Source organism: Ruegeria sp. BHSB172 (genome assembly GCF_059613165.1).
Window position 1 is genome coordinate 1 of the sequence record NZ_JBXWRZ010000026.1, and the last position, 43,848, is coordinate 43,848.

Annotated in this window: 41 protein-coding genes, 1 tRNA gene and 1 riboswitch; of the genes, 17 read left to right on the plus strand and 25 right to left on the minus strand. The window is 63.1% G+C overall.

Going from position 1 to position 43,848, the window contains the following annotated elements; all coding sequences use genetic code 11:
• The 3 genes from AC2FM3_RS12245 to AC2FM3_RS12255 all read right to left on the minus strand — a co-directional run.
• A partial coding sequence (locus tag AC2FM3_RS12245; protein ID WP_496682144.1) for a sulfite exporter TauE/SafE family protein occupies positions 1-590 on the minus strand: 590 nt, incomplete at its 3' end.
• Positions 591-623: 33 nt separating this feature from the next.
• Positions 624-1,631, minus strand: coding sequence for a tRNA dihydrouridine(20/20a) synthase DusA (gene dusA, locus AC2FM3_RS12250; RefSeq protein ID WP_496682146.1), 1,008 nt, complete (start codon positions 1,629-1,631; stop codon positions 624-626).
• 236 nt (positions 1,632-1,867) lie between these two features.
• Positions 1,868-1,954: transfer RNA gene (locus tag AC2FM3_RS12255), tRNA-Leu, on the minus strand.
• Between the two features lie 141 nt (positions 1,955-2,095).
• On the opposite strand from AC2FM3_RS12255, the gene AC2FM3_RS12260 reads away from it, so the two are divergent.
• Both AC2FM3_RS12260 and lipB read left to right on the plus strand, forming a co-directional pair.
• Positions 2,096-2,755 (plus strand): DsbA family oxidoreductase, encoded by a 660-nt coding sequence (locus tag AC2FM3_RS12260; protein ID WP_496682148.1) that lies wholly within the window; start codon positions 2,096-2,098, stop codon positions 2,753-2,755.
• A 38-nt stretch (positions 2,756-2,793) separates the two neighbouring features.
• Complete coding sequence (gene lipB, locus AC2FM3_RS12265) at positions 2,794-3,453, plus strand: lipoyl(octanoyl) transferase LipB (protein ID WP_496682149.1); 660 nt, start codon at positions 2,794-2,796, stop codon at positions 3,451-3,453.
• 334 nt (positions 3,454-3,787) lie between these two features.
• Here the strand turns inward: lipB and AC2FM3_RS12270 are convergent, their stop codons facing one another.
• Positions 3,788-4,714 carry a cation diffusion facilitator family transporter gene (locus AC2FM3_RS12270; protein ID WP_496682152.1) on the minus strand — a complete coding sequence of 309 codons (927 nt, stop codon included), beginning with the start codon at positions 4,712-4,714 and terminating at the stop codon, positions 3,788-3,790.
• A 77-nt stretch (positions 4,715-4,791) separates the two neighbouring features.
• Between AC2FM3_RS12270 and AC2FM3_RS12275 the strand changes: the two genes are divergently transcribed.
• Positions 4,792-5,205 (plus strand): MerR family transcriptional regulator, encoded by a 414-nt coding sequence (locus AC2FM3_RS12275; protein WP_496682155.1) that lies wholly within the window; start codon positions 4,792-4,794, stop codon positions 5,203-5,205.
• A gap of 8 nt (positions 5,206-5,213) precedes the next feature.
• Here the strand turns inward: AC2FM3_RS12275 and AC2FM3_RS12280 are convergent, their stop codons facing one another.
• Entirely contained in the window at positions 5,214-5,633 is a 420-nt protein-coding gene (locus tag AC2FM3_RS12280; RefSeq protein WP_496682157.1) for an HIT family protein, read from the minus strand.
• A 292-nt stretch (positions 5,634-5,925) separates the two neighbouring features.
• On the opposite strand from AC2FM3_RS12280, the gene ctaD reads away from it, so the two are divergent.
• The 3 genes from ctaD to AC2FM3_RS12295 all read left to right on the plus strand — a co-directional run bounded on the left by ctaD (position 5,926) and on the right by AC2FM3_RS12295 (position 8,854).
• Entirely contained in the window at positions 5,926-7,584 is a 1,659-nt protein-coding gene (gene ctaD, locus AC2FM3_RS12285; RefSeq protein WP_496682160.1) for a cytochrome c oxidase subunit I, read from the plus strand.
• 134 nt (positions 7,585-7,718) lie between these two features.
• Positions 7,719-8,318, plus strand: coding sequence for a 2-hydroxychromene-2-carboxylate isomerase (locus tag AC2FM3_RS12290; RefSeq protein ID WP_496682163.1), 600 nt, complete (start codon positions 7,719-7,721; stop codon positions 8,316-8,318).
• 44 nt (positions 8,319-8,362) lie between these two features.
• Positions 8,363-8,854: a DUF2244 domain-containing protein gene (locus tag AC2FM3_RS12295; RefSeq protein ID WP_496682165.1), complete on the plus strand. Its 492-nt coding sequence runs from the start codon at positions 8,363-8,365 to the stop codon at positions 8,852-8,854.
• A gap of 7 nt (positions 8,855-8,861) precedes the next feature.
• On the opposite strand, the gene AC2FM3_RS12300 is transcribed toward AC2FM3_RS12295, so the two are convergent.
• Positions 8,862-9,344, minus strand: a complete 483-nt coding sequence (locus AC2FM3_RS12300; RefSeq protein ID WP_496682166.1) for a GatB/YqeY domain-containing protein — start codon at positions 9,342-9,344, stop codon at positions 8,862-8,864.
• 183 nt (positions 9,345-9,527) lie between these two features.
• Here AC2FM3_RS12300 and carA point away from each other — a divergent pair, with 183 nt between their 5' ends.
• A complete protein-coding gene (gene carA, locus AC2FM3_RS12305; RefSeq protein WP_496682167.1) occupies positions 9,528-10,694 on the plus strand; it encodes a glutamine-hydrolyzing carbamoyl-phosphate synthase small subunit in 1,167 nt (388 codons plus the stop codon).
• Positions 10,695-10,784: 90 nt separating this feature from the next.
• Complete coding sequence (locus tag AC2FM3_RS12310; protein WP_496682170.1) at positions 10,785-12,698, plus strand: glycosyltransferase family 2 protein; 1,914 nt, start codon at positions 10,785-10,787, stop codon at positions 12,696-12,698.
• Here the strand turns inward: AC2FM3_RS12310 and AC2FM3_RS12315 are convergent.
• Positions 12,655-13,302: a GntR family transcriptional regulator gene (locus AC2FM3_RS12315; RefSeq protein ID WP_496682172.1), complete on the minus strand. Its 648-nt coding sequence runs from the start codon at positions 13,300-13,302 to the stop codon at positions 12,655-12,657. The genes AC2FM3_RS12310 and AC2FM3_RS12315 overlap by 44 nt on opposite strands.
• Before the next feature lie 101 nt (positions 13,303-13,403).
• Between AC2FM3_RS12315 and AC2FM3_RS12320 the strand changes: the two genes are divergently transcribed.
• The 3 genes from AC2FM3_RS12320 to AC2FM3_RS12330 all read left to right on the plus strand — a co-directional run bounded on the left by AC2FM3_RS12320 (position 13,404) and on the right by AC2FM3_RS12330 (position 15,690).
• Complete coding sequence (locus tag AC2FM3_RS12320) at positions 13,404-14,048, plus strand: pyrimidine 5'-nucleotidase (protein WP_496682174.1); 645 nt, start codon at positions 13,404-13,406, stop codon at positions 14,046-14,048.
• 122 nt (positions 14,049-14,170) lie between these two features.
• Complete coding sequence (locus tag AC2FM3_RS12325; protein WP_496682177.1) at positions 14,171-14,419, plus strand: hypothetical protein; 249 nt, start codon at positions 14,171-14,173, stop codon at positions 14,417-14,419.
• A gap of 74 nt (positions 14,420-14,493) precedes the next feature.
• Positions 14,494-15,690: a UbiH/UbiF family hydroxylase gene (locus tag AC2FM3_RS12330; protein WP_496682180.1), complete on the plus strand. Its 1,197-nt coding sequence runs from the start codon at positions 14,494-14,496 to the stop codon at positions 15,688-15,690.
• Positions 15,691-15,703: 13 nt separating this feature from the next.
• Here AC2FM3_RS12330 and AC2FM3_RS12335 read toward each other — a convergent pair whose 3' ends face one another.
• Entirely contained in the window at positions 15,704-16,831 is a 1,128-nt protein-coding gene (locus AC2FM3_RS12335) for an aminotransferase class V-fold PLP-dependent enzyme (protein ID WP_496682183.1), read from the minus strand.
• 316 nt (positions 16,832-17,147) lie between these two features.
• Here AC2FM3_RS12335 and hutC point away from each other — a divergent pair, with 316 nt between their 5' ends.
• Positions 17,148-17,762: a histidine utilization transcriptional repressor HutC gene (hutC, locus tag AC2FM3_RS12340; RefSeq protein ID WP_496682185.1), complete on the plus strand. Its 615-nt coding sequence runs from the start codon at positions 17,148-17,150 to the stop codon at positions 17,760-17,762.
• A gap of 3 nt (positions 17,763-17,765) precedes the next feature.
• Here the strand turns inward: hutC and AC2FM3_RS12345 are convergent, their stop codons facing one another.
• Both AC2FM3_RS12345 and AC2FM3_RS12350 read right to left on the minus strand, forming a co-directional pair.
• Positions 17,766-18,224, minus strand: a complete 459-nt coding sequence (locus tag AC2FM3_RS12345) for an Lrp/AsnC family transcriptional regulator (RefSeq protein ID WP_496682187.1) — start codon at positions 18,222-18,224, stop codon at positions 17,766-17,768.
• Positions 18,221-18,676, minus strand: coding sequence for an Lrp/AsnC family transcriptional regulator (locus AC2FM3_RS12350; RefSeq protein ID WP_496682190.1), 456 nt, complete (start codon positions 18,674-18,676; stop codon positions 18,221-18,223). Before AC2FM3_RS12350 ends, AC2FM3_RS12345 begins: the two co-directional genes overlap by 4 nt.
• A gap of 131 nt (positions 18,677-18,807) precedes the next feature.
• On the opposite strand from AC2FM3_RS12350, the gene ilvC reads away from it, so the two are divergent.
• Both ilvC and AC2FM3_RS12360 read left to right on the plus strand, forming a co-directional pair.
• Positions 18,808-19,830, plus strand: a complete 1,023-nt coding sequence (gene ilvC, locus AC2FM3_RS12355; RefSeq protein ID WP_496682193.1) for a ketol-acid reductoisomerase — start codon at positions 18,808-18,810, stop codon at positions 19,828-19,830.
• 72 nt (positions 19,831-19,902) lie between these two features.
• Positions 19,903-20,805, plus strand: coding sequence for a DMT family transporter (locus AC2FM3_RS12360; RefSeq protein ID WP_496682196.1), 903 nt, complete (start codon positions 19,903-19,905; stop codon positions 20,803-20,805).
• Here the strand turns inward: AC2FM3_RS12360 and glmM are convergent.
• The 9 genes from glmM to AC2FM3_RS12405 all read right to left on the minus strand — a co-directional run bounded on the left by glmM (position 20,799) and on the right by AC2FM3_RS12405 (position 33,124).
• On the minus strand, positions 20,799-22,145 hold the full coding sequence (gene glmM, locus AC2FM3_RS12365) for a phosphoglucosamine mutase (RefSeq protein ID WP_496682198.1): 1,347 nt from the start codon (positions 22,143-22,145) through the stop codon (positions 20,799-20,801). The two genes, AC2FM3_RS12360 and glmM, sit on opposite strands and share 7 nt — an antisense overlap.
• A 36-nt stretch (positions 22,146-22,181) precedes the next feature.
• The gene (folP, locus tag AC2FM3_RS12370; RefSeq protein WP_496682201.1) at positions 22,182-23,180 is read right to left on the minus strand and encodes a dihydropteroate synthase; all 999 of its coding nucleotides are present in this window, start codon (positions 23,178-23,180) and stop codon (positions 22,182-22,184) included.
• Positions 23,177-24,097 carry a dihydroneopterin aldolase gene (locus AC2FM3_RS12375; protein ID WP_496682204.1) on the minus strand — a complete coding sequence of 307 codons (921 nt, stop codon included), beginning with the start codon at positions 24,095-24,097 and terminating at the stop codon, positions 23,177-23,179. The genes folP and AC2FM3_RS12375 overlap by 4 nt, the downstream gene beginning before the upstream one ends.
• A gap of 102 nt (positions 24,098-24,199) precedes the next feature.
• Positions 24,200-25,576, minus strand: a complete 1,377-nt coding sequence (locus AC2FM3_RS12380; protein WP_496682206.1) for a multicopper oxidase family protein — start codon at positions 25,574-25,576, stop codon at positions 24,200-24,202.
• A 79-nt stretch (positions 25,577-25,655) separates the two neighbouring features.
• Complete coding sequence (locus AC2FM3_RS12385) at positions 25,656-26,330, minus strand: cell wall hydrolase (protein WP_496682209.1); 675 nt, start codon at positions 26,328-26,330, stop codon at positions 25,656-25,658.
• 152 nt (positions 26,331-26,482) lie between these two features.
• Positions 26,483-29,023, minus strand: a complete 2,541-nt coding sequence (locus AC2FM3_RS12390) for a putative PEP-binding protein (protein ID WP_496682212.1) — start codon at positions 29,021-29,023, stop codon at positions 26,483-26,485.
• Positions 29,024-29,111: 88 nt separating this feature from the next.
• Positions 29,112-31,370, minus strand: a complete 2,259-nt coding sequence (glyS, locus tag AC2FM3_RS12395; RefSeq protein WP_496682215.1) for a glycine--tRNA ligase subunit beta — start codon at positions 31,368-31,370, stop codon at positions 29,112-29,114.
• A 9-nt stretch (positions 31,371-31,379) separates the two neighbouring features.
• Positions 31,380-32,591, minus strand: coding sequence for a sodium/glutamate symporter (gltS, locus tag AC2FM3_RS12400; protein ID WP_496682248.1), 1,212 nt, complete (start codon positions 32,589-32,591; stop codon positions 31,380-31,382).
• Between the two features lie 8 nt (positions 32,592-32,599).
• Positions 32,600-33,124, minus strand: coding sequence for a DUF6446 family protein (locus tag AC2FM3_RS12405; protein WP_496682218.1), 525 nt, complete (start codon positions 33,122-33,124; stop codon positions 32,600-32,602).
• Positions 33,125-33,215: 91 nt separating this feature from the next.
• Between AC2FM3_RS12405 and AC2FM3_RS12410 the strand changes: the two genes are divergently transcribed.
• On the plus strand, positions 33,216-33,848 hold the full coding sequence (locus AC2FM3_RS12410; RefSeq protein ID WP_496682221.1) for a MarC family protein: 633 nt from the start codon (positions 33,216-33,218) through the stop codon (positions 33,846-33,848).
• An 8-nt stretch (positions 33,849-33,856) separates the two neighbouring features.
• Here AC2FM3_RS12410 and AC2FM3_RS12415 read toward each other — a convergent pair whose 3' ends face one another.
• A complete protein-coding gene (locus tag AC2FM3_RS12415; RefSeq protein WP_496682224.1) occupies positions 33,857-34,786 on the minus strand; it encodes a glycine--tRNA ligase subunit alpha in 930 nt (309 codons plus the stop codon).
• A 205-nt stretch (positions 34,787-34,991) separates the two neighbouring features.
• Here AC2FM3_RS12415 and AC2FM3_RS12420 point away from each other — a divergent pair, with 205 nt between their 5' ends.
• Positions 34,992-36,731, plus strand: a complete 1,740-nt coding sequence (locus AC2FM3_RS12420) for a serine protease (RefSeq protein ID WP_496682227.1) — start codon at positions 34,992-34,994, stop codon at positions 36,729-36,731.
• Positions 36,732-36,787: 56 nt separating this feature from the next.
• Here the strand turns inward: AC2FM3_RS12420 and AC2FM3_RS12425 are convergent, their stop codons facing one another.
• The 5 genes from AC2FM3_RS12425 to metZ all read right to left on the minus strand — a co-directional run bounded on the left by AC2FM3_RS12425 (position 36,788) and on the right by metZ (position 43,276).
• On the minus strand, positions 36,788-38,368 hold the full coding sequence (locus AC2FM3_RS12425) for a thiamine pyrophosphate-binding protein (RefSeq protein WP_496682230.1): 1,581 nt from the start codon (positions 38,366-38,368) through the stop codon (positions 36,788-36,790).
• On the minus strand, positions 38,368-39,816 hold the full coding sequence (locus tag AC2FM3_RS12430; RefSeq protein WP_496682232.1) for a TrkH family potassium uptake protein: 1,449 nt from the start codon (positions 39,814-39,816) through the stop codon (positions 38,368-38,370). Before AC2FM3_RS12430 ends, AC2FM3_RS12425 begins: the two co-directional genes overlap by 1 nt.
• Positions 39,817-39,868: 52 nt before the next feature.
• Positions 39,869-40,513: a hypothetical protein gene (locus AC2FM3_RS12435; RefSeq protein WP_496682236.1), complete on the minus strand. Its 645-nt coding sequence runs from the start codon at positions 40,511-40,513 to the stop codon at positions 39,869-39,871.
• A gap of 277 nt (positions 40,514-40,790) precedes the next feature.
• Positions 40,791-41,894: a GTP cyclohydrolase FolE2 gene (gene folE2, locus AC2FM3_RS12440; RefSeq protein ID WP_496682239.1), complete on the minus strand. Its 1,104-nt coding sequence runs from the start codon at positions 41,892-41,894 to the stop codon at positions 40,791-40,793.
• A 191-nt stretch (positions 41,895-42,085) separates the two neighbouring features.
• Positions 42,086-43,276 carry an O-succinylhomoserine sulfhydrylase gene (metZ, locus tag AC2FM3_RS12445; RefSeq protein WP_496682242.1) on the minus strand — a complete coding sequence of 397 codons (1,191 nt, stop codon included), beginning with the start codon at positions 43,274-43,276 and terminating at the stop codon, positions 42,086-42,088.
• A 62-nt stretch (positions 43,277-43,338) separates the two neighbouring features.
• A riboswitch (SAM riboswitch) is annotated at positions 43,339-43,416 on the minus strand.
• Positions 43,417-43,528: 112 nt separating this feature from the next.
• Here metZ and AC2FM3_RS12450 point away from each other — a divergent pair.
• A partial coding sequence (locus AC2FM3_RS12450; protein ID WP_496682245.1) for a glutathione S-transferase N-terminal domain-containing protein occupies positions 43,529-43,848 on the plus strand: 320 nt, incomplete at its 3' end.

Genomic DNA, 43,848 nt, shown 5'->3' on the forward strand with positions numbered 1-43,848 from the left:
ACCGCGATGATGACGCCGAACCCGGCCGCGGTGGCGACGGCTCGGTGAATGGGCGTGTTGTACAGACTCATCAGCGGCACGCCGAAACTGCCCCCGCCGATCCCCATCAAAACCGACAGAAACCCGACCATCGGGGAAATCAGCAATCGCCGCAGCCCGCCGGGCATGGCATCGCCCAGCCGCCATTCGGATTTTCCCAGGCCCAGATAGGCCCCGATGCAGATGCCGAGAATGCCAAACAAGGCCTGCAGCGCCTCGGTCCGTAGGGCGGACGCGACCATGACGCCCAAGATGGCCCCCGCAGCGATCCCCGGCCCCCAGCCGCGCAGGATCTGCCAATCCACCGCGCCTTTCTTGTTGTGACTCAGAACCGAGCGGACAGAGGTCACGATGATCGTGGCCAGTGAGGTCGCCAGGCACATCTGCATCAGTTGCGGGCCGCCATAGCCCAATGTCTGGAACGTATAGAAGAACGCGGGCACCAGAACGATCCCTCCGCCCACGCCCAGCAGGCCCGCCAGCACCCCGGCCAGCGCTCCGATAACAAGCAACAGGCCCAGCATCTGGACCAGCAAAAAAGTCTCGGGCATCCGTCCCCCTTGGATTGCGGCCCTTCGGCCCTGTCAAATTGCCTGTGCCGCGACGGTGTCCGGAGCCACGCGGGCCAGCGCCTCCAAAACGACCTCGGGACCGGCATGGTCCCGGACCGCCCCTTCCGACAGGACCCGGCGCCACCCCCGTGCGCCCGGTCGGCCCGCGAACAGACCCAGCATGTGCCGGGTGATCTGGTGCAACCGCCCCCCCGCGGCAAGGTGTCGGTCGATATAGGGCAGCATCTTATGCACGACGTCCACCGGATCGGCGGCAGCCCCGGTGCCAAAGATCAATTGATCGGCCTCGGCCAGAATGTCGGTGGGTTGGTGATAGGCGGCCCGCCCGATCATCACCCCGTCCAGTCCGGCCTCCAGATGCGCGCGCGCCTCGGCCAGAGACGCGATCCCCCCGTTGATCGAGATGTGCATGTCGGGAAACGCGGCCTTCATCCGATGCACCAGGCCATAGTCCAGCGGCGGGATATCGCGGTTTTCCTTGGGGCTCAGCCCCTGCAGCCAAGCCTTGCGGGCGTGGATCGTGACGCGCTGGCATCCGGCGGCTCGAATCCTCTCCAGAAAGTCGGGCAGCACCTCCTCGGGGGTTTGCTCGTCCACTCCGATGCGGCATTTCACCGTCACCTCGACGCGCACGGCCGCGCGCAACGCCGCGACACAATCCGCCACGCGCGCCGGGTCCTTCATCAAGACCGCGCCGAAGGTGCCCGACTGCACCCGGTCGGACGGGCATCCGCAATTCAAATTGATCTCGTCATACCCCGCCTCAGCCGCCAACATGGCGGCCTGCGCCAGTTCCTCGGGGTCGGACCCGCCCAGTTGCAGGGCCACGGGGTGTTCTTCAGGGCTGAACTCCAGCAGGTGAAGCGCCCCACCTCGGACAAGAGCGGGCGCGGTCACCATCTCGGTATAGAGAAGCGCATTGGAACTCAGCAGTCTGTGCAGGTACCGGCAATGACGATCTGTCCAGTCCATCATCGGCGCCACGCTTAAACGCGCCGCTTTTTGTACGTTATTTTTCAAAGCGTTCGCTCCAAATTTCCGTCACCCGTATACAGCACGGCCACCCCAGATTTCTGGCGAATTCGGCGGTTTTCGATTCTGCGTTGCCATCGTGTAGCACACCCGAGCCGACAGGACACTGCCGCTTCTGGCGGATGTTCAGCAGTAAGCCGTATCGACCGCAAACGCCAAGTCTAAGGCAGCTGAAAGCGATCAGCCCGACAATGTCGCGGCAAAGATGATTGGTGTATTGAGATTGGTGCGGTCGAGAAGACTCGAACTTCCACGGGAGTTACCCCACAGCGACCTCAACGCTGCGCGTCTACCAATTCCGCCACGACCGCACTGCCAATGACTTGGTACGGCGGCGTATAGACGTTTGGCGAATGGATGTGAAGAGGCAAAAACAACCGCATTGGAAATCCCCTGTTTCGACCATATCTGTGCCATCTGGAAACCGACGACCAGCCCGACAGGAGCTTGACATGACTTCGCTCGACCCTCGCCCCACCGTACAGATCGACATCGTGTCGGACGTCGTGTGTCCCTGGTGCATCGTCGGATTTCTGCAACTCGATCAGGCCCTGACGCGCGAGGGCGTCCAGGCCCGGTTGCGCTGGCATCCGTTCGAGCTGAACCCGGCAATGGGACCCGAGGGCCAGAATCTGCGCGATCATATCATCGAAAAATACGGCACTACCGTCGCGCAAAGCCAACAGGCGCGCGCACAGCTGAAGGCGCTGGGGTCCGATCTGGGCTTTGCCTTCAATTTCACTGATGACAGTCGCATCGTGAACACCTTCGCCGCTCATCAGCTGTTGGACTGGGCCGAAGAGCAAGGGCGCCAGCACCCGCTTAAGCTGGCATTGTTCAGCGCATATTTCACCGATCAGAAGGATGTCTCGGACACCCAGGTTCTGGTGGATGCGGCCCGGTCCGTCGGGCTGGACGGCGATGCGGCCCGCGCAGCGCTGACCTCGGGCGCGCATGCGGGACCCGTCCGTCAGAAACAGCAATTCTGGACAAGCCGCGGCATCAGCGGCGTTCCCGCCATGGTCTTCGGCGGGAAATACCTGCTGACGGGCGCGCAAGGCCCGGACACCTACGCCCAGGTGCTGAGACGCTGCCTGTCCGAGGCCGCCTGACGCTTTCCCTTCGCCGGGAACCGGGGTAAGAGGCACGCATGGAATGGAAGATCACAGACGGGCTGACCGACTATGACGCCGCCGTCGACTTCATGGAGGCGCGCGTGGCCGAAATCGCCGCCGGACAGGCGGACGAGTGCATCTGGCTGCTGGAACACCCGCCGCTGTACACCGCCGGGACCTCGGCCAAGCCCGAAGACCTGACGGACCCCGACCGTTTTCCGGTCTATCCCAGCAAGCGCGGGGGCGAATACACCTATCACGGGCCCGGCCAGCGGGTGGTCTATGTCATGCTGGATGTCGGCAGACGTGGCCATGACGTACGCCGCTTCGTCAAGCAGCTGGAGGCTTGGGTGATCGCCGCTCTGGGTGAGTTCAATGTCCACGGAGAAATCCGCGAAGGCCGCGTCGGCGTTTGGGTGCCGCGCAAGGACAAGCCCCTGACCGCGTCGGGCAAACCGGCCGAGGACAAGATCGCCGCCATAGGGATCCGCCTGCGCAAATGGATCAGTTTCCACGGGATCTCGATCAATGTCGAACCGGACCTGGAGCATTTTTCGGGCATCGTACCCTGCGGCATCCGGGAATATGGCGTGACATCGCTTGTGGATCTGGGCCTGCCCGTGACGATGGCCGATGTTGATGTCGCCTTGCGCAAAACCTTCGACGAGGTTTTCGAAGCAGCACCCGCCGGGTGATTCTCGGCACCGGCATGCCGGATAGTGACACAGGGCAACAACAATGCCTTTGTCACGTGGCCGCTGTTTCGCAAAGCAGACGGCTTTTTCCCAAATGTGTCTAAAAATCAGGGTTAATTAACCCAAACACCACTTTCGGTTCACACAATGGCCTCAGTCTGAGGTATTATGAAGAGACCGTTCAAGAGTGAGTGGTATGTTAACCGGTGATCGCGGCCAGCCCGCGAAAATCGATCAAGTGTTTGGTTACGAGTCTGCCGTTCCGACCCCAAATCGGAACGGCAATTCTCGTTTCAGGCCCAACCTTCAATAATTCTCGTTTCAAGCCCTACCGTCAATCATGCCCGAACCGCGGCGGGGTCTCGCAACCCCGCCCGGTCCGTTCCATCTCGAGCGTCGTGTGGCCAATGGCAAATCGCTCCTGCAAGATTTGCCTTACCGAAACGCGGATGCGCTCGGCCGCGGGCCAGGCGTCGGCCGCGATGACCAGATGCGCGGTCAGGGCCGGCTCGCGCTCCTGCATGCTCCACAGATGGACATGGTGCACGCCGTCGACGCCCTCGGCCTCCTCGATGGCGGCGGCGACCTGTTCGGGGTCCAGCCCGGGCGGCGCGCCCAGCATCAGAACGCGGATCGCCCCGGTGATTTCCGCCTTGACGTGCCACAGGATGTAGAACGCGATCAGGATCGTCACGGCCGGGTCGACCCAGGTCCAGCCGAACAGGATCACGGCGCTGCCGGCCAGGATCACCGCCACCGACCCCAGGGCATCGGCAAGGTTGTGCAGGAAGGCCGCCCGGATGTTCATGCTGGTCTTGGCCATCGAAAAGGTCAAAAGCGCGGTGACCGCATCGACGATCAAGGCCAGCACCGCGATCCAGACCACGATCCAGCCGTCGATGGGCTCGGGCTGAACGATACGCATCACGCCTTCGTACATCAGGTAGATCGCCAGCACGACCAGCGTGGTATAGTTGACCAGAGCTGCCACCACCTCGGCCCGACCATAGCCGAAACTCATGCGGGGGTCTGACGGGCGGCGCGCGATCCTGCGGGCGAAGAACGCAATGATCAGTGCGACCGCGTCCGAGAAATTGTGCAGCGCGTCGGCGATCAACGCCAGCGACCCGGACAGAATGCCGCCGACGATCTGAGCCAGCGTGAGGGCTAGGTTGACGGCGATGGCCCAGGCCACCCGCGCATCCCCCGTGCTTGGGTCGATCTGGTGGTGATGATGCCCGTGGTCGTGTTTATGCGCCATGGAAATCGGTCCTTGTCTGGGTCATGACCAACACCTAATTCCTCTAGTGACTAGAGGTTCAAGGGGGGGGGCCGAAAATGTACACGATCGGAGAACTGTCGCGCCGCACGGGCGTCAAGGTGCCCACCATCCGGTTCTACGAAGACAAGGGCCTGCTGCCGCAACCGGAACGCACAGCGGGCAATCAGCGGCGCTATGACGAGGCGGCGCTGGACCGCCTGCGCTTCATCCGCCACACGCGCGACCTTGGACTGCCACTGGCCGATGTCGAGGCGCTGCTGTCGCTCGAGGGCGCGCAGGGCGACGACCTTAACCGGGCGCACGAGATCGCACGGCGGCAGTTGCATGATCTGCGGGAACGCATCGGCAAGTTGCAAAGGCTCGAGTCCGAACTGGCCCGGATCGCCACTGCCTGTGACGGGCAGCACGATCATGTCTGCGCGGTTCTGAACGCCTTTGGCGCCCATGACGATTGTTCAGGGCCGCACTGAGCGCCGGATCAGTCCAGCGCCGCCCGGATCCGCTCGGCATGCGCGGCGATTTCGTCCAAATCGCCCATCTTGCCCGGCGGCCGCATGGGCAGGCCTTCACGGCGCGGAAGAACATGGAAATGCAGGTGAAACACCTCTTGCCCGCCTGCGGTCTCGTTGAATTGCTGGACGGTCACACCGTCGGCGTCAAAGGCTTTCATGACGGCGCGCGCCAGTTTCTGCACGGTGGCCATGACTGCGGCCAATTGCGCGGGGCTGGCGTCAAGGATGTTGCGGCAGGGGGTCTTGGGGATCACCAGCAGATGCCCGTCGGCGCGCGGCATGATATCCATGAATGCCAGCGTTTCATCATCTTCGTACACACGGGTTGAGGGGATCTCGCCCCGCAGGATCTTGGCAAAGATGTTTTCGGGATCATAAGTGGACATGACAGGTCTCCGGCAATGGGGCTGCGTGTTGTTCTGCGGCCAAGCCCGCGGCGGGTCAAGGCGCGATTCCGCCCTCGGGCAGCCCCAGCCCTTGCAATTCACCCGATCATCCCCAGCTACCGCTTGGTCAGGGCCAAATTCGTGTGGGTGGCCTCTTGCCCCGCGACAATTATTCTTGATCCAGATCAAACTCGGCCATTGAAGGCCGCCCCCTTGCATTCTAAAACCAGCAGGAATCCCGCGCGCCGGAGAGGTCCGGCTGCGCGGTCTATTTGCAACAGGAGGCACCTAAATGGCAGACGCAGCCATTCATGGTCACGATCATGAAGACCAGCGCGGGTTCTTTACCCGGTGGTTCATGTCGACCAACCACAAGGATATCGGGATCCTTTACCTGATCTTCTCGGCCTTTGCCGGGTTCATCTCGGTCGCGATGACCATCTACATGCGGCTAGAACTGATGCATCCGGGCGTTCAGTACATGTGCCTGGAAGGCTTCATGGCCGATCCCTGCACCCCGAACGGACACCTTTGGAACGTGATGATCACCTATCACGGTGTTCTGATGATGTTCTTCGTGGTCATCCCCGCGCTGTTCGGCGGTTTCGGCAACTATTTCATGCCGTTGCAGATCGGTGCGCCGGACATGGCCTTCCCGCGGATGAACAACCTGTCCTTCTGGCTGTATGTCGCCGGCACCTCGCTGGGCATCGCTTCGCTGCTGGCCCCCGGAGGCAACGACCAAGCCGGCTCGGGCGTGGGCTGGGTTCTGTACCCGCCGTTGTCGACGACCGAAGGCGGCATGTCCATGGACCTGGCGATCTTTGCCGTGCACGTATCGGGCGCCTCCTCGATCCTCGGCGCGATCAACATGATCACCACCTTCCTGAACATGCGTGCCCCGGGCATGACCCTGTTCAAGGTGCCGCTGTTCAGCTGGTCGATCTTCGTCACCTCGTGGCTGATTCTGCTGTCGCTGCCGGTTCTGGCGGGCGCGATCACCATGCTGCTGATGGACCGCAACTTCGGCTTCACCTTCTTTGACCCGGCCGGTGGCGGTGACCCCGTTCTGTATCAGCACATCCTGTGGTTCTTCGGTCACCCCGAAGTGTACATCGTGATCCTGCCCGGCTTCGGCATCATCAGCCACGTGATCGCCACCTTCTCGCGCAAGCCGATCTTCGGCTATCTGCCGATGGTCTGGGCGATCATCGCAATCGGCGTGCTGGGCTTCGTCGTGTGGGCACACCACATGTACACCGTCGGCATGTCGCTGCGTCAGCAGGCCTACTTCATGCTGGCCACGATGGTCATTGCGGTTCCGACGGGCGTGAAGGTGTTCTCGTGGATCGCCACCATGTGGGGCGGCTCGATCGAGTTCAAGACGCCGATGCTGTTCGCCTTCGGCTTCCTGTTCCTGTTCACCGTCGGCGGTGTGACCGGTGTGGTTCTGTCGCAGGCCGGTATCGACCGCGCCTATCACGACACCTACTATGTCGTCGCGCACTTCCACTACGTGATGAGCTTGGGCGCAGTCTTTGCCATCTTTGCAGGCGTGTACTTCTACTTCTCGAAGATGACGGGCCGTCAGTACTCGGAGTTCTGGGGCAAGGTGCACTTCTGGATGTTCTTCATCGGTGCAAACCTGACCTTCTTCCCGCAGCACTTCCTGGGCCGTCAGGGCATGCCGCGCCGTTACATCGACTACCCAGAGGCATTCGCCCAGTGGAACTTCGTCTCGTCGATCGGTGCGTTCATCTCGTTCGCTTCGTTCCTGCTGTTCTTCGGCATCGTGTTCTACGCCCTGTTCCGTGGTGCCAAGGAAACGCGCCCGAACCCGTGGAACGAATACGCGGACACGCTGGAATGGACCCTGCCCTCGCCGCCGCCCGAGCATACGTTCGAGCAGCTGCCCAAGCAGGAAGACTGGGACAAGAGCCACGCGCACTGACCCCGGTGTCAAAATGACAGAACCCCGCCCTTTCGGCGGGGTTTTTCTTTGCCCCCACGGCCGCCATCGCCAGATTGGTAAAAATCGGGTAATCTGGTCCCTGCCCGACAACTGCGGCAACCTCGGGGGATGCCATGGCCGATATTGATTTTTGGTACTCGATCGGCAGCACCTACAGCTTCCTGACCATCATGCGCTTGGACGCGTGTTGCGAGGAAAACGGCGCGACGGTCAAATGGCGCCCGTTCAACGTGCGGGCCGTGATGTCCGAACAGCGAAACATTCCCTTTGCGGGCAAACCCGTGAAATCGGCCTATATGTGGCGCGATATCCAGCGCAGGGCGTCCAAGTACCACATCCATGCGCGCCTGCCCGCGCCCTATCCAATCTCGGATCTGGAGCTGGCCAATCAGGTCGCGCTGCTGGGCATGTCCGAAGGCTGGGGCAAGGGCTTTACCCAGGCGCTGTACCGGATCTGGTTCGAAGAGGGGGTCGAGGCCGGGAGCGAGCAGGCCATCTCCGAGGCCCTTTTCCGCTGTCAGCAGGACCCGTTGCCGGTACTGGCCCGCGCCCGCACCCCGCAGACCGAGGCCGCGCTGCAGGCCGAAACCGACACCGCCATCCGCCTGGGCATTTTCGGCGCCCCAAGCTTTGTCGTGGGTGGCGAAGTGTTCTGGGGCGATGACCGGCTGGAAGACGCGCTCTCGTGGGCGCGGGTCGGGCATGTCTTGTGAAATTGCCATCGACAACACGGGCACGGCCGCTATTTTTTGTCGTGATGCCGTATCACTGGGAAGACACATCAGATGCCGAGCAGCGCCTGCGCCTGTGGCCGCACAACTCGTTGCCGCCGCGCGGTGCGATGGCCGTCGTTCTGGCGGTCTTTCTGTTTGGACTGATCCCCCTGCTGGCGGTTCTGGGATCGGTCCTTCTGTGGGGGCTTCTGCCGTTTCTGCTGCTGACCGTGGCCGGGCTGTGGCTGGCGTTCGAGGCCAATTACCGCGCCCGCAGCGTCCACGAGGTTCTGACCCTGTCCGGCACCCAGGCCCATCTGGTGCGCCATGCCCCACGAGCCCCTCGGCAGGAATGGCAGTGCAACCGATACTGGGCCCGCCCCGAGATCCACCCGACCGGCGGGCCGGTGCCAAATTATGTCACTCTGTCGGGCGAAGGCCGCGTCGTCGAAATCGGTGCCTTCCTGTCCGAGGAAGAGCGCGTTTCCCTCTACGACGACCTGGTGAAACGCTTGCGCGATCCGGCGGTCGGCTGAGACAGCCTCAGCCGCCGTTCGAAACGCTGCACAGGTGGTCTTTGACCAACGGCCCGACCTTGCCGAAATCCATCCGGCCGGCATAGCGCGATTTCAGAGCGCCCATCACCTTTCCCATGTCGCGGATCGAACCGGCTCCGGTCGCGCTGATCGCCGCCTCGATCGCGGCGGCGACTTCGTCGTCATCCAGTTGCTTGGGCAGGAATTCCTCGATCACCTCGACCTCGCGCAGTTCGCGTTCAGCCAGGTCGAGGCGGCCGCCCTCCTCGTAGGCGCGGGCGCTCTCCTTGCGTTGCTTGCTCATTTTCCCAAGTATCTCAAGTACATCCGCATCGCCGCAGCCGTTGGCCTCTTCGTTGCCCTCGGCGCGCTTGGCAATGTCGCGGTCCTTGATGGCGGCATTGATCAGCCGCAGGGTCGACAGGCGCTCGGTGTCCTTGTCTTTCATTGCTTGCTTCAGGGCGGTGGTGATCCGCGTTCGCATATCCATCTGCTCAATTCATCCCCATGGCAACGGAACCCCGAACATATCCAAACAGTTTTCATGACACAACACCCTTGGACTTTTGTTAAGCCTTTGAAAAACAACAAAAGCCCGAAAATTGAACAGGGTTGACCCGAGGCACCAACCCCCTTAGTTATGCGCCGATTTACCCAAAAGGAGAGTCGCGCCATGGCCCACAACGCCACGTCCAAGCCCACCGCATGTCTGGCACTGGCCGACGGAACGCTCTTCTTCGGCACCGGTTTCGGCGCCACGGGCCAGACCGTGGCCGAGCTGTGTTTCAACACCGCGATGACCGGCTATCAGGAGATCATGACCGACCCGTCCTATGCCGGTCAGATCGTGACGTTCACCTTCCCGCATATCGGCAATGTCGGCGTCAATCCCGAGGATGACGAAACCGCCGATCCGGTGGCGGCAGGCATGGTCGTGAAATGGGACCCGACCGAGCCGTCGAACTGGCGCTCGTCCGAGCGGCTGACCGACTGGCTGGCCCGGCGCGGCCGGATCGCCATCGGTGGGGTCGATACCCGCCGGCTGACCCGCGCGATCCGTCAGCAGGGCGCCCCGCATGTGGCCCTGGCCCACGTCCCCGACGGCAATTTTGACATCGAGTCGCTGATCGCCGCGGCGCGTGGTTTTGCCGGGCTGGAAGGGATGGATCTGGCCAAGGAGGTGACCTGCGCCCAGAGCTACCGCTGGGACGAGATGCGCTGGGCCTGGCCCGACGGCTATCAGCGGCAACAGGCACCCCTGCACAAGGTCGTCGCCCTGGATTACGGCGCCAAACGGAACATCCTGCGCTGTCTGGCCTCGGCCGGGTGCGACGTGACCGTGCTGCCCGCAACCGCCACCGCGGCAGAAGTTCTGGCCCATGACCCCGACGGCGTGTTCCTGTCCAACGGTCCGGGCGATCCGGCCGCCACCGGGGAATACGCTGTGCCGATGATCCGCGAAATTCTCGACACCACCGACCTTCCGGTCTTCGGGATCTGCCTTGGCCACCAGATGTTGGCGCTGGCGCTGGGCGGCCGAACGGTCAAAATGAACCACGGCCACCATGGCGCGAACCACCCGGTCAAGGATCTGGAAACCGGCAAGGTCGAGATCACGTCGATGAACCACGGGTTCGCCGTGGACGCGCAATCGCTGCCCGAAGGCGTGATCGAAACCCACCGCTCCCTGTTTGACGGTTCGAACTGCGGCATCCGCATGACCGACCGTTCTGTCTATTCGGTTCAGTACCATCCCGAGGCGTCCCCCGGCCCGCAGGACAGTTTCTACCTGTTCGAACGGTTCGCGCAGGCCATGGCGGACAGAAAAGCCCACGCTTAAACCACGTTGGCTGCGATATGCGCAGCCGTTAACCTGGGATTAACCTTGATTGAGCAACTCTGCCCGAGTGACTTCGGGCAGGGTATCAATATGGTTGAGTTGAGTTTTTCGGATCAAGGTCCCGCGACAGCAGTGGCCGGATCGGAGATTTGGAAGCCCCTTGGCGCCTGTTTGGTCGATGCGGGAACGATTACGCCCCAACAACTGGACGCGGCGCTGCAATCGCAAAAGCGACAGAAGGCACCGTTGGGCGAGATTCTCGTCAGCGAAAACTGGGCCACGCGCAAAGATGTTCTGTGCGCTTTGCGGCATCAACGCCGGTTGCAATTCGCCGATCTCGAGACCTCCCCTCCGCCTGCCGAACTATGCGCCCTGCGCCCGGTGCAATTCTGGATCGAACACAACGTCGTTCCGTGGATGCGGGTCGGGCCGATCCTTATGGTGGCCACCGCCCGCCCCGATCGGTTCGACGTGGTGGCCGATCGCCTGCGCGACTGCGCGCAGACGGTCCTGCCGGTCTTGGCCCAAGCGGACCAGATCGACAATGCGATCGCAGACCGGTACAAGACGCAGCTGGCCCAGGCTGCAGAAACCCGCGCCCCACTGAGCCAGAGTTGCCGTGGGTGGAATCTCGGTTCGCGGTTCAAGCCGGCTGTTGCGTTTCTGATGGCCGTCGCCGGGCTTGCCGCCATCCCGCAGCTTGGTCTTTCGCTGCTGTTCTGGGCCGCGGTCGGCACGTTGACATTGTTTCTGGTCCTGCGTCTGGCTGGCGTGGCGGCCTATTTCGCTCCGCGAAGAACACGCCAGACCGAATTGATGGAATCGCCTGCCCGGCTTCCCAGCGTTTCGATCATGGTTCCATTGTACAAGGAACGGGAAATCGCTGGCGCTCTGGTCCAGCGTCTGCAACGTCTGACATACCCCAAGGCGCTGCTGGATGTCGTCCTCGTGCTGGAGGAGAAGGATGGCGTCACACGGGCGGCGCTGGAAAGAGCCGATCTGCCAAGCTGGATGCGCACGATCGAGGTACCGGCCCTGGGCGATTTGACCACCAAGCCCCGCGCCATGAACTATGCGCTGGATTTCTGCCGGGGCGAGATCGTGGGCGTTTGGGATGCCGAAGACGCCCCCGTGCCGGACCAGCTCGAGACCGTCGCTCGCCATTTCGCAAAGGCGCCCGAAGACGTGGTCTGCCTGCAGGGGGCACTGGATTTCTACAACCCGCGAACCAACTGGCGCGCCCGTTGCTTCACCATCGAATACAGCGGCTGGTTCCGAGTGATCCTGCCGGGAATCGCCCGGCTGGGGCTGGTCGTGCCGCTGGGAGGAACGACATTCTTCTTCCGCCGCGACAAGCTGATCGAGCTTGGCGGCTGGGACGCACACAACGTCACCGAGGACGCGGATCTGGGCCTGCGCCTGACCCGCGCTGGCTATCGCACCCAGATCGTGGACACCACGACCTATGAAGAAGCGAATTTCCGCGCCTGGCCTTGGATCAAGCAGCGGTCACGCTGGCTCAAAGGCTTCATGGTCACCTACCTGGTGCATATGCGGTCTCCGACGCGGCTGCTGCGCGACCTTGGGGCGTGGCGGTTTTTCGGGGTTCAGGCCTTCTTTCTGGGCACGGTCGGGCAATTTCTGCTTGCCCCGGTGCTCTGGGCCTTCTGGCTGGCCTCGGTCGGGTGGCCGCATCCTTTCCAGGGCGTCATAGCGCCGGAAATCCTGCGCGGTTGCGTCTATCTGTTCCTGACCGCCGAAGCCGCGAACATCATCGTGGGCACACTGGGCGTGCTCTCGGGCGGCCGTCGGTTCCTGATCCCATGGGTGCCCACCATGGCGCTGTATTATCCGCTGGGCGTGATAGCCGCCTACAAGGCATTGTGGGAACTGGCGGCCAACCCGTTCTTCTGGGACAAGACCCAGCATGGCCAGGCAGCCGAAGAAAACCTGCCCAAGCCTACTTTTCGCGCCGGATTGCGTCCTGTTTCAGACGGGTCATGAACGCGACCGAGATATGCTCTTTCAGCGCCCGGTCCGCGGCCTCCTCGTCGCGGGCCGCGATGGCGTCAACGATCGCCTTGTGCTCGTTCTGGGCGATCTCGCCCCGACCTTGCGCTGCCAGCGACGTGGTGGCCATAAGCGCCATCGTGCGGTGCACAAGATCCAGTTGCTGCACGAGATAGCGGTTGTGCGACGCCAGGTGGATCTGTTCGTGGAACCGTCGATTGGCGCGCGACAGGGCGACCGGGTCACCCACAAGTGCATCGTCGGCCGCGACCATGTCCTGCAATACCTTGATTTCTTCCTCGGTCGCATGCCGCGCGGCCAGCCGGGCCGCCAGCCCCTCCAATTCACGCCGGACGACATAAAGCTCGGCCATCTGGTTGTGGTCCAGCGAGGCCACGATCAGCGACCGCCCGTCACGTTCAAGCAGCGACTGCGTCTCAAGCCGCTGTAGCGCCTCGCGGATCGGGGTGCGCGACACGCCGAACCGCTCGGCCAGTTCACTTTCCACCAGCCGGTCACCGGGTTTGTACACCCCTACGTCGATCGCTTCGAGGATCAGGCTGTATGCATCGGTCTGGGGCTGTCGGGACTGGTTCATTGGGTCAGGTCTCTCCTCGTTCGGACCTGTCTATCCGGGCCATGGGTCTGCAATCAAGTGCGCCATTGAAAACCCGGTGGCCACGGCCTAAACCCAACCCCATGGTCAAGCCTGCGTTTTCGCATGTCACTCAGTGGGTGTTCGATCTGGACAATACCCTGTATCCGCCGCACATGCGCCTGTTCGATCAGATCGAGGTGCTTATGACGGAATACGTGGTCGAAGCCCTGCGCGTCGACCGGGCCGAGGCCGACCGACTGCGTCAACATTATTGGCGTGAACACGGCACCACGCTGGCCGGGCTGATGGCCGAACATGATCTGGACCCCGAGCCCTATCTGCACGCGGTTCATCAGGTCGACCTGAGCCACATGGAGCCCGACCCTGCGCTGGCCGCGCATATCCGGGCCCTGCCCGGGCGGCGCATCGTCTACACCAACGGCAGCGCGCCCTACGCCGAGCGGGTTCTGGCCTCACGCGGGTTAAATGGGCTGTTCGACGCGATCTATGGGGTCGAACATGCGGGGTATCGCCCCAAACCCGACAAGGCCGCGTTTGAAACGGTCTTTGCCCGCGACGGCATCCACCCCGACCGCGCCGCCATGTTCGAGGACGAGCCGCGCAACCTGAAGGTCCCGCACGACATGGGCATGCGTACGGTGCATGTTGCGCCCGATCCTCATGACGCGGATCACATCCACCACCACACGGATGACCTGACCGCCTTTCTCGCGCGCCTGATCTGAACCACCCGAGACTGCGACGAAATGCGCCTGCGCGCAGCCCGAAACTGCGACGATCCGCGCATTCTGCAGATGCAAAGTCGTTCCTACATCAGGCTCAGCGACGAACAGAACTGGAGACCCCGATGACCGCAATCGAGATGCCCGGCCGCCTGCCCTTTTGGCAGCGCCTGCTTTTTGCAATTCCCCTGTTTGGCTGGCTGGCCCGCGATGCGGCCAATGGAAAGCCCGAGGATCTGGGCTATACCGTTGCGGCGCTGGTCAGCATGTGGGGCTGTTCCGCCCTGTTGTTCGGCCTGCCGGGCCTGTATCTGCCGGCCTTGGCGATGGTGCCGGTGATGTTCGTGATTCTGGTCCTGATTTCACGCGGCTAGACCACGGGACAGGATGTCACTTGGCGCAGGCCCCAGAACCGCACTAGGGTCCGCAGGCAACGGAGAGTGACGCGATGACCGACAGTTGTGACATCCTGATTTCCGGCGGCGGCATCGCCGGGCTGACCGCGGCGGCCGTATTCGGCGCCGCAGGGTTCGACGTGATCTGCGTGGACCCGACCCCACCCGTCACCGACCGAGACGCCGACGGGTCCGACCTACGCACCACCGCGTTTCTGCAGCCGGCGCACGGCCTGCTGCAGCACTGCGGATTGTGGGACCGGCTGGAACCTTACGCCGCGCCGTTGCAGATCATGCGCATCGTGGACGCGGGCGGCGACATCCCCGAGCCGCGCGTGGTGCGCGATTTCAACGCCGCCGATATCTCGGATCAACCCTTTGGCTGGAACCTGCCCAACTGGCTGCTACGGCGCGAGATGGTGGCCCGGCTGCACGAACTGCCGAATGTCGATTTCCGCCCCGGCACCGGCACCGTCTGCCTGTTCACCCGCACCGCCGAGGCGCGTGTGGGTCTGTCCGACGGCACGCGCATCCGCACCAAGCTGGTGATCGCCGCCGACGGCCGCAACTCGCCGATGCGAGAGGCTGCGGGGATCAAGGTCCACACCACGCGATACGGGCAAAAGGCATTGGCCTTTGCGGTGACCCATCCGATCGCCCATGAAAACGTCTCGACCGAGATCCACCGGTCCGGCGGGCCGTTCACCCTGGTCCCCCTGCCTGACTGGCAGGGCCGGCCCTCGTCGGCGATCGTGTGGATGGAGCGCGGCCCACGCGCGGTCGAACTGCTAAACCTGCCCGAGGCCGAGTTCGAAGCCGCGATGACCGAGCGGTCCTGCGGCCTTTTTGGGCCGCTGAAACTGGCCTCACGCCGGACGATCTGGCCGATCATCAGCCAATCGGCCGAGCGCCTGTCGGCCCAGCGCGTGGCGCTGATGGCCGAGGCCGCCCATGTGGTGCCCCCGATCGGCGCGCAGGGGCTGAACATGTCACTGGGAGATCTGCGCAGCCTGCTGGACTTGGCCAAGGCCCGGCCCGAGGGTCTGGGAGATGCCCAAATGCTCGACGCCTATCACAAGGCCCGTCATTCCGAGATCGAGCTGCGAGTCAAGGGGATCGACCTGCTGAACCGCGCCTCGATGGTCGAGGCACGGCCGTTGCGCGATGCGCGCGCCGCAGGGCTCAACGCGCTTTATTCGATGCCGGTGGTGCGCAAGACGCTGATGCAGATGGGCCTCGGCGTGCGCTGAGGCCCGTTCGGGCCTAAAGCACCTGATCCAGCACCCGCTTCAGCCGGGCCACCGTGCCATCGACATCATAGAGCTTGTCCAGCCCGAACAGGCCCAGACGGAAGGTGCTGAACCCCTCGGGCTCGTCACATTGCAGCGGTACCCCGGCCGCGATCTGCATGCCCAGCGCGGCGAACTTCCTGCCGTTCTGCACCTCGGGGTCGTCGGTATAACTGACCACCACCCCCGGTGCCCCAAAGCCTTCGGCCGCGACCGAAACGACCCCCTTGTCGCGCAGCATCGCCCGCACCGCGTTCCCCAGCAGCCATTGCGCGTCGCGCAGCTTGTCGAACCCATAGTCACGGGTCTCCAGCATCGTGTCCCGGAACGCCCGCAGCGCATCGGTGGGCATGGTGGCGTGATAAGCATGGCCGCCGCCCTCATAGGCCTGCATGATCTGGCGCCATTTCTTCAGATCCAGCGCGAAACTGTCCGAGGTGGTCTCGGCCAGCCGCGCCTCGGCGCGTTCAGACAGCATGACCAGACCAGCACAGGGCGAGGCGCTCCAACCCTTTTGCGGGGCCGAGATCAGAACGTCCACGCCGGTGGCCTTCATGTCGATCCAGGCACAGCCCGAGGCGATGCAGTCGAGCACCATCAGCGCGCCGACCTCGTGCGCTGCGGCAGCCATCGCGCTGACATAGTCGTCCGGCAGAATGACCCCGGCCGAGGTTTCCACATGCGGCGCGAACACCACGCCGGGTCGCTGGCTGCGAATGGTTTCGACCACCTCGTCGATCGGCGCAGGCGCAAAGGGCGACGGGCTGGAATTCCCCGTTTGACGGGCCTTCAACACGGTGGCTGACGCCGTCAGCCCCCCGGTTTCGATAATCTGGCTCCAGCGATACGAGAACCAGCCGTTGCGTACCACCAGCACATTGGCGCCACGGGCGAATTGGCGGGCCACAGCCTCCATCGCGTAGGTTCCGCCACCCGGCACAATGGCCACGCCATCCGCGCCATAGACGCTCCGCAGCATCCCTGAGATGTCGCGCATCACCTGCTGAAAAGCCTGCGACATGTGATTGAGCGAGCGGTCGGTGAACACAACCGAAAACTCCTCAAGCCCCTGTGGATCGACGGTTTCCAACAATGCGGGCATGGAGGCTCCTTTCAAGTTTTGATTTTTTAGAAATAAGACACAAACTATGGGAATGGGCTGGCCATTATCAACAATTGACCCAAGGAAAATGTCATTTTGATATTCTCGAATGCAACAGTATCGGCCGGAACGGCAAAAATGACGCCAACCAGTATCAGGTGATCTTTACACTCTGGCGTGTTTCTGAACAGATACGCTCAGCCGGAACCTGAACAGGAATTTCCAGACAGTGAATGCTCACAAGCGTATCAGTTTTCAGTTTGTTCGTGACGAAGTCAAAAGGCGGATTGAAACCCGTGTCTGGCCACAAGGCGCATTGCTGCCGACCGAGACACAGCTGGCCGAGGAATTCAACTGCGCGCGGGCAACCGTGAACCGGGCGCTGCGCGAACTTGCCGAACAGGGCTTTGTCGAACGCAAACGCAAAAGTGGCACTCGGGTCAAGAAATTGCCCAGCAAGCAGGCCAAGCTCGAGCTGTCTGTGGTCAAGCAAGTCGTTGAAGACCAGAATGCCGCCTATCGCTATTCACTTGTGGAACGGAATGTGGTGCCCAGCCCCGGTTGGCTCAGCTCGCAACTCAGCCTGCAGGCAAATGCGCGGGTGCTGCACGTGGTCTGCATGCATTATGCAGACAACCGTCCTTTTCAGCACGAAGAACGGTGGGTCAACATCGCCGCCGTCCCCGAAATTGAAGCGGCCGACCTAGAGCGGACATCGCCGCATGAATGGTTGCTGGACGCCGCGCCGTTTTCGGTTGCCGAAATCGCCTTCAGGGCAATTTCCGCCGACAGCGGCCTTGCCGATTATATGGGTGCAACGACCGCAGCGGCGATGATGCAACTGGAGCGAACCACCTGGAAGGACGGAGTGCCACTGTCCTTTGCGCGCATGACCTTCCACCCCGGATACTGCATCCGCACCCAGTACTGAAACCTAGCCGATGGGCCCCGGTCGGCGTTCTTCGCTCAGAAGCACGTTGGCTTCGACATCTCCGGCCCCAGGCAGTGTCATGATGCGGCGGCGCAGAACACGCTCGAAATCCGCCAGGTCACGCGCCACCACTCTCAGCCGATAATCATACAGGCCCAGAACGTGTTCCACGGTCTGCACCTCGGGGATGGCGCTGACGGCGCGTTCGAAATCCTCGAGGCTGACCTGCCCTTTGCGCGCCAGCTTGACGCCCAGAAATACGGTGACGCCGAACCCCAGCGCCTCGGCATTCAGACGCAGCCTGCGCCCCTTGATGATGCCCGCCTGCTCCAGCCGCCGGATCCGGCGCCATGTCGCGGGCTGCGACAGCCCGAAACGCCGCCCCAGCGCACCCGCGCTCTGCGTGGAGTCCTGCGCCAAGGCGCGCAGCAGCTTGCGGTCAAGATCGTCCAGTTCGATCATACCGGCAGCACCTCGTCCCGTTTGACCCGCGCGATGTGCATCAGGGCCTCGATGTCGGCGATATGCGGCAAGGTCAGGATACGGTCGCGATAGACCTGCTGATAATGCGCCATGTCCCGCGCGATGATGGACAGGCGAACATCCACCCGCCCCAGAAAGGTCTGGATCTCGATCACCTCGGGCACCTTGCGGGCCGCCGCGGTGAACTCGTCGAAGGCGCGCGGCTGGGTCTTGTCCAGCGTCACCCGCAGCGACACCTCGACCGCATAGCCCATGGCGGACCAGTCAATCACGGCCTCCTGCCCCTGAATGATCCCGGCGGCCTGCATCTTCTCGATCCGGCGCCAACACACGCCATTGCTGATCCGGCACCGCTCGGCCAGTTCGGCGGTGCTCAGGCTTGGCTCGGCCTGAAAATGGCGCAGGATGCGGCGGTCGATATCGTCAAGCATGAATTTTTTGTTTTTTCTTATTTCCAAGAATTATTGTTTACATCTTTCGTCAATATCCAATCCCAACGCTCTCGCCAATAGCAATCGTCACAGATAGAACCGCATCAATCGAAACAGAAAGGACCGGCAAAATGCGCGTCTATTACGATCGCGATTGCGACATCAACCTGATCAAGGACAAGAAAGTAGCCATCCTGGGCTATGGCTCCCAAGGCCACGCCCACGCGCTGAACCTGCGCGACTCGGGTGCCAAGAACCTGGTCGTCGCCCTGCGCGAAGGCTCGCCCTCGGCCAAGAAAGCCGAAGCCGAAGGCCTGCAGGTGATGGGGATCGCCGAAGCCGCGGCTTGGTGCGACGTCATCATGTTCACCATGCCCGACGAGCTTCAGGCCGAGACCTACAAGAAATACGTGCATGACAACATCAAGCCCGGCGCGGCCATCGCCTTTGCTCACGGCCTGAACGTGCATTTCGGCCTGATCGAACCGAAAGAGGGCGTGGACGTCATCATGATGGCGCCCAAAGGCCCCGGCCACACGGTGCGCGGCGAATATGTCAAAGGCGGCGGCGTGCCCTGCCTGGTGGCCGTTCACACCGACGCAACCGGCAAGGCGCTGGAAATCGGCCTGTCGTACTGCTCGGCCATCGGCGGCGGCCGTTCGGGCATCATCGAGACCAACTTCCGCGAAGAGTGTGAGACCGACCTGTTCGGCGAGCAGGCTGTTCTGTGCGGCGGTCTGGTCGAACTGATCCGCTGCGGTTTTGAAACTCTGGTCGAGGCCGGCTATGCGCCCGAGATGGCCTATTTCGAGTGTCTGCACGAGGTGAAGCTGATCGTGGACCTGATCTATGAAGGCGGTATCGCCAACATGGACTACTCGATCTCGAACACTGCGGAATACGGTCAATACGTCACCGGGCCACGCATCCTGCCCTATGAGCAGACCAAGAAGGCGATGAAAGAGGTTCTGTCGGACATCCAGCAGGGCAAGTTCGTGCGTGACTTCATGCTGGAAAACCAGGTGGGCCAACCCTTCCTGAAGGCCTCGCGCCGGGCCAATGACGAACACCAGATCGAAGAAGTCGGCAAAAAGCTGCGGGGCATGATGCCCTGGATTTCGGCCGGCAAGCTGGTCGATCAGGAAAAGAACTGAGCCGGAACGGTTGAAACCAAAGGGCGGCCACAGTGGCCGCCCTTTTCATGCACAACGGATGAACGGCCAGCGATGGTGCATCAACCCGACATACGCGACTGGAGCGGCGTCATTGCCCTGGGCCTGATCTGGGGCGGCACCTTCATGGTTGTCGCGATGGCGTTGGAAGGCTATGGCCCGATCACGGTGGCCACGGCGCGGACGACTCTGGGGGCGGTGATGCTTCTGGCTTTGATGGGGCTGGCCGGGCGGCGCATCCCCAGCCTGACACCAAGTCTGGCGTGGTCGGTAATCCTGATCGGCATCCTGTCCACCGCGCTGCCTTTCGTGCTGCTCAGCTGGGGGCAGCAATATGTGCCTTCGGCTTTTGCCGGGCTGTCCATGGCGGCAATTCCGCTGATGGTGCTGCCGCTGGCGCATTTCTTCTCGGACGAACCCCTGAACGCACGTCGTTTCGTCGGGGTATCCCTGGGCTTCACCGGAGCGCTGGTGCTTATCGGCCCAGGGCTGGCGCAACTGGGCAGCGGGGCCGAGCCGCTGGCCCAACTGGCCTGCATCGGGGCGGCGTTCTGCTATTCGGTGGCGTCGATCCTGACCCGGCGCTGCCCGCCGATCGACCCGGTGGTACTGGCCGCACTGACATTGGTGGTGGGCGCGGTGATCCTGCTGCCGGTCATGTTGACGACCGAGGGCGTGCCCGCCCCGCAGGGCCTGCGCCCAACCCTTGCCTTGATCGTGCTGGGGCTTGTGCCAACGGCCTTTGCGACCCTGCTGCGGGTATCGATCATTCGCAGCGCCGGGTCGGTCTTCATGACGCTGGTGAACTATCAGGTGCCGGTCTGGTCGATGATCTTCGGCGCATGGATCCTGTCCGAGGCGCTGCCGCTGCGGTTCTACATCGCGTTGGCGCTGATCCTGACCGGAATGGCCATCAGCCAATGGTTCAGTCTGCGCAAGTTGCTGTTGGGCTACTGACGCGCGGCGGCTTCGACCTCGGCCACGATCCCATCGACGACCTGAGCCAAAAGGGCGTCGTCCTCGCATTCCGCCATAACGCGGATCAACGGCTCGGTGCCCGACTTGCGGATCAGCAACCGCCCCTGCCCGTTCAGCCGCGCCTCGGCATCGGCGATCGCGGCCTTGACCGTGTCCGTTTCCAGCGGGGCCTGCCCCTCGCCATAGCGCACGTTCTTCAACAGTTGCGGCACGGTCTCGAACTGCTGCGCCAGATCCGAGGCTTTGCGTCCGGAAATGACCATCTCGGCCAGGAAATGCAGCCCCGCCATCAGGCCATCACCGGTGGTGGCATAGTCGCTCATGACGATGTGGCCGGATTGCTCGCCGCCAAGGTTGAACCCGCCTTCCCGCATACGCTCGACCACATAGCGGTCACCAACCGCCGTCCGTTCCAGCCGCAGCCCGCGCGCGCCCAGGAACCGCTCCAGACCCAGGTTCGACATGACGGTCGCAACAAGAGCGCCGCCTTTCAACCGTTCGGAAGTGGCCCAGGCGGTGGCCAGAAGGGCCATGAGCTGATCACCATCGGCGACCTGTCCGGTCTCATCCACGATCACCACCCGGTCGGCATCACCGTCGAGGCAGATGCCCACATCCGCCCCATGCGCCACGACGGCCTCGGCCGCCACGCGCGGCTGGGTCGAGCCGCAGCCCAGATTGATGTTCGTGCCGTTGGGCGCCGTTCCCACCGGGATCACCTCGGCCCCCAATTCCCACAGCACCTCGGGCGCGGTGCGGTGTGCGGCCCCGTTGGCACAGTCAATCACCACCTTCAGACCGTCCAGCCGCAGATCGCGCGGCAGAGATGACTTGACCCGCTCGCCATAGCGGAACCGCGCGTCATCGACACGCCGGGCGCGCCCGATATTTTGCGCCCGCGCGGGTTTGACACCCGCTTCGATAAGCTGTTCGATCTCAAGTTCGGCTTGGTCGGACAGTTTGAACCCATCGGGGCCGAAGAACTTGATCCCGTTGTCCTCGGCCGGGTTGTGGCTGGCCGAAATCATCACACCCAGATCAGCCCGCATCGACCGGGTCATCAGCCCGACCGCCGGTGTCGGCACCGGTCCCAACAGCAGCACGTTCATGCCGGTCGATGTCAGACCCGCCGTCAGCGCACTTTCCAGCATATAGCCCGACAGGCGCGTGTCCTTGCCGATCACCACCCGGTGAACGCCCGAGCCATCCCGGCGGAAGTAGCGCCCCGCGGCCGCGCCGATCCGCAACGCCATCTCGGCCGTCATCGGATAGGTGTTGGCGGTGCCCCGCACCCCGTCGGTTCCGAACAGCTTGCGCATTCCTGCTTTCTCCGGTTGGTCCTGCCTGCGACCCGATTACCGGACAGCGGCCCACAGGCGCAAGGCCTGAGCGGTCTCGGCCACGTCATGTACCCTGATGATCTGTACACCTTGCGACAATCCAGCCAACGCCACGGCGATTGATCCCGGTGCGCGGGCATCCTTGCGCGGTTCCTTGCCGATCCGGCCGATGAAGCCTTTGCGTGACACGCCCAGCAGGATCGGGCAGCCCAACCCATGAAACAGGCTGAGATTGCGCAGCAAGGTCAGGTTGTGTTCCTCGGTCTTTCCGAACCCGATACCCGGATCAACGATGATCCGGCCCCGATCCAGCCCGAGGCCTTCCAGCCAGGCCACCTGCCCGGACAGGAAATCGTAGACGTCCAGCAGAACGTCGTCATAGGTCGGGTTGTCCTGCATCGTGGCCGGGTCGCCCTGCATGTGCATTACGCAGACCGGCGCATCGATCTCGGCGCAGAAAGCGCCAAGTGCAGGATCGAAGGTAAAGCCCGAAACGTCGTTGATCAGCCCCGCACCGGCCTCGACCGCAGCCCTGGCCACGGCGGATTTGCGCGTGTCGATCGAAATCAGCGCCGGTGTCTCAGCCCGGATCGCGCGGATCAAGGGCTGGGTACGGGCGATCTCTTCGTCCTCGGGCACGAAATCCGCACCGGGGCGCGTGGATTCACCGCCGATATCCAGAATAGTCGCACCGTGCGCGACCATTTCCCGGGCTGCTGCACAAGCGGCGTCGGGGGTGTTGTGCTTGCCACCATCGGAAAAGCTGTCTGGCGTGGCGTTCAGGATGCCCATGATCTGCGGCTGCGTCATATCCAGCCCGGCAATCTCGGCGCGCGGTTGCATCAGCCGGTCGAGCCACGTTTCAGGGATGTCGGCGGCTGCAACGATCCGGGGTGCCGCGTCACGCCGCAGGCATTCGGCATGGGTGAACCACAAGCCCTGCCCCGCCAGCGGCGAGGCCCCGTCCGGGCGCACAGGCCCGTGTTGCACCAGTGGGCGATAGTAACTGGTCACAGTTGCGCCTGCTCCACCGGGACCGCCCGCAGCGGTGTCTTGGGCGCCTCGGGCAGTTGCCCACCGATGACCAGCATTTCGCTGGCTTCGAAAGTGGCGGCGAACCAGGCCGCCAAGGCCACCGCATCGGACGGTGCCGCCGAAGGCCCATCGACCGCATCCAGCACGATCTTGGACGGTGCCCAGACACAGATCTGGCCGTTCTTCATGGCCCAGTTCAGCTCGGTCCGGGTCGACACGACGACACAGCGCGGGTCGCGCGCTGCCAGCACCCAGGCGTTCTGCTCGATCGCCAGCAGGTCGATCCGGCGCTGGGTCATGGCGTGGCCGGTCTGCGGCACTGGCAGATCGGACGCGCCGACGCACAGGATCAGCGGCCGCTGCCGGCTCTCCAACTGGTCGATCCAGCCCGACAAATTGTCGGACTCAATCGCTGCGTTCGACAGAAAGACCAGCCTGGGATGGGGACGCTCTTCCTCGATGACATCGTGGTGGACGGCATCCTTGCCACGCACGATCTCGACCCCCAAAGCGCCGGGGCCCCGATCCAATTTTTCGATTCGAACAAAAGCTCTTACCGCCTGAGGTTCAAGCAGAATCCGCTCGGCGATCCGTTCGGCCAGCGTTTCCAGAAGGTTCAGACGCTCAGCCGCCAATTCGTAGGCGATGGCCTCGGTCACCCGGTCGTAGGACAGGATGCGGTCGACGTCATCGTCGATCTGCTCGGTCAGCGGGCGCACCTCGACCACGATGTTGAAGCAGATACGCTGGGTGGTGCCCCGCTCGGCCTGAAAGGCGCCGATCTCAACCTCGACGATGTGATCGCGCAGGGAAATGCGATCAAGCGGTCCGCGTGGCGCGGTCGCCTCGGACCGTTCGGACGGATGCGCAAAGGCAAGGCGGATTTCAGAGCTCATGGCACAGGCCTTTTCGGGCAGCTTGGACAGGTTTGCCCAAATTATTCGTTGGGCGCGGCTATAGCACTCAAACAAACGCCATTCCAGCCGCCGAAAGCGGCGTCAGGTGACGCGGTACCAGCTCATCATACCAGACGCGGCATGGCCCAGCATGTGACAATGCAGCAACCAGTTGCCCGGGTTGTCGGTTACCAGCGCTATCTCGCGGGTTTCGCCACGTTCGACAAGAACCGTGTCGCGCCACGGGCCAAGACTTCCGTCCGGCAAGACCAGACGAAAATGGTGGCCGTGCAAGTGCATGGCGTGCGGAAAAGCTGTTTCGTTGACAAAGGCGATCCGGTGAAGGCTGCCAAGGGACGCATCCAGAAACGGGTCGTCGGGGCGTTCGGCATAACCGTTCAACGCCCAGAACCGGCCCAACTGCGCCAGTTCGCGGCCAGACAATTCCGTATCGCCCAGCCGGGCACTATCCAACCAGCGCATGGCCCCGCCCTGCAGTGTCATGCGGTGACGCGGAACGCCATCCAGCCCCCTGATCTCGGGCAAAGAGTTTGGCGGCAGCGGCTGAACACTTTTGCGGGGCACCGACGCGGCCTGCCCCGAAACGTCCAGGCGCACGACGCCAAAGGCGCCGTCGCGTTCCCGGCTGAACAGGCCGGCCGCGCTGCCATCTTCGGCCACGACGTCGACGATCAGGTCCGCCCTCTGCGCGGGCGCCAGCGGGAATGTGTCTTCGATCGCGATCGGATCCGACACCGGCATGCCGTCCAGCGCGACGATCCACCCCGCCAAACCATCAAGACCCAGATCGAATATGCGGGCGTTCGCGGCGTTGATCAGGCGCAACCGTAGGCGTTCGTGGCGCTTGACGGTATAGGAGGGGTCGAAACGTCCATTGACCGTCACAAGGTTGCCAAGGCGTCCGGCATGGCTGAGGTCGTGCCCATTTTCGAAATCACCGGTGATCTGCGCGGTTTCGGGGTCGAGCCGCCAGTCGTCCAGCATCAGGGTCAGATCCTGATCGACATCCGGCGCCTGGGGCTCTTCGACGATCAAGGGGCCATAGAGCCCGCGCGCCACCTGCTCGACCGATTTATTGTGGGCGTGGTACCAAAAGGTGCCCGCGTCCGGCGCGACGAATTCATAGTCGAAAACGCCGCCCGCCGGCACCGCATCCTGCGTCAGCCCGGGCACACCGTCCATGTCGTTGGCAATGCGGATACCGTGCCAATGCACCGAGGTGGCCTGCGGCAGATCATTCACCAGACGGCGCTGGACCCGCGCACCCTGTTTCACCTGTATCGGCAGGCCCGGTACCCGACCGCCATAGCCCCAAACACCAGTCTGTGGGTAACCCTCGGGCGCGATCAACTGCGTTCCCTCGCGCGCCTGCAGGGTCGGCGGAGCAGCTTGGGCAAACGTCGGATAAGCCGCAAACGCTGCAGCAGATTTCAATAGGTCTCGGCGGCTTGGTTTCATCACGGGTCTCCTTTCCCGCAACATAGCCTGCCTTCACCCCCGCGCCATCAAGCGTACAGCGCGGGTGCGTCAATTCGCGCTAGTTGCTCGCTGTCCGGTAGTTGTGGCGATAAAAGATGTGCACGCCGATCCTCGCGGTCTCTTTGTAGACCCGCGCCCAAGACGGGCGAACAGCCTTGGTGTGATAGTGCGTTGCGCCCGAAGTGAGCGGTTTACCAACCCCATCCATGGCCAGACGCGCCACCTTGGCAACACGCTCATAGGCCTTCTTTTCACGGATCACCTCTTTGCGGCCGTCGCAGGTATAGGTAAATTGGCACTGATACTTCTTGCCGGTACCCTGACGGATCACGCCGCAAACCGAATTGGGGAAGCGGCTGCTTTCAACCCGGTTCAGAATCACCTCGGCAACCGCGAACTGGCCGCGGACGCTTTCACCGCGCGCTTCGAAATACAGCGCTTCGGCCAAGCATTTCCAGTCCTCTCCGCCGGCCGCCTTGGGCAATTGATCGAGCCATCCTTTCGAGTATGTAACCTCAACCGGCTTGACCTCTTTGCGTGGTTGGAAAAGCTTCAGGTAATCACGGAAGCCTTGCCCCGGCAGTTCGTTGCGGGACACCAGTTCACGCTTGGCGGAATCGGTGGTCTCTCTCTCGGCGACGGACGCACTCGGCAGCACGGTTGCCGCCGCAATGGCAACAGCCAGTATGTAACGTATCATCAGATAACCTCGCACAGGCACTTCACGCGCCATACCCTCCCCCGGCGGGCGCGAGGGGGGTTTACCCCAGACGGGGCGAAACGTCCAGTTTTGAGGATTCGGCAAGAGAAATCTTGCCCGTCGGGCCAAAAAAATTGGCCACAGGTCCACCCCAAGCCCACTATTCTTAGGGCTCGGAGGGCAGGTCAACCCCCAAGTTTTGACGCAATCGCCAATTGAGCGGAAGCCAGCCGAGCAACCGGAACCCGGAACGGAGAACAGGACACATAGTCGAACCCAAGGTCCCGGCACAGGGCGATTGATTCGGGGTTACCGCCATGTTCACCGCAAACCGAAAGCGTAACATCCGGCCGGGCCGCACGCCCGCGTTCCGAGCCCAGCTTCAGCAGCTCCCCCACCCCGTCGGCATCCAGAACATGAAACGGATCCTCTGAAAATACGCCCTGCCGGACATAGGCCGACATGAACCGACCGGCATCGTCCCGCGACAAGCCATAGGTCATTTGGGTCAGGTCGTTGGTGCCAAAGCTCAGGAACGACACATGGGGCGCGATCTCTTCCGCGCGCAGGCAGGCGCGCGGCGTTTCGACCATCACGCCCAGGCGGTACTCAAAATCCTGCCCCCGCTCGGCCGCGACGGCTGCGGCCACCGAGTCGATGCGGGCCTTGACCAGCTCGACCTCGCGCTTGGCCGACACCAGCGGGATCATCACCTCGGGAACCACCGGGGCGCCGTTCTTGCTGGCCTCGAGGGTCGCCTCGAAAATCGCGCGGGCCTGCATGTCATAGATTTCGGGCACCGTCACGCCAAGGCGGACGCCGCGCAGGCCCAGCATGGGGTTGTATTCGCTCATCGCCTCGACCCGGCGCTCAACATCCGAAACCGGCAGGTCCAGCGCCTCGGCCAGTTCACGCTGGCCGCTGCGGGTCGTGGGCAGGAATTCGTGCAGCGGTGGGTCGAACAGGCGGATGCAGACGGGCTGCCCTTCCATGATTTCGAAAAGCTGTACGAAATCCGCGCGTTGCATAGGCAACAGCCGCGCAAGCACCGCCGCGCGACCGGCAGGGGTCTCGGCGAAAATCATCTCGCGCATCACGATCAGGCGACCGGGGTCGAAGAACATGTGCTCGGTCCGGCACAGGCCGATCCCCTCGGCCTGGAACCGGCGCGCGACCTGCGCATCGGCGGGCGTGTCGGCATTGGCGCGAATGGCGATGTCGCGTTCAGCATCGGCCCAGCCCATCAGGGTCTGGAAACAGTCGTCCAGCGCCGCCTCGAGCATTGCCGGCTCACCCGCCAGTACCTGCCCGGACGTGCCGTCGATAGTCAGAGTGTCGCCGGTCTTGAACACGCGACCGTCCGGCGCCACCAGATGTTTCTTCTTGGTCTGGAACCTCATCTCGGACGCACCGACGATACAGGGCAGCCCCAGACCGCGGCCAATCACGGCGGCGTGGCTGGTCATCCCGCCCTTTTCGGTCAAAACGGCCACGGCCGCATGCATGCCCCGCACATCCTCGGGCGAGGTTTCGCGGCGCACAAGGATGCAGGGCTCGCCACGCGCGGCGCTGGCCTGCGCTTCGGCCGAGGTGAACACGATCCGCCCACTGGCCGCCCCCGGGCTGGCCCCGATGCCGGTAGTGAGCACGTCACGCTTGGCCTCGGGATGGACCTGCCGGTGCAGCAACTCGTTAAGAGAATGCGGATCGATCCGCATCACCGCCTCTTGCGGCGGGATGATTCCGTCTTCAGCCAACCGAACGGCGATGCGCATCGCGGCGCGAGCGCTGCGCGGTACGCGCACGCCGTCCAGAATATGCACCTTGCCGTTCTCGATCACGAATTCAACCTGCATTTCCTCGCGCAGCTTTTTGCGCATCAACGCGGCATGTGCCTTGAGGTCGGCAAAGGCTTGCGGCGCCACATCCTCGAGCGACGGTCCGCGGGGGTCCTTTTCCAGATAAAGTGCGGAAACGCCTTCGCCCAGCGCGTCGCGGCCCTGGCTCTGGCTCAGATAGCGGCCCGTGATCTGCGGCAGACCCGTCGTGGGGTCGACCAGTTGCAGAACACCCGAGCCGCACTCGCCCTGCCCGACGCCCGGAATCATCTCCTGGATCACCAGACCCAGCCCGGCATCGGCCGGCGCCCCCTTGGCCTGACGCAGCAATCGTGCCGACGTGCCGTCCCACGCCCGCGCCATCGAGCGCAGCACCCCGATCAGCTGCTCGCCACGGTCCTGTGGGAACTCCTCGTCGGTCTCGTCCTCGTAGGCGCGCAGGGTCTGGCGCAGCCCGCTGCGGCCGTCGCCCTCGATATCGTCGAACACATCCGGATCCAGCCGAGCGACGTGGATCGCATAGCTTTGCACGAACCGCAGATACAGGGCGGCGGCGGCCTCGCCCCCCATCTTGTCGGACAGCTCGACATAGCGCGCGTCGTTCATGCCGATGTTCAACACCGCGCCCGGCCCACCCCAATCGGGGTCCTCGGAACTGGGCCGAACACACAGCAGCGCCGAAGCATCGAATTGTTCCAGCACCGCCTCGATGTCGGGCACCTCGCCATCGGCGATCCGCTGGACGGCGTCGAAAGACAGCGCCACGGTGCGCGGCACTGGCAGGTTCAACCGCACCAAGCGTTGCAGGCATTTCGCCCGCCCGCCATGCGTATTCGCGGCGATGGGCGCATCGGGTGTGACAAGCGTTGTATGTGGATTATTCTGCACTGCGGCACCTTTTGGTTTCTCCGCAGCATAAGCGCCTGCGCCGGTCGCGCAAGGGCCGAGTGGGCGCGCCGCGGCGCGCCCGTGGGCCTCAGCCTTCGATCTTCGTCAGGTCCGCGACGCTGGAACAGATCTGGCGGATCTGGCTGAGAAGGTTCAAGCGGTTGCGGCGCAGCACGGCATTGTCGGAATTGACCTGAACGTCCTCGAAGAATGCGTCGATTGGCCCGCGCAGCGCGGCCATCGCTGCCATCGCCGCCGGGAAATCCTCGGCCTCGAGTGCCGGCGCGATCTTGGCCTGCGCCTCCTCCAGCGCGGTGAACAGGGCCTTTTCGCTGTCGGTTTCAGCAAATTTCGGATCGGCCCCGAAGGAATATTCCACGCCGTCCTTTTCCTCGGCCTGGGTCAGGATGTTGTTGGCGCGTTTGAATCCCTGCACGAGATTCTCTCCATCCTCGGTCGCGATCACCACATTCAACGCGCGGGCGCGTTTAACCAGCAGGTTGATGTCATCATTCCCGTCCATCGCGATACAGGCGTCGATCACGTCGTGGCGTATGCCTTCGTCACGCAGAAAGACCTTGAGCCGGTCGTGGACGAAGGTAAGCAAATCTTCCAGGATCACCGCATCTTCGCGGAAGCTGGAGTTCCGGTCATTCAGCGTGTCCCACAACGTACCGAGAATTCCACGCTCGGCAATCATCGACGCCAATGCCTCGATCCCCAGATCATGCAGTTTGTCGACCTCGACTCCCATGATCCGAGCGTATTCCGCGCGCTTTTCCTCGATGGTTTCACCGGCCGAGGTGTCACGCTTGAGAGCGTGCGGGAAGTAGGCCCAGACACAGGCCTCTTTCAAATCCAGCCTCAGATCGTTCTCTAGGATCAACCGGATCACCCCCAGCGCCGCGCGGCGCAGCGCGAACGGGTCTTTCGAGCCGGTGGGCTTTTCATTGATCGCCCAGAACCCGGTCAGCGTGTCCAGCTTGTCGGCCAGCGCCACGGTCATCGACAGCGGTGCCGCCGGAACATCATCCGACGGGCCCAGCGGGGAGTAATGCTCCTGCGCCACGGCGGCCACGGCGGCGTCTTCACCGGCGGCCTCGATGTAATAGCGGCCCATAAGCCCCTGAAGTTCGGGGAATTCATACACCATTTCAGAACTCAGATCGGCCTTGGCCAGCCGCGCGGCCTTTTCAGCCTGATCCGGGTCGGCACCCGTCACCGGGGCCAGTTCGCGGGCCAGCGCGGCAATGCGGTCGATCCGCTGGGCCTGGGTGCCCAGCTTGTTGTGGAAGGTCACGTTCTCAAGCGCGCGGGTCCATTGCGTAATGTCTGCCTTGGCAACGCGCAGATCATTTTCCCAAAAGAATTTTGCATCGGCCAGACGGGCCGACAGCACCTTCTGGTTTCCGGCCAGAATGGTCGCGCCATTGTCGCTGGTCTCGCGGTTGGCGACGGTGATGAACCGCTCGATCCGCCCCGTCTTGGGATTGCGGACCGAGAAGAATTTCTGGTGCTCTTTCATCGAGGTCTGCAGCACCTCGGGCGGCAGGTCGAGGAATTCATCGTCGATCTGCCCCATCAGCACCACCGGCCATTCGACCAGCCCGGCCACCTCGGCCAGCAGGCCCTTGTCCTCGACCACCTCCAGACCGGCAGCAAAGGCCAGGTTCTGTGCGTCGTTCCAGATGTGCTCGGCCCGTTCCTCGGGCGACAGCACGACAAAGGCGCGCTTCAGCTTGGCGGCGTAATCCTCGAACCCGGTCACGGCAAACCGGCCGGGCGCCATGAAGCGATGGCCCTCGGTGGTGTCACCGGTCGTGATCCCGTCGATCTCCATCGGCACGACCTGCGCACCGCCTTCATCACTGAGGATGCACAGGATCGAATGCAGCGGGCGCACCCAGCGCAGCGAGGAACTGCCCCAGCGCATCGACTTGGGCCAGGGGAAGTTTCGGATCGTGTCGGCCAAAACCTCGGCCACGATCTCGGCCGCCGGGCGACCCGATTTCTCGATGGTGGCAAAATAGACCGCGCCCTTGGGCGTCTCGCGCTCTTCCAATTGGTCGCGGCTGATCCCCGCGCCACGTAGGAAGCCTTCGATGGCCTTGTCCGGCGCGCCAACCTTGGGGCCCTTGCGCTCCTCGCGGATGGTGGGGCTTTCGGCCAGCAGCCCCTCGACCGCCAGCGTCAGGCGGCGCGGCGTGGTCAGGGCGTGGGCGTGGGCATAGGTCAGACCGGCCTCTACCAGACCGTCGGTGATCCGTTTTTTCAGATCCTCGCCGGCGCGGGTCTGCATGCGCGCGGGGATTTCCTCGGAAAACAGTTCGATCAGCAGGTCGGGCATTTTCGATCCTTAGAAATTGACGATCGTCTGGATGACGATGGCATTGGCGATATCCACGAAGAATGCGGATACAAGGGGGAGCACGATAAAGGCAATAGGCGAAGGCCCGTATCGCTTGGTTACGGCGGTCATATTGGCAATTGCGGTCGGTGTCGCGCCCAGCGCGAAGCCGCCAAACCCCGCCGCCAGCACGGCCGCGCGGTAGTTGGCGCCCATGACCGGGAACAGAACCCAGATCACGAAAGCCACTGCAAACAACGTTTGCGCCGTCATGATCACCACGATCGACAGGCCCAAATCTGCGATGGTCCACAGCTGCAGGCTCATCAGCGACATGGCCAGAAACGCGCCCAGCGCAAACTCCGAAATCAGCGCCAGCGACGGCGTGCGCGACACAGGCGCAGCGCGCGGGGCCAGCAGCGGACGCAGGTTGCCGATCACGATGCCCATGATCAGGCACGGCACGAACAACGGCAGCTTCAAACCCGCGGCCAGGATCACCTCGGACAGAGCATAGCCCGCGATGATGGCCATGTTCAGGTACAGCAGCACCCGCATCACCGTCAGGTGGTCGATCTTCGCGGCAGCGTCTGACGGCTCGTCGGGCAAGCCGATCGTGTGTTCCTCGTCCGGGCGGTTTGGCGACAGGTCGCGCCCTTCGATCAACAGACGCGCGATGGGGCCACCGACCAGCGCGGCCAGAACAAGCCCGAGGGTCGCAACGGCCACCCCCAACTCGGTCGCGCCCTCAAGCCCGGTGGCCTGCGCGACCTCGGGCGCCCAAGCGATGGCAGTGCCATGGCCGCCGATCAGGGCGGCCGACCCGAACAGAACGCCGGACTGCGCCGGATAACCAAAGGCCGCCGCCCCCGCCGCGCCGATCAGGTTCTGCGCCACGATCGTCAGCAGCGTGAGGATCAGCAGTAGCAGCAAGGGCTTTCCGCCTGCGATCAGGTCGGACAGCCGGGCGTTCAGGCCGATCCCGGCAAAGAACAGCACCAGCAGGAAATCCCGCGTGGTCAGGTCGAACTCCAGTTCGATCCCGAACAGCAAATACAGCGCAAGAACCACCAGTGAGGCCAGCAGGCCTCCGGTCACAGGTTCGGGAATGTTGAACCGACGCAGAACCTCGGCGCGGGCGTTGATCTCGGCGCCCATCAGGTAGACTGCAAAACCCAGTGTTGCCGTCACGAAACCGGGGATATCCAAGGTGAACCCCATCCTGCCGCTCAGCTTTCCGGGCGGGGCGGACATTCCTCGCCGACCACGGTGCCGTCATAGGCCTTTTCGCCGCAGTTGTTCAGGACGTGCCAGGCAAAGCCGCGCCCGTCCTGGGTGACCGCAACCACCCGGTCCACGCCATAGTGGATGTTCTTGACGCCGATGAACGCGCGGGCCGAACCGCTTGCCAGCGCCTTTCCCAACGCCTCGGCGTCGTAGCAGTCGAACCAGCCCGGTGCTGTCAGCGGCTCGGCCTTTTCGGCGGGTTCGAACTGCTGGGCCAGTTGATCCGGTGTCAGATCCGTCGTGAAACAGGCCCGGTACCGGATCGGAGAGCTGTCGGCGTCGATGGCTTGAAACCCGTCATAGGAAATGGGCACCGTCGCGCCGCTTTGCCGGTCGGTCAGAACGACATCCCGGCCGGGGGTCGGCGTTACGGTGTAGTAGTACCCGTAGACCTGCAGGTAATACATGGCCACGCCCGCCATCACCGCGCAGATCACAATGAGAATTGCCAGCAGCTTTCCGGTCATAGATCACGCCTCCTGTTCACGCAGCGTCTTTCAAGTCGTCCGAAAATGAGACAGTGTGGGAACCTGAACCTGATATCGTAAGGCTATTTGGATGGATCTGACACTGGCCACCGGATTTTTCGGCGCGCTGTTTGCGATCATGAACCCGATCACCAACCTGCCCGTTTTCCTGACCGTGACCGAGGGCCTGGACCTGGGCGACCAGCGCAAGGTTGCGGTCAAGACCGCCGTGTACTGCCTTGTTCTCGGGGGTCTTTTCGCCATCCTCGGAAATCATATTCTGGGGCTGTTCGGGATCAGCGTCAATGATCTGCGGGTCGCTGGCGGCCTGGTTGTTCTGCTGTTCGGGCTGAACATGCTGAACGGTGGCGAAACCAGCGCGCATCACGGGACGGACAGCGAAAAACAGGCCTACCCGGCGCCCGAGACTGTCGCCTTCTATCCGCTGACCTTTCCCATTCTCGTGGGGCCCGGCACCATCACTACGGTCATCCTGTTTGCCCATCATGTCAGCAACGTTGCCGATGCCATGCTTTATGCCGGGGTGTTTTTGGGCGTGACGCTGCTGTTGCTGGTCACGTTCTGGAATGCCGCGGCCCTCGGCCGGCGCCTGTCGGACAACGCCCGCGTCATCATGAGCCGTCTGATGGGCATGATCCTGTCGGCCATCGCGGTCGGCATGATCGCGGACGGCCTCAAGGCCCTGCTGCCGGGATTGGCCTGAGCGGCCCATCAGGCCTGATACCCGGCCGCCTCGGTCTGCACGAAGGCATCGGCGCATTGCTTGGCCAGCGCCCGCACCCGCCCGATATAGGCCTGGCGTTCCGTCACCGAGATCACGCCGCGCGCGTCCAGAAGGTTGAAGATGTGGCTGGCCTTGATGCACTGGTCATAGGCGGGATGCGCCATGATGATGCGCTTGCCCGTCTTGGGGTCCGCATGCTCCTGGCTCAGGATCGCAGCGCACTCGGCCTCGGCTTCTTCGAAATGGCGCAGCAGAACCTCGGTATTGGCCACGTCGAAATTCCAGCGGGCGTATTCTTCCTCGGTCTGCTTGAAGATGTCGCCATAGGTCAGCGGGATCGGCGATTGTGGATCGTTGAAGGGCATGTCCATCACGTGATCGATGCCCAGCACATACATCGCCAGCCGTTCCAGCCCATATGTCAATTCGCCTGAGACCGGCGCGCAGTCATGGCCGCCGACCTGCTGGAAATAGGTGAACTGGCTGACTTCCATCCCGTCACACCAGACCTCCCAGCCCAGGCCCCATGCGCCCAAGGTGGGGCTTTCCCAGTCATCCTCGACAAATCGGATGTCATGCAGGTCCATGTCGATGCCGATGGCCTGAAGGCTGCCCAGATACAGCTCCTGAAGGTCCGGCGGGCTGGGTTTGATCAGCACCTGGTACTGGTAATAATGCTGCAGGCGGTTGGGGTTTTCGCCATAGCGGCCGTCGGTCGGGCGGCGCGAGGGCTGCACATAGGCCGCAGCCCAGGGCTTGGCGCCAAGTGCGCGCAATGTGGTTGCAGGGTGGAAGGTTCCGGCGCCGACCTCCATGTCATAAGGCTGCAGGATGGCGCAGCCCTTCGAGGCCCAGTAGTTTTGAAGCCGCAGGATGATTTCCTGAAATGAACGTGGTGCGCTTGACGGTTCGGTCATGACATTCCCTTTGGGCGCGGATGTGCCCGGTTCCGGTCGGTTTGGCCCTTCCTATGCAAGGGGCCAAAGGGCGTCAACGGGCCAATGGCCGCTGGCTGTCACTGTGCCGCCACACTGGAAATTCCCCGTGGCCGGGCCATGGCTTTCGCCCTGGTGAATCGCGTAACCTGTTCCTTGACCAAGACACCGCACCAACGGGCAGAAAATGACACGTATTCTAGTTGCATTTATTTTCACGATTTCCTTCGGTCTGCGGGCCGCGATCGCTCAGCAAGGCACCGACCCCGGCGTCTGGGTGCAGATCGAGGCGCAGCCCTCGCTGCGCGAGGCGCAGGAGCGCGCCCAGGCCTATGCCAGCGATCTACCCGACGTGAACGGGTTTCGCCTGAACAGCGGCTGGTACGCCATCGTCATCGGCCCCTATCTTCGTGCAGATGCCGAACAGGTACTGCGCGTCTATCGGGCCGAGCGTCAGATCCCGTCGGACAGTTTCATCACCTTTTCCGCCGCGCTGGGGCAGCAATTTTGGCCCATTGGCGCGAATGTCCTGAACCGGGGCGCCATCAGGGCCCCCGTCCAGCCCGAGCCCGAACGGCCCCAGGCCGGCCTGACCCAGCAACCGTCGGACGAAACCCGCGCCCAGGCTCTGCAGTCCGAACGGCGGCTGAACGCGCAGGAGCGCAAGGACCTGCAGACCGCCCTGCAGGCCGCGGGCTTCTACAGCGCTACGATCGACGGCGCATTCGGGCAGGGCACCCGCCGGTCGATGGCCGACTGGCAGCGGTTCAACGGGTTCGAGCCCACCGGCGTTCTGACCACCGCACAGCGCAAGGTGCTGATGGATGACTACAACGCACCGCTCATCAGCGTTGGCATGCAGCGCCATGTCGATGACCGCGCCGGGATCTCGATGGACCTGCCGCTGGGTGTCGTGGCCTTTGACCGGTACGAGGCTCCGTTCGCCCATTTCAACCCGAAGGGCGATCTGGACGCCCGCGTTCTGTTGATCAGCCAAGAGGGCGACAACAACACCCTGCGTGCCCTCTACGAGGTGATGCAGTCGCTGGAAATCGTCCCCCTGAACGGCCCGCGCGAGATCAGTCGAAACCGCTTCTCGATCGAAGGTCGGGGCAAAGGGATCGTTTCCCATACCCAGGCCGAGTTGAAGGATGGCCGGATCAAGGGTTTCACCCTGGTCTGGCCCAAGGGGGACGAGGCCCGCCGCACCCGCGTTCTGGCCGCCATGACCACCAGCTTTGCCCGGCTCGACGCGGTGCTGGAATCGTCCGCCGGTGCAACGGCCAGCCAGAGCGTCGATCTGATGTCGGGCCTGCGCATCCGCAAGCCGCGCCTGTCACGGTCGGGCTTCTTTGCCGACCCGAGCGGGCTGGTCATGACCGTAGCCGAGGCCGTCCAGAACTGCAGCCGCATCACCCTGGATGACGATCAGGACCTAGAGTTGGCCCACAGCGACCCGGATCTTGGTGCGGCGGTGCTGCGACCGGCACGCAATCTGGCGCCGATGGCCGTGGCGGCCCTGAACGACACACCTCCGCGGCTGCAGTCCGAAGTAGCCGTGGCCGGGTATTCCTACGAAGGCGCGCTGGGTGCCCCGACGCTGACCTTTGGCAAGGTCGCAGACATCCGCGGGCTGAACGGCGAAACCGGCGTGACCCGCCTGAACCTTGCGGCGCAACCGGGGGACGCCGGCGGGCCGGTCTTTGACGATCACGGCAATGTCGTGGGCATGTTGCTGCCCACCCGGGCCGAAGGCCGCTCCCTGCCACGCGATGTCAGCCTGGCGGCCGCCGCCGACCACCTGCATGACCTTCTGTCAAAAGCAGGTGCCACGGCCCAAACCGCGCAGGAAACCGGACAGGTCTCGCCGGACGAACTGAACCGCCGGGCAATCGGCATGACGGTCCTGGTGAATTGCTGGGACTGATCCGGGCCTTGTGAACCGACCGAGGGCGCCGCAGTTCCATGCGGCGCCTTTTGCGATCAACCGTTCAGGATTTCGGGTGTCACATGTATCAGCGTGGGCCGCGGCGCCTCAAAGGCCGTCCGCACCGCATTTTGCATGTCGGACAGTGACGCAGGGGCCGCTGACAAGGCACCGAATGCCTCGGCCAGTTTGCAGAAATCGGGGTTGCGCGCCACCACGGCGTTGGGGGCGATTTGGCTGCTGACCATGCTGTCCTCGATCTCTTTCAGCTTGCCGTTGTCCCACAGAATGATCGGCAGCGACAGACCCAGCTCTACTGCGACGCCCAGTTCCTGCATCGTGTAGTGAAAACCGTAATCCCCCGCGATCACGGCGGTCGGCTTGCCGCGCCGCGCCACCGCACCACCGATCGCCGCCGGCAGGGCATAGCCCAGGGTGCCGAACCCGGTCGGATGATGCCAGTGGTGGGGAAAGGCCATGTCCAAGACCTCTTTCGCGGCATAGGCGAACTGGGTCATGTCGGAATAGATCATCGCGTCGGCTGGCATCGCCGCGCGCAGGGCATCGGCCACGGGCACGATACCCGGGCGCTCGGCATCGACCTCGGCCCGCCAGCGCGCGCGCGCCTCGGCCACCTCGTCGGGGCTCCAGCCGGTTGCGGGTTTGGCGGCTTCGGTGGCCGCCCACAGGGCCAGCGCAAAGCTCTCGGCATCGGCCTGCAGCTTGACCGCGGCCCGGTGGCGATCCGACAGCACCTCGGGGTCCAGGTCCACCCGCACCAGAGTCGCCTTATGGCCCAGGTCGTCGCGCCACAGATCCACCTCTCCCAACTCGGCCCCAACCGCGATAACCAGATCGGCGGACCCGATGATCTCGGCGCTGCCCGGACGCGGCAGCATGGAGCCGAAATCCAGCGCGTATCCCGTGCCGACCAGCCCCCGCCCGGCATAGGTGGTGAAACAGGCCGCGCCCAGATTGATCAGGATCTGGCGCCACAGGTTCGACCGGGCTCCGCCTCCCAAAATGAACAAAGGCCGGCGCGCGATGTTCAGCAGCGACAGTACCGGGGCGATGTCGGGCGCCAGCGCACGCACCCGTTGCGCGTCCTGGTTGGGAAAAGGCGCAGGATCGGCCTCGGCCTCGAGCCGGCCGATCGGCACTTGGATATGCTTGGGACGCGGACGCTGAAGCGCGAATTCCTCGAAGGCGCGCTCGATCAGGCCATAAACCGCTTGCGCGTCGTTGGCCTGGCACGACCAGTCGGCCACGCAGCCCGCAGCGGCGCGCTGATCCTTCATCTGGTGCAACTGGCCCCGCTGGGCTTGGGACTCGTCCAGGCACGAGGACAAAACAAGCATCGGCACCGAGTCCGTGTACCCCTGCCCCATCGGCGTCAGGATATTGCACAGGCCCGGCCCTGTGATCACATAGGCCACGCCCGGCTTGCCCGTGGCGCGTGCGTAACCGTCGGCCATGAACCCCGCGCCCTGTTCGTGCCGGGCCAGGACATGGGCAATACCTGCCTCTTCGATCCCGCGGTACATTTCCTGATTGTGCACGCCGGGGATGCCGAAGATGACCTCGACCCCCCGATCCCTGAGCATGTGGGAAATCTGCGCGCCCAGCGGTCTTTTCATCAGCCTCTCCAGAACCTTATGGTGAACAGGACATAGACGGCCATCAACTCCAGCCGCCCGGTGAGCATGCCGAAGGTCAGCAGCCACTTGGCCGTGTCGTTCAACCCGGAAAAGTTTCCGGCCGGGCCGATCTGATCGCCCAGACCGGGGCCGACATTGGCCAAAGCCGTGGCCGCGCCCGAGACGGCGGTGATGAAATCCAACCCGGTCAGGGCCAGTGCCCACGACAGCCCGCCCAGCGACAGTGCGAAGAACATGAAAAAGCTCATGACCGAGGTCAGCACGTCGCGGCTGATCGGGCGGCCGTCATATTTGGGGATGAACACCCCATGCGGTGACCGGATGCGCTGAATCTGCGCCTTGATCGAGGCAAACAGCAACTGATACCGGAACACCTTGATCGAACAGGCGGTCGAGCCCGCACACCCGCCGATCAGCCCGATCATGAAGAACATCATGATCGGAAAACTGCCCCAGGCCATGTAATCGACGCTGGCATAGCCGGTTCCGGAAATAATCGAGGTGATGTTGAACAGCGACTCGCGCACCGCCTGTTCCCAATGATGCGGAAAGACCGAGGTCAGGAAAACCGCCATAACCATCACCAGCACGGCGATCGTGGCCAGGAACACGCGGATCTGACTGTCCTCCCACAAGGAAGTGGTCCGGCCGTTCACGAATTGCACATAGCGCACGAAGGGCAGCGCCGCGAGGATCATGAAAACGGATGCCGCATATTCTGCAGGCCCAGAAAAGGTGCCAAAAGACGCGTCATAGTTCGAAAATCCGCCGGTCGAAATCGTCGTCAGCGCATGTACCAGCGCGTCAAAGAAACTCATCCCCAGCCCGGCATAAACAAGGCCACAGACAAAGGTCAGAAAGACGTAGATCAGGGAAATCTGGCCCGCGATCTCCTGCGCGCGGGGCAGGATCTTCCCCATGGTCTCGAACCCTTCCGAGCGGAAAATCTGCATACCGCCGACCTTGAGCTCGGGCAGGAAGACCATGGCCACGACGATGATGCCGATCCCACCCAGCCATTGCAGGATTCCACGCCACAGCAGCAAACCGCGCGGCAGGTCGTCTAGCCCGGAAATGACCGTCGATCCGGTGGTGGTCAGGCCGGACATCGCCTCGAAATAGGCATCCACGAAGCGCAGCTCGGTCGCGCCGAAGATGAAGGGGATCGCGCCGAACACAGGCAGCGCGACCCAAACCGCCGTGGTCAGAAGAAAGGTCTGGCGGATCGTTAACCCCTCACCTACGCCGTTCGCGCAGCTCATTGCCAGAACGACCCCGGTCAGAATCGTGATGACGCCGCTTTCAAAGAAAACGGTCCATTCGCCACGGCCTTCGATGACGTCGGCAAGCATGGGCAGAGCCATGGTCGCCCCGAGAATGGCGACCAGCAATCCAATCACATATCCGACAGGGCGAAGATCAATCATGAGGCGCAGGGTTGGCGCGCCCGCCCGGAACTGTCAAGCAAGCGGAGAGAGATCAGTCCGTGGTTGTGACCTTTGGCTCCGGCATCGCCGGCGGCTTGGACGGCGCCCGGGTCCGGCGTGGCGCAGGCTTGGCGGTCGCGGCAACCGGCTTGGTCGGGGCGGCGACCTCTGCCGGCGCGGGCACCTTGTTCGGCTGAACGTTCGATGCCGGTTTCGCGGTAACCTTTTGAGGCCGAGCCGGTTCCGAGACCGCACTTTTGGGCGCTGCGTTCCGCTCGGAAACCTTGGCCCCGGCGTCGGTTTTCGGCGCGATGGCGGGAGTCGTGGCTTTTGAAGCAGCGGCTTTCGGCGTCGCTACCACCGATGGCTTGGCCGCCTTTTGCGCGGGTGCCGGCTTCGCGGCGGGCTTCGCCTGCGCTGCGGTGGCTTTAGCTGCCAGCTTGGGCTTGGCCACTTTGGCGGCAGACTTGGGACTAGCTGCGGCTTTCGCTTTGCGAACAGGCTTAGGGGCAGGGCGTTTGGCCGGTGCGGCCGCGGTCGCCTTCGTCCCTGCACTTGGCACGCCAAACGGCGCCAAGGGCAGTTCGAATGCCGAACGAGCTACGATTTCCATAAGTTTCAACTGGCTGGCAACGGCATGGCCCGCTAGGCGCATGGCAGCGGCTTGAAGCTCAAGCTGATGGGCAATCGGATTCATTACATGTCTCTCCTGTAAATACGAAGCAGCCGGAAACCTGAGGGGCAAAACCCTTGCCACACCGAACCATCGGGCGATCAGAGGCGGGGTGCAGTCCAAGGCGATGCACGTCTCGGCTTCCTTTCGGGATGGCACACCCACCCGTGCGGATGCGCCGATGCTGCATTCACAAGAATCGTATCGCATAAATGGAGCACGCGCAGCAAAATTTGCTGCGATGCGGCGAAAAGGCGCTGAACCGACAGATCCTGCGCATTTTTTCAGCAGCTTGCGCCGATCATCCCACGTGGAACAGCGTCGAGAACAGGCGCGGGTCTAGGCTGGATGCGGCGAAAGTCGGCCCTTCGGTCAGGATCGAGACCGCGTCATGGCTGTGCAGGCTTTCCTGGTGGCTGGCGATCACGCGGAAGTCACCGATATGGTGATCGGCCAGAAGCTCAGCGCAAAACAAACGCGCGGCATCTTCGACGAAAATCGGATTGGCGGCATTCAGTTCGGCAAAGGCCTGTTCATCCTCGCGCTTGACCATCACCTGGGTTTCGGTGGGCACGGCCCGGCGGCACAAGGCGATCAGGTCCTCGAACCAAAGGCAATCGGCGTCACTGTCGACCACGACCGAGATCCGCGCCACCGACCGTTGCGAATGCGGCGTTGCCAACTGCCCCCGCACCGATCGGGCGTGTTCGCTGAGTTCCAGCGAACACGGGCATGTCGAAGAATAGACATAGTCCAGATGCATGATCTTTTGACGGACCCCGCCCTGTTCAACCAATTCCAGCGCGATGTCATAATATTGATATCCCTCCAGCCCCGACCGCAGGCTCTTGACCCGTTCGGGGTAGGAAAAGCGCATCTGCAGCCGCGCGTCGAAGCTGTCGAGATCGGTCAGGTAATCGCTCAGCGCGGCCTCCATCACCTCGAAACTGAACGTACGCTCGGCATGTTTGTAGAAGGACCGCATGATCCGGGACATGTTGATGCCCTTTTTGTCGGCCTCGAGGCTGACGGTGCCGGTGACCGAGGTCTCCAGCGTCAGGTCAGGGCCGTTCTTGCTGTGGAACCGGATCGGCAGGCGGAAATTCGAGATGCCCACATGCTGGATCTGCTGTTTGGCACCACGGATCAGGCTGGACGGACCGTTCTGAAGGTCGGGCAAGGCAGATTTGTAGGCGTCGTCGACCTTAAAGTCGTCGGGATATTCACGCGACATCGCAGGGTAGTTTTCCGGCATCAACCCAGGCACCAGGCGCGCCACCGCCGGATCAAGCTGGCTAATCTCGGCCGAGCTTGCGCCTTTTGCCCATTTCCGCAGGACCTTGAGAGCCTCGGCGGCCGCGTCCCGATCAGGTTTTTCGTCAATGTCGCGCGAATGAATGTTCATCGGCTGCATATCCTCAGTGTGTCGTCAGGTCATCTGTGACCACGGCGAAAGCCTCAGTCTAACCCAATACGGTTGAGATAGCAGCCCGGATTGAAAAAACCATCTTAAAACCGCCGCTTCCGAACGGATTGCGCCCTTGTCCCGATCTGCCTTTCGCCGATGCCGATGTGTTCACCCGCCCAATTGCGCCATTAGTCCGCAGCAGCCGACAATGCCTGTCGTATATCCGCCAGCAGATCGTCGGCATCTTCGAGCCCGACGGAAAAGCGGATCAAACCGGGCGTGATGCCCAATTCGTCTTTCTGGGCTTCGCTCAGCCGCTGGTGCGTGGTCGTCGCTGGATGGGTAGCGATGGACTTGGCGTCGCCCAGATTGTTCGAGATCACCGGGATCGTCAGCGCGTTAAGGAACCGGAAGGCCGCGTCCTTGCCCCCTTTGATGTCCAGCGACAGAACCGTGCCGCCCTTACCCCCCAGCTGGCTCTGCACCAGAGCGTTTTGGGCATGAGATGTCAGACCCGGATACATGATCCGATCCAGCGCCGGGTGCCCTTCCAGCGCCTCGGCCAGCTTCTGCGCCGTCTCGGCCTGCGCATTGACCCGCAGCGCCAACGTTTCCAGCCCCTTGAGCATGATCCACGCGTTGAAGGGGCTCAGCGCGCCGCCGGTGTGTTTCAGGTAAGGTTCCACCGTGCCGCGGATGAACTCTCGACTGCCAAGGATCACCCCGCCCAGCGCACGCCCCTGCCCGTCGATATGTTTCGTCGCCGAGTAGACCACCACGTCGGCGCCCTGCGCGATCGCCTTGGAAAAGACCGGGGTCGAGAACACGTTGTCTACGATCACCGTGGCCCCGACCGCGTGGGCCAGCCCGGCCACGGCCTCGATGTCGACGACCTCGAGCGTCGGATTGGACATGGATTCAAAGAACACCGCCTTGGTGTCGGGCCGGATCGCCGCCTTCCACTGGTCCAGATCGGTGCCATCGACGAAAGTCACCTCGACCCCGTACCGTCCAAGGATGTTTTCCAGGATATACAGGCACGACCCGAACAGCGCCTTGGCCGAAACCACATGATCCCCGGCCTTGAGCATCGAGGTCAGTGCCCCGTTCACCGCCGCCATGCCCGAGGCGGTGGCGAAGGCGTCTTCGGCCCCTTCCAGCGCAGCGATGCGCTGCTCGAACATCGAGACGGTCGGGTTGCCATAACGGGCATAGATGAACTCATCAGGCCCGGATTCGATGAACCGCGCCTCGGCCTGTTCGGCGGTGTCATAGACGAAGCCCTGTGTCAGGAAGATCGCCTCGCTCACCTCTTTGTATTGACTGCGGCGGATTCCACCATGCACGGCCTTGGTGCGCTTGCTCCAGCTGTCGCTCATCTCGTCCCTTTCCGCCCCGGAACCCGAGGGCAAAAAAAAACCCAATCGCGGTCAAGCGAAAGGGGGCTTTCATCCTGACCTTTTAGCGGTGTTGTTTAGCGTGGCCCGCAATCCGGTAACAAATCGCCACGTGGTTCCTGCGCTGCCCATACGCCGCGCATCCCGTTGCGTCAAGCCTGAACGGGTGCGCGGCCTGCCCCTTGCCGTTTGCCGCAAATGCCTCATGATCACCTTCCGAGACACGGAGGACACATGGCGGACCCGATCGAGCTTTACTACTGGCCCACGCCGAATGGCTGGAAAATCTCCATTGCGCTCGAGGAGATGGGTCTGCCTTACACCGTCAACCTGATCGACATCGGCAAGGGCGACCAGTACGACCCCGAGTTCCTCAAGATTGCCCCGAACAACAAGATGCCCGCCATCGTCGACCCCGACGGCCCCGACGGCGCACCGATCTCGGTTTTCGAAAGCGGCGCGATCCTGATGTATCTGGCGCGCAAGACCGGGCGGTTCTATGGGCAGACCGAGCGCCAGCGGATTGCGGTTGAGGAATGGCTGATGTGGCAGAT

Excerpts from the sequence above, each read along its gene's own strand:
- AC2FM3_RS12260 (WP_496682148.1), top strand. The coding sequence starts at position 2,096 with ATGACTTCGCTCGACCCTCGCCCCACCGTACAGATCGACATCGTGTCG.
- lipB (WP_496682149.1), top strand. The coding sequence starts at position 2,794 with ATGGAATGGAAGATCACAGACGGGCTGACCGACTATGACGCCGCCGTC.
- AC2FM3_RS12270 (WP_496682152.1), bottom strand. The coding sequence starts at position 4,714 with ATGGCGCATAAACACGACCACGGGCATCATCACCACCAGATCGACCCA.
- AC2FM3_RS12275 (WP_496682155.1), top strand. The coding sequence starts at position 4,792 with ATGTACACGATCGGAGAACTGTCGCGCCGCACGGGCGTCAAGGTGCCC.
- AC2FM3_RS12280 (WP_496682157.1), bottom strand. The coding sequence starts at position 5,633 with ATGTCCACTTATGATCCCGAAAACATCTTTGCCAAGATCCTGCGGGGC.
- ctaD (WP_496682160.1), top strand. The coding sequence starts at position 5,926 with ATGGCAGACGCAGCCATTCATGGTCACGATCATGAAGACCAGCGCGGG.
- AC2FM3_RS12290 (WP_496682163.1), top strand. The coding sequence starts at position 7,719 with ATGGCCGATATTGATTTTTGGTACTCGATCGGCAGCACCTACAGCTTC.
- AC2FM3_RS12295 (WP_496682165.1), top strand. The coding sequence starts at position 8,363 with ATGCCGTATCACTGGGAAGACACATCAGATGCCGAGCAGCGCCTGCGC.
- AC2FM3_RS12300 (WP_496682166.1), bottom strand. The coding sequence starts at position 9,344 with ATGGATATGCGAACGCGGATCACCACCGCCCTGAAGCAAGCAATGAAA.
- carA (WP_496682167.1), top strand. The coding sequence starts at position 9,528 with ATGGCCCACAACGCCACGTCCAAGCCCACCGCATGTCTGGCACTGGCC.
- AC2FM3_RS12310 (WP_496682170.1), top strand. The coding sequence starts at position 10,785 with ATGGTTGAGTTGAGTTTTTCGGATCAAGGTCCCGCGACAGCAGTGGCC.
- AC2FM3_RS12315 (WP_496682172.1), bottom strand. The coding sequence starts at position 13,302 with ATGAACCAGTCCCGACAGCCCCAGACCGATGCATACAGCCTGATCCTC.
- AC2FM3_RS12320 (WP_496682174.1), top strand. The coding sequence starts at position 13,404 with ATGGTCAAGCCTGCGTTTTCGCATGTCACTCAGTGGGTGTTCGATCTG.
- AC2FM3_RS12325 (WP_496682177.1), top strand. The coding sequence starts at position 14,171 with ATGACCGCAATCGAGATGCCCGGCCGCCTGCCCTTTTGGCAGCGCCTG.
- AC2FM3_RS12330 (WP_496682180.1), top strand. The coding sequence starts at position 14,494 with ATGACCGACAGTTGTGACATCCTGATTTCCGGCGGCGGCATCGCCGGG.
- AC2FM3_RS12335 (WP_496682183.1), bottom strand. The coding sequence starts at position 16,831 with ATGCCCGCATTGTTGGAAACCGTCGATCCACAGGGGCTTGAGGAGTTT.
- AC2FM3_RS12345 (WP_496682187.1), bottom strand. The coding sequence starts at position 18,224 with ATGATCGAACTGGACGATCTTGACCGCAAGCTGCTGCGCGCCTTGGCG.
- AC2FM3_RS12350 (WP_496682190.1), bottom strand. The coding sequence starts at position 18,676 with ATGCTTGACGATATCGACCGCCGCATCCTGCGCCATTTTCAGGCCGAG.
- ilvC (WP_496682193.1), top strand. The coding sequence starts at position 18,808 with ATGCGCGTCTATTACGATCGCGATTGCGACATCAACCTGATCAAGGAC.
- AC2FM3_RS12360 (WP_496682196.1), top strand. The coding sequence starts at position 19,903 with ATGGTGCATCAACCCGACATACGCGACTGGAGCGGCGTCATTGCCCTG.
- glmM (WP_496682198.1), bottom strand. The coding sequence starts at position 22,145 with ATGCGCAAGCTGTTCGGAACCGACGGGGTGCGGGGCACCGCCAACACC.
- AC2FM3_RS12375 (WP_496682204.1), bottom strand. The coding sequence starts at position 24,097 with ATGAGCTCTGAAATCCGCCTTGCCTTTGCGCATCCGTCCGAACGGTCC.
- AC2FM3_RS12380 (WP_496682206.1), bottom strand. The coding sequence starts at position 25,576 with ATGAAACCAAGCCGCCGAGACCTATTGAAATCTGCTGCAGCGTTTGCG.
- AC2FM3_RS12385 (WP_496682209.1), bottom strand. The coding sequence starts at position 26,330 with ATGGCGCGTGAAGTGCCTGTGCGAGGTTATCTGATGATACGTTACATA.
- glyS (WP_496682215.1), bottom strand. The coding sequence starts at position 31,370 with ATGCCCGACCTGCTGATCGAACTGTTTTCCGAGGAAATCCCCGCGCGC.
- gltS (WP_496682248.1), bottom strand. The coding sequence starts at position 32,591 with ATGGGGTTCACCTTGGATATCCCCGGTTTCGTGACGGCAACACTGGGT.
- AC2FM3_RS12405 (WP_496682218.1), bottom strand. The coding sequence starts at position 33,124 with ATGACCGGAAAGCTGCTGGCAATTCTCATTGTGATCTGCGCGGTGATG.
- AC2FM3_RS12410 (WP_496682221.1), top strand. The coding sequence starts at position 33,216 with ATGGATCTGACACTGGCCACCGGATTTTTCGGCGCGCTGTTTGCGATC.
- AC2FM3_RS12415 (WP_496682224.1), bottom strand. The coding sequence starts at position 34,786 with ATGACCGAACCGTCAAGCGCACCACGTTCATTTCAGGAAATCATCCTG.
- AC2FM3_RS12420 (WP_496682227.1), top strand. The coding sequence starts at position 34,992 with ATGACACGTATTCTAGTTGCATTTATTTTCACGATTTCCTTCGGTCTG.
- AC2FM3_RS12425 (WP_496682230.1), bottom strand. The coding sequence starts at position 38,368 with ATGAAAAGACCGCTGGGCGCGCAGATTTCCCACATGCTCAGGGATCGG.
- AC2FM3_RS12430 (WP_496682232.1), bottom strand. The coding sequence starts at position 39,816 with ATGATTGATCTTCGCCCTGTCGGATATGTGATTGGATTGCTGGTCGCC.
- AC2FM3_RS12435 (WP_496682236.1), bottom strand. The coding sequence starts at position 40,513 with ATGAATCCGATTGCCCATCAGCTTGAGCTTCAAGCCGCTGCCATGCGC.
- folE2 (WP_496682239.1), bottom strand. The coding sequence starts at position 41,894 with ATGAACATTCATTCGCGCGACATTGACGAAAAACCTGATCGGGACGCG.
- metZ (WP_496682242.1), bottom strand. The coding sequence starts at position 43,276 with ATGAGCGACAGCTGGAGCAAGCGCACCAAGGCCGTGCATGGTGGAATC.